51 protein-coding genes, 2 tRNA genes and 2 pseudogenes (1 of these 55 cut by a window edge) are annotated in these 56,518 nt (G+C 59.7%); 25 read left to right on the top strand and 30 right to left on the bottom strand.

Annotated elements, in window-relative coordinates; all coding sequences use genetic code 11:
- A protein-coding gene (locus tag ACWKV4_RS15540) for a TIGR01777 family oxidoreductase (RefSeq protein ID WP_483832982.1) crosses the window boundary here: on the bottom strand, positions 1-818 show its 5' portion. Its footprint begins 85 nt before the window's first position; only the first 818 of its 903 coding nucleotides appear in the window; its start codon is at positions 816-818; its stop codon lies off the left edge, out of view.
- Between the two features lie 199 nt (positions 819-1,017).
- On the opposite strand from ACWKV4_RS15540, the gene ACWKV4_RS15535 reads away from it, so the two are divergent.
- From ACWKV4_RS15535 to phrB, 4 genes are all read left to right on the top strand, one after another.
- The gene (locus tag ACWKV4_RS15535; RefSeq protein WP_483832981.1) at positions 1,018-2,004 is read left to right on the top strand and encodes an NAD(P)/FAD-dependent oxidoreductase; all 987 of its coding nucleotides are present in this window, start codon (positions 1,018-1,020) and stop codon (positions 2,002-2,004) included.
- Between the two features lie 112 nt (positions 2,005-2,116).
- The gene (locus tag ACWKV4_RS15530; protein WP_483832980.1) at positions 2,117-3,106 is read left to right on the top strand and encodes a YbgA family protein; all 990 of its coding nucleotides are present in this window, start codon (positions 2,117-2,119) and stop codon (positions 3,104-3,106) included.
- Between the two features lie 78 nt (positions 3,107-3,184).
- Positions 3,185-4,063 carry a MerR family transcriptional regulator gene (locus ACWKV4_RS15525; RefSeq protein ID WP_483833065.1) on the top strand — a complete coding sequence of 293 codons (879 nt, stop codon included), beginning with the start codon at positions 3,185-3,187 and terminating at the stop codon, positions 4,061-4,063.
- A gap of 7 nt (positions 4,064-4,070) precedes the next feature.
- Complete coding sequence (gene phrB, locus ACWKV4_RS15520) at positions 4,071-5,504, top strand: deoxyribodipyrimidine photo-lyase (RefSeq protein ID WP_483832979.1); 1,434 nt, start codon at positions 4,071-4,073, stop codon at positions 5,502-5,504.
- A 40-nt stretch (positions 5,505-5,544) separates the two neighbouring features.
- Here the strand turns inward: phrB and ACWKV4_RS15515 are convergent, their stop codons facing one another.
- The 6 genes from ACWKV4_RS15515 to hemA form a co-directional block, all read right to left on the bottom strand.
- Complete coding sequence (locus ACWKV4_RS15515; RefSeq protein WP_483832978.1) at positions 5,545-6,063, bottom strand: acyloxyacyl hydrolase; 519 nt, start codon at positions 6,061-6,063, stop codon at positions 5,545-5,547.
- 110 nt (positions 6,064-6,173) lie between these two features.
- Entirely contained in the window at positions 6,174-6,974 is an 801-nt protein-coding gene (gene murI / locus ACWKV4_RS15510; protein WP_483832977.1) for a glutamate racemase, read from the bottom strand.
- Positions 6,967-7,722, bottom strand: coding sequence for a molybdopterin-synthase adenylyltransferase MoeB (locus tag ACWKV4_RS15505; RefSeq protein WP_483832976.1), 756 nt, complete (start codon positions 7,720-7,722; stop codon positions 6,967-6,969). Before ACWKV4_RS15505 ends, murI begins: the two co-directional genes overlap by 8 nt.
- Positions 7,716-8,546: a peptide chain release factor N(5)-glutamine methyltransferase gene (prmC, locus tag ACWKV4_RS15500; RefSeq protein ID WP_483832975.1), complete on the bottom strand. Its 831-nt coding sequence runs from the start codon at positions 8,544-8,546 to the stop codon at positions 7,716-7,718. The genes ACWKV4_RS15505 and prmC overlap by 7 nt, the downstream gene beginning before the upstream one ends.
- On the bottom strand, positions 8,547-9,629 hold the full coding sequence (prfA, locus tag ACWKV4_RS15495; protein WP_483832974.1) for a peptide chain release factor 1: 1,083 nt from the start codon (positions 9,627-9,629) through the stop codon (positions 8,547-8,549).
- Positions 9,626-10,903: a glutamyl-tRNA reductase gene (hemA, locus tag ACWKV4_RS15490; RefSeq protein WP_483832973.1), complete on the bottom strand. Its 1,278-nt coding sequence runs from the start codon at positions 10,901-10,903 to the stop codon at positions 9,626-9,628. The genes prfA and hemA overlap by 4 nt, the downstream gene beginning before the upstream one ends.
- A 176-nt stretch (positions 10,904-11,079) precedes the next feature.
- Here hemA and ACWKV4_RS15485 point away from each other — a divergent pair, with 176 nt between their 5' ends.
- The 10 genes and pseudogenes from ACWKV4_RS15485 (at position 11,080) to ACWKV4_RS15440 (ending at position 19,738) form a co-directional block, all read left to right on the top strand.
- Positions 11,080-12,804 carry a tetratricopeptide repeat protein gene (locus ACWKV4_RS15485; protein WP_483832972.1) on the top strand — a complete coding sequence of 575 codons (1,725 nt, stop codon included), beginning with the start codon at positions 11,080-11,082 and terminating at the stop codon, positions 12,802-12,804.
- A 3-nt stretch (positions 12,805-12,807) separates the two neighbouring features.
- Positions 12,808-13,425, top strand: a complete 618-nt coding sequence (lolB, locus tag ACWKV4_RS15480; RefSeq protein ID WP_483832971.1) for a lipoprotein insertase outer membrane protein LolB — start codon at positions 12,808-12,810, stop codon at positions 13,423-13,425.
- 1 nt (position 13,426) lies between these two features.
- Positions 13,427-14,278: a 4-(cytidine 5'-diphospho)-2-C-methyl-D-erythritol kinase gene (ispE, locus tag ACWKV4_RS15475; RefSeq protein ID WP_483832970.1), complete on the top strand. Its 852-nt coding sequence runs from the start codon at positions 13,427-13,429 to the stop codon at positions 14,276-14,278.
- A 35-nt stretch (positions 14,279-14,313) separates the two neighbouring features.
- Positions 14,314-14,388 (top strand) — tRNA-Gln (locus tag ACWKV4_RS15470).
- A gap of 45 nt (positions 14,389-14,433) precedes the next feature.
- Entirely contained in the window at positions 14,434-15,375 is a 942-nt protein-coding gene (locus ACWKV4_RS15465) for a ribose-phosphate pyrophosphokinase (RefSeq protein WP_483832969.1), read from the top strand.
- Positions 15,376-15,509: 134 nt separating this feature from the next.
- Positions 15,510-16,115 (top strand): 50S ribosomal protein L25/general stress protein Ctc, encoded by a 606-nt coding sequence (locus ACWKV4_RS15460; RefSeq protein WP_483832968.1) that lies wholly within the window; start codon positions 15,510-15,512, stop codon positions 16,113-16,115.
- Positions 16,116-16,191: 76 nt separating this feature from the next.
- On the top strand, positions 16,192-16,776 hold the full coding sequence (gene pth, locus ACWKV4_RS15455; RefSeq protein ID WP_483832967.1) for an aminoacyl-tRNA hydrolase: 585 nt from the start codon (positions 16,192-16,194) through the stop codon (positions 16,774-16,776).
- 21 nt (positions 16,777-16,797) lie between these two features.
- Positions 16,798-17,898: a redox-regulated ATPase YchF gene (ychF, locus tag ACWKV4_RS15450; RefSeq protein ID WP_483832966.1), complete on the top strand. Its 1,101-nt coding sequence runs from the start codon at positions 16,798-16,800 to the stop codon at positions 17,896-17,898.
- A 214-nt stretch (positions 17,899-18,112) separates the two neighbouring features.
- Positions 18,113-18,883, top strand: a pseudogene (locus ACWKV4_RS15445) (MCP four helix bundle domain-containing protein); the annotation flags it as partial.
- Positions 18,866-19,738 (top strand): methyl-accepting chemotaxis protein, encoded by an 873-nt coding sequence (locus tag ACWKV4_RS15440; RefSeq protein WP_483833064.1) that lies wholly within the window; start codon positions 18,866-18,868, stop codon positions 19,736-19,738. The pseudogene ACWKV4_RS15445 and the gene ACWKV4_RS15440, both read left to right, overlap by 18 nt.
- A gap of 487 nt (positions 19,739-20,225) precedes the next feature.
- Here ACWKV4_RS15440 and ACWKV4_RS15435 read toward each other — a convergent pair whose 3' ends face one another.
- The gene (locus ACWKV4_RS15435; protein WP_483832965.1) at positions 20,226-21,041 is read right to left on the bottom strand and encodes a formate/nitrite transporter family protein; all 816 of its coding nucleotides are present in this window, start codon (positions 21,039-21,041) and stop codon (positions 20,226-20,228) included.
- A 353-nt stretch (positions 21,042-21,394) separates the two neighbouring features.
- Between ACWKV4_RS15435 and ACWKV4_RS15430 the strand changes: the two genes are divergently transcribed.
- From ACWKV4_RS15430 to ACWKV4_RS15420, 3 genes are all read left to right on the top strand, one after another.
- Positions 21,395-22,528, top strand: coding sequence for a mandelate racemase/muconate lactonizing enzyme family protein (locus ACWKV4_RS15430; protein WP_483832964.1), 1,134 nt, complete (start codon positions 21,395-21,397; stop codon positions 22,526-22,528).
- A 38-nt stretch (positions 22,529-22,566) separates the two neighbouring features.
- The gene (locus ACWKV4_RS15425; RefSeq protein WP_483832963.1) at positions 22,567-23,844 is read left to right on the top strand and encodes an MFS transporter; all 1,278 of its coding nucleotides are present in this window, start codon (positions 22,567-22,569) and stop codon (positions 23,842-23,844) included.
- A 186-nt stretch (positions 23,845-24,030) separates the two neighbouring features.
- The gene (locus tag ACWKV4_RS15420) at positions 24,031-24,390 is read left to right on the top strand and encodes a histone-like nucleoid-structuring protein, MvaT/MvaU family (RefSeq protein WP_483833063.1); all 360 of its coding nucleotides are present in this window, start codon (positions 24,031-24,033) and stop codon (positions 24,388-24,390) included.
- 276 nt (positions 24,391-24,666) lie between these two features.
- On the opposite strand, the gene ACWKV4_RS15415 is transcribed toward ACWKV4_RS15420, so the two are convergent.
- On the bottom strand, positions 24,667-25,968 hold the full coding sequence (locus ACWKV4_RS15415) for an Nramp family divalent metal transporter (protein ID WP_483832962.1): 1,302 nt from the start codon (positions 25,966-25,968) through the stop codon (positions 24,667-24,669).
- Positions 25,969-26,448: 480 nt separating this feature from the next.
- On the opposite strand from ACWKV4_RS15415, the gene ACWKV4_RS15410 reads away from it, so the two are divergent.
- The gene (locus ACWKV4_RS15410; protein WP_483832961.1) at positions 26,449-26,712 is read left to right on the top strand and encodes a type B 50S ribosomal protein L31; all 264 of its coding nucleotides are present in this window, start codon (positions 26,449-26,451) and stop codon (positions 26,710-26,712) included.
- Positions 26,713-26,794: 82 nt separating this feature from the next.
- On the opposite strand, the gene ACWKV4_RS15405 is transcribed toward ACWKV4_RS15410, so the two are convergent.
- Positions 26,795-27,346, bottom strand: coding sequence for a TetR/AcrR family transcriptional regulator (locus ACWKV4_RS15405; protein WP_483832960.1), 552 nt, complete (start codon positions 27,344-27,346; stop codon positions 26,795-26,797).
- 110 nt (positions 27,347-27,456) lie between these two features.
- Here ACWKV4_RS15405 and bdcA point away from each other — a divergent pair, with 110 nt between their 5' ends.
- Positions 27,457-28,170: an SDR family oxidoreductase gene (bdcA, locus tag ACWKV4_RS15400; protein ID WP_483832959.1), complete on the top strand. Its 714-nt coding sequence runs from the start codon at positions 27,457-27,459 to the stop codon at positions 28,168-28,170.
- A 157-nt stretch (positions 28,171-28,327) separates the two neighbouring features.
- Here the strand turns inward: bdcA and ACWKV4_RS15395 are convergent, their stop codons facing one another.
- From ACWKV4_RS15395 to ydiJ, 5 genes are all read right to left on the bottom strand, one after another.
- Positions 28,328-29,128: a hypothetical protein gene (locus ACWKV4_RS15395; RefSeq protein WP_483832958.1), complete on the bottom strand. Its 801-nt coding sequence runs from the start codon at positions 29,126-29,128 to the stop codon at positions 28,328-28,330.
- A gap of 460 nt (positions 29,129-29,588) precedes the next feature.
- Positions 29,589-30,695, bottom strand: coding sequence for a Gfo/Idh/MocA family protein (locus ACWKV4_RS15390; RefSeq protein ID WP_483832957.1), 1,107 nt, complete (start codon positions 30,693-30,695; stop codon positions 29,589-29,591).
- Positions 30,696-30,767: 72 nt separating this feature from the next.
- Positions 30,768-31,793 carry a UV DNA damage repair endonuclease UvsE gene (gene uvsE, locus ACWKV4_RS15385; protein WP_483832956.1) on the bottom strand — a complete coding sequence of 342 codons (1,026 nt, stop codon included), beginning with the start codon at positions 31,791-31,793 and terminating at the stop codon, positions 30,768-30,770.
- A complete protein-coding gene (locus ACWKV4_RS15380) occupies positions 31,790-32,377 on the bottom strand; it encodes a cupin domain-containing protein (RefSeq protein WP_483832955.1) in 588 nt (195 codons plus the stop codon). The genes uvsE and ACWKV4_RS15380 overlap by 4 nt, the downstream gene beginning before the upstream one ends.
- Positions 32,378-32,434: 57 nt before the next feature.
- The gene (ydiJ, locus tag ACWKV4_RS15375; RefSeq protein WP_483832954.1) at positions 32,435-35,476 is read right to left on the bottom strand and encodes a D-2-hydroxyglutarate dehydrogenase YdiJ; all 3,042 of its coding nucleotides are present in this window, start codon (positions 35,474-35,476) and stop codon (positions 32,435-32,437) included.
- 151 nt (positions 35,477-35,627) lie between these two features.
- Here ydiJ and ACWKV4_RS15370 point away from each other — a divergent pair, with 151 nt between their 5' ends.
- Positions 35,628-36,497, top strand: coding sequence for a LysR substrate-binding domain-containing protein (locus ACWKV4_RS15370; RefSeq protein ID WP_483832953.1), 870 nt, complete (start codon positions 35,628-35,630; stop codon positions 36,495-36,497).
- 167 nt (positions 36,498-36,664) lie between these two features.
- Here ACWKV4_RS15370 and ACWKV4_RS15365 read toward each other — a convergent pair whose 3' ends face one another.
- The 10 genes and pseudogenes from ACWKV4_RS15365 to ACWKV4_RS15320 all read right to left on the bottom strand — a co-directional run bounded on the left by ACWKV4_RS15365 (position 36,665) and on the right by ACWKV4_RS15320 (position 46,405).
- Positions 36,665-37,507, bottom strand: coding sequence for a methyl-accepting chemotaxis protein (locus ACWKV4_RS15365; RefSeq protein WP_483833062.1), 843 nt, complete (start codon positions 37,505-37,507; stop codon positions 36,665-36,667).
- Between the two features lie 18 nt (positions 37,508-37,525).
- A pseudogene (locus ACWKV4_RS15360) lies at positions 37,526-37,672 on the bottom strand (HAMP domain-containing protein); the annotation flags it as partial.
- Positions 37,673-38,846: 1,174 nt separating this feature from the next.
- Entirely contained in the window at positions 38,847-39,938 is a 1,092-nt protein-coding gene (locus ACWKV4_RS15355) for a protein-glutamate methylesterase/protein-glutamine glutaminase (protein WP_483832952.1), read from the bottom strand.
- A complete protein-coding gene (locus ACWKV4_RS15350) occupies positions 39,935-40,735 on the bottom strand; it encodes a CheR family methyltransferase (protein ID WP_483832951.1) in 801 nt (266 codons plus the stop codon). The genes ACWKV4_RS15355 and ACWKV4_RS15350 overlap by 4 nt, the downstream gene beginning before the upstream one ends.
- Positions 40,736-40,738: 3 nt before the next feature.
- Entirely contained in the window at positions 40,739-41,254 is a 516-nt protein-coding gene (locus tag ACWKV4_RS15345) for a chemotaxis protein CheW (RefSeq protein ID WP_483832950.1), read from the bottom strand.
- A gap of 8 nt (positions 41,255-41,262) precedes the next feature.
- Positions 41,263-42,894 carry a methyl-accepting chemotaxis protein gene (locus tag ACWKV4_RS15340; RefSeq protein ID WP_483832949.1) on the bottom strand — a complete coding sequence of 544 codons (1,632 nt, stop codon included), beginning with the start codon at positions 42,892-42,894 and terminating at the stop codon, positions 41,263-41,265.
- A 27-nt stretch (positions 42,895-42,921) separates the two neighbouring features.
- Positions 42,922-45,042 carry a chemotaxis protein CheA gene (locus ACWKV4_RS15335; protein WP_483832948.1) on the bottom strand — a complete coding sequence of 707 codons (2,121 nt, stop codon included), beginning with the start codon at positions 45,040-45,042 and terminating at the stop codon, positions 42,922-42,924.
- Positions 45,043-45,062: 20 nt separating this feature from the next.
- Complete coding sequence (locus tag ACWKV4_RS15330) at positions 45,063-45,368, bottom strand: STAS domain-containing protein (RefSeq protein WP_483832947.1); 306 nt, start codon at positions 45,366-45,368, stop codon at positions 45,063-45,065.
- Entirely contained in the window at positions 45,365-45,733 is a 369-nt protein-coding gene (locus ACWKV4_RS15325) for a response regulator (protein WP_483832946.1), read from the bottom strand. The genes ACWKV4_RS15330 and ACWKV4_RS15325 overlap by 4 nt, the downstream gene beginning before the upstream one ends.
- Positions 45,734-45,742: 9 nt before the next feature.
- Positions 45,743-46,405 carry a methyl-accepting chemotaxis protein gene (locus ACWKV4_RS15320; protein ID WP_483833061.1) on the bottom strand — a complete coding sequence of 221 codons (663 nt, stop codon included), beginning with the start codon at positions 46,403-46,405 and terminating at the stop codon, positions 45,743-45,745.
- A 953-nt stretch (positions 46,406-47,358) separates the two neighbouring features.
- Here ACWKV4_RS15320 and ACWKV4_RS15315 point away from each other — a divergent pair.
- Positions 47,359-47,435 (top strand) — tRNA-Met (locus ACWKV4_RS15315).
- A gap of 171 nt (positions 47,436-47,606) precedes the next feature.
- Here the strand turns inward: ACWKV4_RS15315 and ACWKV4_RS15310 are convergent.
- The 3 genes from ACWKV4_RS15310 to can all read right to left on the bottom strand — a co-directional run bounded on the left by ACWKV4_RS15310 (position 47,607) and on the right by can (position 49,708).
- Positions 47,607-48,302, bottom strand: coding sequence for a TerC family protein (locus tag ACWKV4_RS15310; protein ID WP_483833060.1), 696 nt, complete (start codon positions 48,300-48,302; stop codon positions 47,607-47,609).
- Positions 48,303-48,466: 164 nt separating this feature from the next.
- A complete protein-coding gene (gene sodC / locus ACWKV4_RS15305) occupies positions 48,467-48,988 on the bottom strand; it encodes a superoxide dismutase [Cu-Zn] SodC (RefSeq protein WP_483832945.1) in 522 nt (173 codons plus the stop codon).
- 81 nt (positions 48,989-49,069) lie between these two features.
- Positions 49,070-49,708, bottom strand: a complete 639-nt coding sequence (can, locus tag ACWKV4_RS15300) for a carbonate dehydratase (protein ID WP_483832944.1) — start codon at positions 49,706-49,708, stop codon at positions 49,070-49,072.
- Between the two features lie 136 nt (positions 49,709-49,844).
- Between can and ACWKV4_RS15295 the strand changes: the two genes are divergently transcribed.
- Positions 49,845-50,270: a serine kinase/phosphatase gene (locus tag ACWKV4_RS15295; RefSeq protein ID WP_483832943.1), complete on the top strand. Its 426-nt coding sequence runs from the start codon at positions 49,845-49,847 to the stop codon at positions 50,268-50,270.
- Here the strand turns inward: ACWKV4_RS15295 and rimI are convergent.
- Both rimI and ACWKV4_RS15285 read right to left on the bottom strand, forming a co-directional pair.
- Positions 50,267-50,716 carry a ribosomal protein S18-alanine N-acetyltransferase gene (rimI, locus tag ACWKV4_RS15290; RefSeq protein WP_483832942.1) on the bottom strand — a complete coding sequence of 150 codons (450 nt, stop codon included), beginning with the start codon at positions 50,714-50,716 and terminating at the stop codon, positions 50,267-50,269. The two genes, ACWKV4_RS15295 and rimI, sit on opposite strands and share 4 nt — an antisense overlap.
- Positions 50,713-51,495 carry an energy transducer TonB gene (locus ACWKV4_RS15285; RefSeq protein WP_483833059.1) on the bottom strand — a complete coding sequence of 261 codons (783 nt, stop codon included), beginning with the start codon at positions 51,493-51,495 and terminating at the stop codon, positions 50,713-50,715. Before ACWKV4_RS15285 ends, rimI begins: the two co-directional genes overlap by 4 nt.
- A gap of 159 nt (positions 51,496-51,654) precedes the next feature.
- Between ACWKV4_RS15285 and mksB the strand changes: the two genes are divergently transcribed.
- Genes mksB through mksF form a run of 3 tightly spaced genes read left to right on the top strand, consistent with a single transcriptional unit; the run spans position 51,655 to position 56,409 of the window.
- Positions 51,655-52,938, top strand: coding sequence for an Mks condensin complex protein MksB (gene mksB, locus ACWKV4_RS15280; protein ID WP_483832941.1), 1,284 nt, complete (start codon positions 51,655-51,657; stop codon positions 52,936-52,938).
- Entirely contained in the window at positions 52,928-53,587 is a 660-nt protein-coding gene (gene mksE / locus ACWKV4_RS15275; RefSeq protein ID WP_483832940.1) for an Mks condensin complex protein MksE, read from the top strand. The genes mksB and mksE overlap by 11 nt, the downstream gene beginning before the upstream one ends.
- Positions 53,584-56,409 (top strand): Mks condensin complex protein MksF, encoded by a 2,826-nt coding sequence (gene mksF, locus ACWKV4_RS15270; RefSeq protein WP_483832939.1) that lies wholly within the window; start codon positions 53,584-53,586, stop codon positions 56,407-56,409. Before mksE ends, mksF begins: the two co-directional genes overlap by 4 nt.
- The last annotated feature ends 109 nt before the right edge of the window (positions 56,410-56,518 follow it).

The raw sequence follows: 56,518 nt of genomic DNA, 5'->3' as shown, positions 1-56,518 counted from the left end.
ACTGCTCGCTGCCCGCCAAGCAACAGCCCGGACATTTCGCCCAGGCCTGTACGCAGCAAGAACCCTGGCAACGGCAGTATCGCGGGCCGGTGCAGTGCCTTGCCCAAGTGCTGAGCGAATTCACGGTTGCGCACCGGCCTCGGCGCGCAGGCATTATAGGGACCACTGGCGGTGGCGCAGTTCAACAAAAAATCAATCGCGCCAATTTGATCGGCGATATGAATCCAAGGCATCCATTGCCGCCCATGGCCGATGGGCCCGCCCAACCCCAACCGATAGGGTTTTAGCAACTGCGTCAGCATGCCGCCGTTGGTACTCAACACCAGGCCCGTTCGTAACAACACCACGCGCATTCCCAACGCCTCGGCGCGCAGGGCGGTTTCTTCCCAGGCAACGCACAAGCGGCTGGCAAAATCTTCCCGCACCGGCTTGGCATGCTCATCGAGCTGGCGTTCGCCGCCATCCCCATACCAACCCACGGCAGAGCCGGAAAGCAGAATTCGCGGGCGTTGGGGCTGAACGTCCAGCCACGCCAACAGTTGCTCGGTTAGGCCGATGCGGCTACTCCATAACACCGCGCGGCGGTGGCGTGTCCAGGGCCGCTGCGCGATAGGCGCGCCAGCGAGATTGACCACCGCATCCACGGTTTCGTTATTTAAGGTTTTTAGGGTTTCGATCCCGCGGGCCTGGGCGCCGCAGCGCTGGGGTACCTGCTCGGGATGACGGCTCCATACCGTGACCCGATGGCCCTGGCTCAACCAATGGCGGCACAGCTGGCTGCCGATCAGCCCCGTGCCGCCAGTCAACAGAATATGCATAGCCGTGTTTCTCCTTGAGCCTGAACCAGGGCGCGGCGGGTCTATTTTTGTAAGAGAGAGGCACTTATGACCGAGGTCGCTCTCAGAATAACCACAGGACGAGCCCAGTAAAATCAGAACTCGTACTTATACTGGCTTTCCCGATTGTACAGGTCTCAAGGAAGACGGCTGCTAACTGGGAACCCGTAAAGAGGGCATTATGACTGCACCTATCGCAATCGTCGGCGCTGGCATCGCCGGGCTGTCCGCCGCCAGCGCCCTGGTTAAGGCAGGCCAGGCCGTACACCTGTTCGACAAAAGCAAAGGCCCAGGCGGCAGGATGTCCAGCAAACGCAGCGAAGCCGGTGCCTTGGATATGGGGGCTCAGTACTTTACCGCCCGTGATCGCCGCTTCGTAGCCCAGTTGCACACCTGGCAACAGCAAGGGCACGTGGCTGAGTGGTCGCCCGCGCTATACCACGCACGTAATGGCCGCATGACGCCTTCTCCGGATGAACAGGCCCGCTGGGTCGGCGCTCCGCGCATGAGCGCCCTGACCCGCGCTATGGCTACGGACATTCCTGCTGTGTATGGCTGCCGGATCACCGAGGTATTTCGCGGCAAAGCGCATTGGCAACTGCTCGACGCCGAAGGCGTCAACCATGGCCCCTTCAGCCACGTAATCTGTGCCATGCCTGCGCCACAGGCCACCGCCTTGCTCACGGCCGCGCCTAAATTGGCCAGTGTTGCCGCCGGTGTGAAGATGGAACCTACCTGGTCGGTAGCGCTGGGTTTTCCAACGCGGTTGGACACAGCCCTGCAGGCTTGTTTCGTACAGGCCAGCCCCTTGGATTGGCTAGCCCGAAACCAGAGCAAGCCGGGGCGAGAAAGCCTGTTGGATACCTGGGTCCTACACGCCACCAGCGAGTGGAGCCGCGAGCATATCGACTTTGGCCGAAACGCCGTGGTAGACGCGCTCTATGGTACGTTCGCCGAATTGATCGGCTGCGCGGTACCGCCGCCCAGCTTCTCTGTGGCGCACCGCTGGCTTTACGCCAAGCCCGCGGCCGCCCATGAGTTCGGCGCACTGGCAGACGCCGACTTGGGCTTGTATGCCTGCGGTGACTGGTGCCTGTCTGGGCGAGTGGAAGGTGCCTGGCTTAGCGGCCAGGATGCGGCACGGCGGTTGTTGGAACATCTTGATTAGGTACTGTAAGCACACGCGAGCGTTATCTTGATCATTGATTTATTCCCAGTGGAACCTATGATCAGAATGCTTTACAAATACAGTAACCTGTATAAGATTTTCAGAGGTTGTCATGCGGGACTGCCTATCAACGACCTTACCGGCGTTACCGGAAGGCTTGCGCCCAAAGCTAGCGATCAGTGCTTGCCTTCTTGGCCAAGAAGTACGCTACAACGGCGGCCATAAGGCCTCCACGTTCTGCAAGCGAGTGCTAGGCGAACACGTCGACTTTGTTCCGGTTTGCCCCGAAATGGCCGTAGGGCTTGGCGTACCACGTGAGCCTATCCGCCTTGTGGGGGAACCTGATCAACCTCGCGCGATAGGCAGCGTCACCGCTTCATTGGATGTAACCGAGCCTTTGACCGAGTACGGCCACCATATGGCAGCCTCGCTTACGGATATTTCGGGCTACATCTTTATGCAAAAGTCCCCATCCTGTGGGCTGGAGCGGGTCAAGGTCTACCAGTCCAATGGCGTGCCGCATATCGATGGCGGGCGTGGCCTCTACGCCCAGGCCTTCTGTGCCGCGCACCCGGATCTTCCCGTAGAAGAAGACGGGCGCCTGTGCGATCCGGTTTTGCGAGAGAATTTTCTGGTACGGGTGTACGCTTATGCACAATGGCAGCAGTTATTGGCCAGTGGGCTGACGGCAGCCAAAGTGCATGCCTATCATGCCCGCTACAAGTATCAGCTAATGGCCAACCACCCCCAGCAGTACAAGGAGTTGGGCCGTTTACTGGGCACCATGGGCCGCCAGGATGTAGAGCAAGTGGGCAAGCAGTACTTCAGCATGTTGATGAACGCCTTGCGCCGACGCGCCACGCGAGGCACTCATTGCAACGTCCTGCAGCATATTGCCGGCTATCTGAGAAGTTCGTTGGATAGCGCGGGCCGCGAGGAAATACAGCGGCTCATCGCTCAGTACCACGAAGGCGTAGTGCCATTGGTTGTACCCATTACAATGCTCAAGCATTTGTTCCGCTTGCATCCGCACCCTTATATTGCCGGCCAGGTCTACCTTCAGCCTCACCCGGAAAAACTTAGCCTTCGCAATGCGATATAACCTATGACTGCCCATACCGACCCCGAACGGCTCGACGAGCAACTTGCCGACGAAACCCTGCCCAGAAACGCCGTTGCCATGGGCTGGCTGCCTATACGGGAAGTTGCGCGGCGCACGGGTGTAAACCCGGTTACCCTGCGCGCATGGGAGCGCCGCTATGGCCTGATCGTGCCGCAGCGCACGCCCAAGGGCCACCGATTGTATTCCCCTGATCACCTTGAGCGCATACAGCACGTCATCACATGGCTTAATCGAGGCGTAGCGGTCAGCCAGGTGAAGGCACTATTGGATGCGCCTGAGCCGCGGCCCCAGGCGCCTGCTCAAAGTGACTGGCTGCCATTACGGGAGAACCTGGTGCACGCGATTGCGGAATTGGGTGAGCGCCGGTTGGACGACCAGTTCAACCAAGCCATGGCCCTTTACCCCCCTAGCACCCTCTGTGAACACCTGTTGCTACCCCTGCTACGCGACTTGCATGTGCGCTGGCAGCGGCAGCAGTTCGGCGCGCAGCTGGAACAAGCGTTCTTCCACGGCTGGCTGCGCAGCAAGTTAGGCGCACGGCTGTACCATAACAACCGCCAGTTGACAGGCGAGCCGCTGCTGCTGGTCAAACACAGTGAAATTGCTTTTGATCCTGAGCTGTGGCTTACCGCGTGGTTGGCCAGCAGCGCCGACTGCCCGGTGGAAGTCTTGGAATTGCCCCTGCCGCCCAGTGAAATATTGCTTGCGGTTGAGCGCCTGAACCCAAAAGCCTTGGTGTTGTACGCCAGCCGCCCCCTGCCTTTGGAAAGTTTGAGCCGCCATTTGATGCACTGCCCTTGCCCCGTGGTACTCGCCGGGCCTGCCGTGCTTATTCACGGGCCAGAACTTCGTGAACAGGCCGGCTTGCCCAAGCTGCTGCTGGCCAGCGACCCACTGGCCGCGCAGATGACGCTTCGGTTGCATCACCTGATTTAGGACGTTCATGCCTGCCCAACACCAACTCGTCTGGCTACGGACCGACCTGCGTCTGGATGACAACCCCGCACTCCTGACTGCTTGTAGCCGCGGCCCGACCATCGCCTTGTTTTTAGTTAGCCCCAGGCAGTGGAAAGAACACGACGAAGCGGCCTGCAAGGTGGATTTTTGGTTACGCAGCCTTGCCAGCCTGCGGCAGGAACTACGGGAGCGTAACATTCCACTGTTGGTGCGTACCGTCGACCATTGGCATGATGCTCCGGCCACCCTGCGCACCCTCTGCCAGGTACATGATGTCAACGCGGTTCACTGCAACGACGAATATGGCTTCAATGAGCGGCAGCGAGATCAAGCCACTCAAAAGGCACTGCAAGCCGATGGGGTGGGTTTCAATAGCCACCTGGACCACTCTCTGTTCGCACCGGGCACTATTCGAACGCGCACCGGTGGCTACTACCAAGTATTTGGCCAGTTTCGGCGCGCCTGCCTGGAGCAACTGCGATTGGGTATGCCCAGCCCCGCTGGCACGCCGGGCAAGCAGGCGCCGCTGGATATCCCAAGCGATGACGTACCTGCTCAGGTCGAGGGGTTTGAACCGCCCGCACCACTGATACGCGATCATTGGCCTGCTACGAGTGCCGAAGCCCGCCGCCGGCTCAATACTTTTGTTGATGAGCCTATCCATGATTACCAAACCGCCAGGGATCTACCCGCGCGGCCAGGCACCAGTGAGCTGTCGGCTTACCTGAACGCGGGTTTGATTTCGGTGCGCCAGTGCATGCACGGCGCCTTGATGAGTAATCAGGGGGAGTTGGACAGCGGCAGCGTTGGCGCAACCACATGGATGGGCGAGCTGCTGTGGCGGGAATTCTACAAACATATCCTGGCGGGCTATCCGCGAGTTTCTCGGCATCGCGCCTTCCGCCAACACACTGAAGCCCTGCCTTGGCGCAATGCCTCCGAAGACTTCGAGGCCTGGAAAGAAGGCCGAACAGGCATTCCCATCATTGATGCGGCCATGCGGCAGATGAAAACCATCGGTTGGATGCACAACCGCCTGCGCATGATTACGGCCATGTTCTTAAGCAAAAACCTTCTGATCGACTGGCGCTTAGGTGAGCAGTACTTTATGCAAAACCTGATCGACGGAGAGTTGGCTGCCAACAATGGTGGGTGGCAGTGGAGCGCGTCCACCGGCACGGATTCGGTGCCCTACTTCCGGATCTTCAACCCGGTCAGCCAGTCGGCCCGTTTCGATCCGCAAGGGGTGTTCATCAAGCAATGGGTACCAGAGCTTGCTCACCTCGGGCCTAAGGACATTCATAACCCGCCGAGAGGCAGAGATATGTTTGCGCTGGACTATCCACTGCCTATCGTGGATCTGAGCGAAAGCCGAGCGCGAGCGCTCTCGGCTTTCAAGAACCTGCCCCGCCCTGGTTGATCACGTTATATAGCGCGGGGCATTACCTACAAGCGGGCGATTAGATAGGCATGCGGTAGTTGAGCGAGTAGGCCTCGATACCGTCGTTAGGTTCTTTGATGCTGGCGTTGGAATAGTGAATGGCACGAACGCTTACTTCGTGGCCGCCGCCGAAGCGTACGCCCAAGCCCAGGCGGTCTTCGAAGTTAAAGGCTGAACCCAGCTTGTTGCCTTCGATCTGGGTTTGGGAGAACAGCGATACGCCAATACCTGCTTCAACGAATGGCTTGATTGAGCCGTTGCCGAATTCGTATACGAATACAGGGGCGAAGGACAGGCTGTTGTTGCCCGAGTGCTCATCGCCTTCCCAATAGGTGTAGGCGCCATCCCAGTAGCCTGTCAGGTGCCCCACGTTGCTCTGCCACCAGGTTTTGTCCCAGTCGGACTGCATGCCGAACCGGTAAACCATGGTCGACTCGCCGGTCTGACCTACGGAAAACGACACGCCAGCCGCTTGAGCGGACAAGCTGTGCCCAAGAACCATGGCTGCGATAGCGGCCAGACCCAACATTTTTTTCATGGGGGACATCCTTATTTGTGTTTTCGTCGAACGGGTATGCGAAAAACTGGCACTCAGAGCGTGCCAACACATTGTAGATTTAAGGTTACAAAATGTTTTTCACAACTTTTTCACGTTCCGAGCGGCAACACAACCTCCGTATGCATCCCAAATGCCTGTAGGACGTTTCGCAGCTGCGAAACACTTCCACTGGTCCAGTATTCAGGGGGCACACCGGGTTCCGCGTTCAGCAGGTGCTTATCCGCCAAAAGCCTATGTAAATGCCGCGCCACAGCTGCTCCCGTGTCCACCAACGCCACCTCAGGCGGCAGTATCTCGGCCAACAAAGGCTTAAGAAACGGATAATGCGTACACCCTAGAATAATGGTGTCGCAGTTGGCCACCAGTAACGGCCGTACATAGCGGATGACCAAGGCCCGTAATCGTGAGCTGCCCATGTCGCCTTGCTCGATCAGCTCCACCAAGCCTGGGCAAGGCTGGGTGACGACGGTCACGGTCGACGCGAAACGGTCTAGCAGCGCTGCAAAACGCGCGCTCTGCAAGGTGCCGGTAGTGGCCAGCACCCCAACGGTGCCGTTTCGTGTAGCCAGGGCGGCGGGTTTGACTGCAGGCTCCATGCCGACGATGGGCCAGCCTGGGTAGTGCATGCGTAAGTCTGCCGCTGCCGCCGCGGTCGCGGTGTTGCATGCGATAACCAACGCCTTGGCCCCTTGGCCCTGGAAGAAATCAGCAATGATCATGCAACGCTGGCGAATGAATTCCGGGGTTTTTTCCCCATAGGGTATATGCCCGCAATCGCCCACGTAGAGCAGCCGCTCGTTTGGCATGGCGCGCTGGATTTCCGCTAAAACCGACAAGCCGCCTACGCCAGAATCGAATACCCCGATCGGGGCCTGGGGCGTGCTATTCATGACGGGCCCTGCAGACTGAGCAATGAGGGTCACGCTTGAGCCGCAGCTCGCGGAAGCGCGCGACCAAAGCATCCAGCAGCAGCAGCCTCCCCACCAGTGGCTCCCCGAAACCCGCAAGTAGCTTGATCGCCTCTAGCGCCTGAAGGCTTCCGACCATTCCTACAACCGGGCCCAACACTCCCGCTTCGCTACAGGTCAACTCCGCTTCGCTGCCATGGCCATAGAGGCAGTGGTAGCACGGGCTGTCCTCGCGGCGGGGATCGAATACTGACAACTGCCCTTCCAAACGGATAGCGGCGCCACTGACCAAGGGCGTGCCCTGGGCGAAACAGGCGGCGTTGACCGCTTCGCGGGTGGCAAAGTTATCGGAGCAATCGAGCACCACGTCTACCTGCGCTACCACCTCGGCCAAGGTATCGGCGTTCAGCCCGTGGTTATGGCTGACCAGGGTGCTCAAAGGGTTGAGCCCGCGCAACCGAGCCATGGCCGATTCAACCTTCGGCTGCCCGATGCTTGCGGTATCGTGTACTACCTGGCGTTGCAAGTTGGTCAGGTCTACCTGGTCGAAGTCGGCCAGGTGCAGCGTACCGACACCTGCCGCGGCCAGGTACAGCGCCACGGGGGAACCCAACCCGCCCAAGCCCACGATCAGCGCTCTGCTGGCCTTGAGTTTCAGTTGCCCGGCAATGTCTACCTGGGCCAAGAGAATCTGCCGGCTGTAACGCAGCAACTCGTCGTCGGTCAGCATGGGCGCCGCCCCAGGGTGACGCGCTCATGACCGCCTAGGTCCGTGCAGCTTTCCACCTGCTCGAAGCCTTCAGCCTCAAGCAAGGTTCGCACTTGTACAGCCTGGTCGTAGCCGTGCTCCAACAGCAGCCAGCCTCCAGTGTTCAGGTACTCGGGGGCGTGGGCTACGATATGGCGGATATCGTCCAGGCCGTCTGCGCCAGAGACCAATGCGCTGGCGGGCTCGAAGCGTACATCCCCTTCACTCAGGTGAGGGTCTTCTGAGCGGAGGTAGGGCGGATTACTAAGGATCAGGTCGAAGCGCTGGCCGTGCAAGGCGCTAAACCAATGGCTTTCCCGCACCTGAACATTAGCGAGCCCCAGCCGCGCGCGGTTGCGTTCGGCCAAGGCCACCGCCTCGACCACGCGGTCTACAGCCATCACCTGCCAACCTGTGCGCTCTTGGCCGAGCGCCAGAGCGATTGCTCCAGTGCCGGTGCCTAGATCCAGCACCCGCGCCTGTTCTTGAGGCAGGCGGCGCAGCGCCTGTTCTACCAGCAGTTCGGTGTCGGGGCGCGGAATCAAGGTGTGGGGCGCGACTTCCAGATCCAGTGACCAGAAACCTTGCTGGCCCAGGATATAGGCCACCGGTTCGCCCTGGCGACGGCGCTCCAGATAGCCGGCAAACCGCTGCGCCGCGTCCGTCCCCACAATGCGCTCCGGCCAGGTGCGCAGGAAACTGCGGTTTTTACCCAAAGCCGCGGCCAGCAGCAGCTCAACGTCGAGCCGCGCGGTAGGAGAATCGGGCAGCTGCGACTCGCGCAACAGGCTCGCGATAATGGTCATTCAATCACCCAAGGCCGCTAGTTGATCGGCCTGGTACTCGGCCAGCAAAGGCTCGATCACCGCATCCACGCTGCCAGCAAGGATTTCATCCAGCGAATAAAGGGTAAGGTTAACCCGGTGGTCGGTCACTCGGCCTTGAGGGAAGTTATAAGTACGAATCCGTTCGGAGCGGTCCCCCGAGCCCACCAGCAGCTTGCGCTCGCTGGCAATGGCATTCTGAGCCGCGCTGGTTTGCATGTCGTTGAGCTTGGCCGACAGCCAGGACATGGCCCGTGCGCGGTTTTTGTGCTGAGAACGTTCTTCCTGGCATTCCACCACGATGCCCGTAGGCAAGTGGGTAATACGAATGGCCGAGTCGGTTTTGTTGACGTGCTGGCCACCGGCGCCGGATGAGCGATAGGTATCGACCCGCAGATCCGCAGGGTTGATTTCTATCGCCACCTGCTCGTCTGGCTCAGGCAACACCGCCACGGTACAGGCCGAGGTATGGATACGACCCTGGGACTCGGTTTCAGGCACGCGTTGCACTCGGTGCGCGCCAGACTCGAACTTGAGCTTGGCGTATACGTTATCCCCCTCGACCCGGGCGATCACCTCTTTATAGCCGCCGTGTTCGCCTTCGTTTTCCGACAGCACCTCCATGCGCCAACCACGTTTTTCCGCGTAACGCGAATACATGCGGAACAGGTCGCCGGAGAAAATCGCCGCTTCGTCACCCCCGGTGCCAGCGCGGATCTCCAAAAAGACATTACGACCGTCGTTGGGGTCTTTGGGCAGGAGCATGCGTTGTAGGTGCTGTTCGAGCTCAGCGATCCGCTGCTTGGCCTCGCGCACCTCTTCAACGGCCATCTCGCGCAGGTCTGGGTCGGCGTCCTTGAGCAGGGCCTGGGCCCCTTCCAGGTCGTCCTGCACCTTGCGCCACTGGCGGAAGGCGTCGACCACCGGTTCGAGTTCGGCATACTCACGAGACGATGCGCGAAAGCGACTCTGGTCAGCGATGATTTCAGCATCGCCTAGCAGGGCAGTCACTTCCTCGTAGCGCTCCTGGAGGGTTTCGAGTTTGTTGAGCAGTGACGCTTTCATGGAAGGGGTTTATCCGTGGCGCCCTCATCAAGGGCAAACAATTCTTGAGCCATGGCCAGCGCATCGAGGCGGCCCTCGGCGGAGAGTTTCTTGAGCTGCACGCTGGGTGCGTGCAACAGCTTGTTGGTCAACCCCCGGGCCAACTGGGCGAGCACCTCTTCGGCATTCCCCCCATTGGCCAGCAGGCGCTGGGCCTTTTGCAGTTCTTCATCGCGCAGCCGCTCGCCTTGCTGGCGGTACGCACGCAGCACGTCCACCGCCGCCAGCTCGCGCAGGCGCCCCATGAAGTCACTGACACCGCCGCTGACCATTTCTTCAGCGGCCTGGGCAGCGCCTTGGCGGCTCTTGAGGTTTTCGGCCACTACATCGTGCAGGTCATCCACGGTGTAGAGGTACACGTCGTCCAACTCGCCGACTTCGGGTTCGATGTCACGGGGAACGGCGATGTCCACCATGAAAATGGGCTTATGTCGCCGCTGCTTGAGTGCGCTCTCTACCGCGCCCTTGCCCAGGATCGGCAACTGGCTGGCAGTGGAGCTGATGACGATATCGCTGTTGACCAGTTCCTGAGGGATATCGGCCAACAGTACCGCATGGGCACCGAACTCCTCGGCCAGCACCTTAGCCCGCTCCAGGGTACGGTTGGCCACGACGATACGCTTGACGCCCTGCTCGTGCAGGTGCCTGGCCACCAATGTGATGGTTTCTCCCGCGCCGATCAGCAGGGCCTGGCTGCGCTGCAGGTCGGAGAAGATCTGCCGCGCCAGGCTCACCGCGGCAAAGGCCACCGATACCGGGTTCTCGCCGATGGCGGTGTCGGTGCGCACTTGCTTGGCGGCGCTGAAGGTCGCCTGAAACAACCGGCCCAACATAGGGCCCACGGTACCGGCTTCCCGAGCCACCGCGTAGGCCGACTTCATTTGCCCGAGAATCTGCGGCTCGCCCAGCACCAGGGAATCGAGCCCGGCCGCCACGCGCATCATGTGGCGCACCGCCTCGGCATCTTCGTGCACATAGGCGCAGACACGCAGGTCCTGAGGGCTGAGCTGGTGGTATTCGGCCAGCCACTGCAGCACCGTTTCGGCTTGGGCGGTCCCTTGTTCGATGTACAGTTCGCTACGGTTGCAGGTGGAAAGGATCGCCGCTTCCCGTGTGCCGGTACGCTGACACAACTGCTGCAACGCCTCGACCAGCTGCTCAGGGGTGAACGCCACGCGCTCACGCACGTCTACCGAGGCGGTCTTGTGGTTGATACCGAGGGCGAGGAAGGCCATGCACTGTCGCTGAAGGGGGTTTGAGCCGGCAATTGTCCTACTTCATCAGGTTCAGAACAACCACCACACTCTATTGTCCCAATAGACGCACGTCATAAAGCCGCTTATATGGGTTTGCCATTGAGCTTGTGTCATCATGCCCATCACCGCAGGTCAGCCGCTCGACTTCTCCTTATATGAAAAAATCCCCCGCGTTGCTTCTCGCCCTTGCCATGCTCGGTGGCTGCCAAAACCTGGCGGCGCCACAGGAGCCGGCCACTCCGGCCGCAGAGGCGCCTACGCCACCACCAGCCAAACCGGTGGTGTATGGCTCTTTCAGCGAAGAAACGCTCTATAGCCTGCTGGCCGCCGAACTGGCCGGCCAACGCAATCGTTTCGACATTGCGCTGGATAACTACGTCAATCAGGCCAACAAAACCCAGGACCCTGCCGTAGCCGAGCGCGCGTTCCGGATCGCCGAGTACATCGGGGCGGACCAATCCGCCTTGCAAACCTCGCTGATCTGGACCCGCACGGCGCCGGACAACCTGGATGCCCAGCGCGCCGCGGCCATTCAGTTGGCCCGGGGCGGGCGCTATGACGAATCCATGGCCTATATGGAGAAGGTGCTGCAGGGCAAGGGGGACACGCATTTTGACTTCCTTGCGCTGTCGGCGGCGGAAACCGACCAAGCCACCCGGGATGGCCTGTTGCATGGCTTCGAGCGCCTGTTGCAGAAATACCCGGACAATAGCCAACTGATCTTCGGCAAGGCATTGCTGCTGCAGCAGGATGGAAAGGCCCAGGACGCGCTGACGCTGCTGGAGCGTAACCCACCCCAAGACGATGAGATTGCCCCGCTGCTGTTGCGCGCGCGCCTGCTGCAAAACCTTGAGCGTGGCGATGAAGCCGTACCGCTGCTGGACAAAGCCGTACGTAAGTCGCCCGATGACAAGCGCCTGCGTCTTGCCCTGGCGCGCACCTTGGTCGAGCAAAACCGCATCGATGACGCCAAGGTACAGTTCCAGGTATTGCTGCAACAAAACCCGGATGACGACGAACTGCGTTATTCCCTGGCCCTGGTATGCCTGGAGGCCAAGGCGTGGGATGAAGCAGAAGGCTACCTGAATGACTTGGTAGAGCGCGGCGCCCATGTGGACTCCGCCCACCTTAACCTGGGCCGCGTGGCCGAGGAACGTAACCAACCGCAACAAGCGTTGAACCAATACGCCCTGGTTGGCACCGGCAGCGATTATCTGCCGGCCCAACTGCGCCAGGCCGATATTCTGATCGCTAACGGCCAGGCCGACGAAGCCGTGCGTCGCTTGTCTGCGAGCCGCGCCGCCAACCCGGATTACGCCGCCCAGCTCTACTTGGTAGAAGCCGAAACCCTCGCCGACAACAACAAGGTCGATCAGGCCTGGGCCGCGCTGGAGAAAGGCTTGAAGCAGTACCCTAACGACTCAAGCCTGCTGTATACCCGCGCCATGCTTGCGGAAAAACGCGGCGACCTGGGCCAATTGGAGCGGGACCTGCGGACCATCTTGCAGCGTGAGCCGGATAACGCCATGGCCCTCAATGCCTTGGGGTATACCCTCTCCGACCGCACCAACCGCTATGCCGAAGCCAAGGGCCTGATCGAAAAGGCCCATCAGTTGAACCCGGACGACCCAGCCGTGCTCGACAGCCTGGGTTGGGTTAACTACCGCCTGGGCAACCTGGATGTTGCCGAACGCTTCCTGCGCCAGGCCCTAGAGCGCTACCCCGACCACGAAGTGGCGGCCCACCTGGGTGAAGTGCTATGGGCCCAAGGCAAACAACGCGAGGCCCGCTGGGTGTGGGGCAACGCCTTGAAAGACCAACCTGATAGCCCTGCCCTGCGTAGCACGTTGCTGCGCCTCACCGGTTCCGAGAAGCTTTGATCCATGCTGCTGCGCTACGGCTTTACCTTTATCCTCATCACACTCCTGGCTGGCTGTGCCGGTCTTGCTCCCAAAGAAGCCGTTCAAGGCCAGGGTGACGCCCAGCACTGGCGCGACCACAAGGCCCAAACCACCCTGGTCGATGGCTGGGAGATCAACGGCAAGGTCGGGATACGTGCGCCTAGCGACTCCGGCAGTGGCACCCTCTATTGGCTGCAACGTAACGACTACTATGACATTCGCCTGTCCGGCCCCTTGGGCCGCGGCGCGGCTCGGCTTACCGGGCGGCCCGGGGACGTGACTTTGGAGGTGGCCAACCAGGGCCGTTACCAAGCTTCGAGCCCCGAGGACCTGCTGCAACAACAGCTAGGCTGGCGCCTGCCAGTCAGCAACTTGGTGTACTGGGTGCGCGGCCTGCCTGCCCCAGAAGGCAAAAGTACCGTGGTACTGGACGCCGACAGCCGCCTGGCACAGTTGCAGCAAGCCGGCTGGACCATTGAATACACCCGCTACAGCCAGCAGGGCGCCTACTGGCTGCCCGAGCGCCTGAAACTGCACGGTCAAGACCTGGACGTAACCCTGGTCATCAAGGACTGGCAACCTCGCCAGTTGGGGCATTGAAATGGACCAGCCACGGCTGACCCTCCCCGCCCCCGCCAAGCTCAACCTTATGCTGCACATTTTGGGCAGGCGCGACGATGGCTACCATGAGCTGCAAACGCTGTTTCAGTTCCTGGACTACGGCGACGAGTTGGATTTCGCCCCGCGAGACGATGGCGCCATTAGGCTGCATGACACCCTTGACGGTGTGCCCCATGACAGCAATCTGATCGTAAGGGCCGCCAAACGGCTGCAAGCCGAAGCGGGCACCTCGCTGGGCGCGGATATCTGGTTGCGAAAGGTTTTGCCCATGGGCGGCGGCATAGGCGGCGGCAGCTCCGACGCGGCCACCACCCTCGTGGGGCTCAACCGGCTCTGGCAACTGGGCTGGGAGGAAGATCGACTCGCGGCGCTGGGGCTTACCCTGGGTGCCGATGTGCCGGTGTTTGTGCGTGGTCGCGCGGCCTTTGCCGAGGGTGTAGGGGAAAAACTCACCCCCATTAACCCCGCCGAACCCTGGTATTTAGTGCTCGTTCCGCAAGTCTCTGTAAGTACAGCAGAAATTTTTTCAGATCCTCTGTTGACACGGGACTCTCCCGCCATTAAAGTGCGCTCCGTTCTCGAGGGAAACAGTCGAAATGACTGCCAACCGGTGGTCGAGAGGCGTTACCCGGATGTTCGTAACGCTTTGAGTTTGCTAAGTAAATTTACTCAGGCTAAACTCACCGGAACTGGAAGTTGTGTGTTTGGGGCCTTCCCAAACAAAGCTGAAGCTGATAAAGTCTCGGCCCTTCTGACAGAGACCCTCACAGGGTTTGTAGCAAAGGGAAGCAACATTTCGATGTTGCATCGCAAGCTAAATACTCTGGTCTAAAGAAACGAGTGCTCGGCACTCGGTTGATCCGCCACAGGGGCGTCGCCAAGCGGTAAGGCAGCAGGTTTTGATCCTGCCATGCGTTGGTTCGAATCCAGCCGCCCCTGCCATTTTCTATACTCATCCAGGTATACCCCAGCCGGCAGGTACTGCGCGTGTCCAAGATGATGGTCTTTACGGGGAATGCTAACCCCGATCTGGCTCGGCGTGTTGTACGTCAGCTTCATATTCCACTGGGTGACGTCTCCGTCGGTAAGTTCTCCGATGGCGAAATCAGCGCTGAAATCAACGAAAACGTCCGCGGTAAAGACGTCTTCATCATTCAGCCAACCTGTGCACCAACCAATGATAACCTGATGGAACTGGTGGTGATGGCAGATGCCTTCCGCCGTTCTTCAGCGTCCCGTATCACCGCGGTCATCCCCTACTTCGGCTATGCCCGCCAGGACCGACGTCCTCGCTCGGCCCGTGTAGCGATCAGTGCCAAGGTGGTTGCAGACATGTTGACCGTGGTCGGTATCGACCGCGTGCTTACCGTCGATCTGCACGCTGACCAGATTCAGGGCTTCTTCGATATTCCCGTCGACAACATCTACGGCTCGCCCGTGTTGGTCGATGACATCGAAGATCAACGCTTCGAAAACCTTATGATCGTCTCCCCGGACATCGGCGGCGTAGTGCGTGCCCGCGCCGTGGCCAAGTCCTTGGGCGTGGATCTGGGCATCATCGACAAGCGTCGTGAAAAAGCCAACCATTCCGAAGTGATGCACATCATTGGGGACGTGGAAGGCCGCACCTGTATCCTGGTCGACGACATGGTCGATACCGCTGGCACCCTGTGTCACGCGGCCAAGGCCCTGAAAGACCACGGCGCCGCCAAGGTCTACGCCTATAGCACCCACCCGGTGCTGTCGGGCCGCGCCATTGAAAACATTGAAAACTCCGTGCTGGACGAACTGGTGGTGACCAACACCGTTCCGTTGTCCGCCGCGGCGCAGTCTTGCTCGCGTATCCGTCAATTGGATATCGCACCCGTTGTTGCCGAAGCGATGCGTCGCATCAGCAATGAAGAATCGATCAGCGCGATGTTCCGTTAAGGCAACAGTCTTTACGAAATCATGCTGACGAACATGCCCCGCCTCGACATTTGTCTTGGCGGGGCTTTTTTGCCCTCACCACCCTGCGCTGGTCGCAAACGCCGGGTGGGCCAGGGCCAATTTGGAGAAACAACATGACCGATTTCACCCTGAATGCCGAAGCGCGTTCCGACCTGGGGAAAGGTGCGAGCCGCCGCCTGCGTCGTAACGCCGCCCAAGTGCCTGCCGTAATCTACGGTGGCGAACAAGCGCCTGAGTCCATCAGCCTGATGGCCAAAGACGTTGCCAAGCTGCTGGAAAACGAAGCGGCCTACGCTCACGTGATCGAGCTGAACGTCGCTGGCGCCAAGCAGAGCGTCATCATCAAGGCACTGCAGCGTCACCCTGCCAAGGGTCACGTACTGCACGCTGACTTCGTACGCGTGGTCGCTGGCCAGAAGCTGACCGCTACCGTGGCTATCCACTTCATGAACCAGGAAGCCGCAGTGAAGAAAGGCGGCGAAATCTCGCACGTTGTTTCCGAACTGGAAATCACCTGCCTGCCTAAAGACCTGCCTGAGTTCATCGAAGTCGACATGGCTAACGCCGAAGTGGGTACCATCGTCCACCTGTCCGAAATCAAGGCCCCTGCTGGCGTTGAATTCGTTGCACTGGCTCATGGTAACGACCTGGCTGTCGCCAACGTTCACGCTCCGCGCGTGGAAGCCGAAGACGCAGCTGACGAAGGCGCCGCTGAGTAATCAGTGAGCCTCGCCAAGGGGTGGTCGCCCTCAAGCGCCGCCCCCTCGCTATTAGTGACAAGAAAGAGCCCTTGACGTGACCGCCATCCAGTTGATCGTAGGCCTAGGTAACCCCGGCGCCGAATACGAACAGACCCGGCATAACGCAGGGGCTTTTTTCGTTGAGCGCGTAGCGCAGGCCCAGAATGTACACCTGGTGCCAGAGCGCAAGTTTTTTGGCCTGACCGGGCGTTTCAGCCACAAAGGCCAGGACGTTCGTCTGTTGATCCCCACCACCTACATGAACCGGAGCGGGCAGGCCGTGGCCGCCCTCGCCGGCTTCTATCGCATTCCATTGGAGGCGATACTGGTGGCTCACGACGAACTCGATATTCCCCCCGGGGTCGCCAAGCTCAAGCAGGGCGGCGGCCACGGTGGGCACAATGGCTTGCGCGACATTATCGCGCAGCTGGGTAACCAGAACGGCTTCCACCGCCTGCGGCTTGGCATTGGCCACCCAGGTGACGCCAGCAAGGTGTCAGGCTTCGTGCTAGGGCGCGCACCTCGCGCCGAGCAGGAGAAGCTCGACGCCAGTCTCGATTTCGCCCTCGGCGTGCTGCCAGACATGCTTGCCGGGGACTGGGCCCGGGCAATGCGAGAACTGCACAGCCAAAAGGCCTGACTTCACGAAGAGGGTTGTACCATGGGTTTCAATTGCGGCATCGTCGGCCTGCCTAACGTCGGCAAGTCCACCCTGTTCAACGCGCTGACCAAATCGGGCATCGCCGCGGAAAACTTCCCGTTCTGCACCATCGAGCCAAACAGCGGCATCGTGCCCATGCCCGACGCCCGCCTGGACGCACTGGCGGCCATCGTGAAGCCAAAGCGCATACTTCCCACCACCATGGAGTTCGTAGACATCGCGGGCCTGGTAGCGGGCGCCTCCAAGGGCGAAGGCCTGGGCAACAAGTTCCTGGCGAACATTCGCGAGACAGACGCCATCGCCCACGTGGTGCGCTGCTTCGAAGACGAAAACGTGATTCACGTCTCCAACAGCGTGAACCCCAAGCGCGACATCGAAATTATCGACCTGGAGCTGATCTTCGCGGACTTGGATAGCTGCGAGAAGCAGCTGCAAAAGGTCACTCGCAACGCCAAGGGCGGCGATAAGGAGGCCCTCGCGCAAAAGGCCATCCTGGAAAAGCTGATCCCCCACTTCACCGAAGGCAAACCGGCGCGCAGCCTGATGAAGGGCATGGGCGTGGACGAGAAGCAGCTGATCCGTGGCTTCCATCTGCTTACCAGCAAGCCAGTGATGTATATCGCCAACGTGGCTGAAGACGGCTTCGAGAACAATCCGCACCTAGACGTAGTCAAGGCCATTGCCGAAGAAGAAGGCGCCTTGGTAGTGCCAGTGTGCAACAAGATCGAGGCAGAAATCGCCGAACTGGATGACGGAGAAGAAAAGGATATGTTCCTGGAGTCCCTAGGCCTTGAAGAGCCAGGCTTAAACCGAGTGATCCGCGCGGGCTACTCATTGCTGAGCCTGCAAACCTACTTCACCGCCGGCGTGGAAGAAGTGCGCGCCTGGACTGTACGCATCGGCGCCACCGCGCCCCAGGCCGCTGGCGTGATCCATACCGACTTCGAGAAAGGCTTCATTCGAGCCGAAGTCGTGGGCTATGACGACTTTATCCAGTACAACGGCGAAGCCGGTGCCAAGGAAGCGGGCAAGTGGCGGCTGGAAGGCAAGGAATATATCGTCAAGGATGGTGATGTGATGCACTTCCGGTTTAACGTCTGAGCGGTAGATAACATCGCAGGTGATTGCATAAACTTGCGCAGCAGCTAGAAATCACCCCGAAAGCCCCATTATGTGGGGCTTTCGTGTTTCTATGCTTCTGGACACTAAGCTTAGGGAAGGGCACTCAAGTCTATCGCCAAGCGACCGATAGTATTGTAGTCGTTGGCTTACCTTCTCTTCCGCATTCACTGCGCGCAGCTATTTCAGGAAATCTATGTCATTACGAACAATGAATATTGCCCCGCGCGCGTTCCTTGGGTTTTCTCTGATAGGGGCCCTCATGCTGATTCTCGGCATCTTCGCGCTGTCGCAGATGAGCAAAATCCGAAGCGCGGGCGATCAGGTCGCGCAGGATAGCGTCCCAAGCATACAGAGCCTGAACGCGATGACTGTGGCGGGAATCCGCATGCGGGTTCTGTCGTATCGTCTGCTGACAAATCGCGATCCGGAGGTTCAGGCAAAAACTGTCGAGTTATTTGCCGTACGCAACAAGCAGATCGACGATGCCCGGGCAACCTATGAAAAACTGATTGCATCACCTGAGGAACAGGCAAGCTACGCGGAGTATGTGCGTCTGTTGGGTGGATATCGCCAAATTGAAGCACGCATTATTAGCTTGAGCCGTGCGGGCAAGGTAGAGGAAATGACCGCACTGCTGAATGCAGAGTCGGCCGCTAACTCTGACCAAATGAATATCACCCTGGCAACACTGTCCGAGATTAATGCGAAGCAGTTGGGCGTCACAAATAAAGCAGCTGCCGACGAATACGCCTCGGCATTCAACCTGGTGGTCAGTCTGCTGATCGTCTCTGCCATCCTGACTATGCTGTTCGCCTGGCTGCTGACTCGAAGCATTACCCAGCCAATCGCTGCGGCGCTGAAAGCCGCAGAGTCCATCGCTGAAGGCAATTTGACTCGCACCATCAAAGTCGAAGGCACTGATGAGGCTGGCCGCTTGCTGTTAGCCATGCAAAAAATGCAGGGAAAATTGCGCGACACCTTGATGCGTATATCGGGCTCCGCCACGCAGCTTGCTTCTGCCGCTGAAGAACTGAATGCCGTCACTGACGAAAGCGCCCGTGGTTTGTCCCAGCAGAATAACGAAATTGAGCAGGCTGCCACGGCAGTTAACGAAATGACCAGTGCCGTGGAAGAGGTGGCGCGTAACGCCATGAGCACTTCCGAAGCCTCTAAAAATGCTGCCGCTTCAGCAGGTAATGGCCGCGATCTGGTTCAGGGAACCGTTGCCGCCATCGAACGTATGAGCAGTGACGTGCAAAGCACCGCCGATCTGATTGGCAATCTGGCTGTTGAGTCCCGAGACATTGGTAAGGTGCTGGATGTGATTCGTGGGCTGGCGGATCAGACCAACCTTTTGGCCTTGAATGCAGCCATCGAAGCCGCCCGTGCCGGTGAAGCCGGACGAGGTTTCGCCGTGGTTGCCGATGAAGTGCGCGCGTTGGCCCATCGTACTCAGCAGTCAACGAGCGAAATCGAACGCATGGTCGGTAGCATTCAGAGCGGTACTGAGCAGGCCGTTAGCTCCATGCGCAACAGCACTGAACGCGCCGAATCGACCCTGAACATCGCTAAGGGCGCAGGCTTGGCGCTGGATACCATCAACACGGCTGTCATGGAAATCAACGAGCGCAATCTGGTAATCGCCAGCGCAGCCGAAGAGCAAGCCGCTGTCGCCCGTGAAGTGGATCGCAACCTGGTCAATATCCGCGACCTGTCTGCACAGTCTTCCGAAGGGGCCACGCAGACCAGCGCGGCCAGTGGCGAACTGACTCGTCTGGCTGTGGACCTGAACAGCATGGTCTCGCGGTTTAGTGTATAAGCGCTAGCAAAACCACTCGAACTCGCCCCCCAATGTCTGGACCAGGTGTCCAGCTTTTAGGGGGAGTTCATATCCGCCAACACACGTGCATTGCCAATCCTGACGCCTTCCCGGCTAAAGCCGGCCCCACCGAAACACGGCCACAATGAATGGGATCGGTGCCTTGTGTACCGCACGAATTGCAGCACTAAGCAACCCTGCCACCGCTTGCTCCAATGACTCCGCGCCATCCATGCCAGCCAATGCACCGCGCTGACCAGCGTAAAGGTCGAGCGCCTCGCGGTAGAGGCCTGCCTTGCTCCCAAACGCCGCTTACAGGCTGGGCGGCAGCGGCGGTTACCCCTTCAAGGATAGGGTCAATGAACACATCGAGGCGCGAGAGCGGTTGTTCCGAGATGGCCAGAACAGCGCTTAGATCTTGAGCTCATTCCAGTCCTAAAAAGATCGTTACCTCTTATAACCGGCGCGCCTGTCTAGCGTTTCTCGATTATTCGGGCCTTTGCGCGCCGCTGGCTTCGGGCAGCGCGGCGGCCCGGGTTACGGTCTTGAAGTAGGCCAAGTGATAAGCCAGGCCAACGAATACCGCGCCGCCCACTGCGTTACCCAAAAATACCGGAATGAAATTCTCGCCGAACTGCGCCCAACTCAAGGCTCCTCCAAAAATCGCCGCGGGTATCACGAACATGTTGGCGACGATGTGCTGGAAGCCGATCGCGACGAATGCCATCACTGGAAACCACATGCCGACCACTTTACCAACCACGTCCTTGCTCGCGTAGCTGAGCCACACCGCCAGGCACACCAGCCAATTGCAGCCAATGCCAGAGATGAAGGCCTGTTCGAAGCTGGCCGCTACCTTGGCATTAGCGATGGCCACGGTCTTGGCCATGAAGACGCCTTCGGTCAGGCCTACCAGATGCCCGAAGCAATAAGCGACGAACACCGCGCCAATCAGGTTGGCCAGAGTCACTAGCAGCCAGTTGCGCGCGAGCTGGCCCAGGCCGATACGCCCAGCGAACAGTGCCATGGGCAGGCTCATCATGTTACCGGTCAGCAGCTCACCGCCGGCCAGCACCACCAGAATCAGCCCCACGGGAAACACCACAGCGCCAAGCAGGTTGCCTAGCGAAGCCCAATCGCTAGGGATCATGGTGCTGACATGAATGTCGAGGAGAAACCCAAGGGCGATGAAAGCCCCTGCCAGAAATCCTAGGATTATCAAGGATGACAGGCTCAAGTGGGCCTTCTTGACGCCGCTTTCGACGGCAATTTCAGCGATTTGCTGCGGGGTGTTCAGAGACATGGCGGGCTCGTGCTGGTCGTGGGCTGAGCATGGGAACTACACACTCAAGCGGTGCGCGCATCTGTCGCACCTGCCAGGTACGTTACGGGGCGACTCGGCAAATGGCCAATAGGCTGTTTTGATCGGCCGATTGAAAAGGCCAATGACGCGCGCCCTCCTGCATCGCCTGACCCCAGGGTTTCAGGCCCGCGCGCTTGGCCGTGTTCAGGCCGATCGCCGATCGGTCAATGCAGGCGCCTTCGCAAGCGATCATCTCGATCAGCGACTTAAACGAAGCGACAGTTGGCAAGCAGGTGGTTGTACGATAACGTATGAGACATGGTTACTAAATATTTCAAGAACGACCTTTGCCTATGAAAATCACTGCCATAGAGCTGTCTCGTGTCAGCATCCCCTTCTACGCCGGCGTTCGGCAACATGTAGGTGTAGTGCAGGAAGACGATGCCTTTAACGCCGCCTCCCCTCGCCACAGTCGCATGGAAAGCCTGATTATCCAGGTGCATACCGACCAAGGCATGGTCGGCTGGGGAGAGGCATTTGGCCACGGCTCGAACCCAGTGACCTTCGAGGCCCTGAAAACTTTGATAGCCCCACAATTCATCGGTTTGGATTTAGAGGACCGGGCATGGGCCATGGAATCGGTACGCAAGGCCTTGCACGGGTTCGGGAGTACCGGCCCTGTCGCTTATGGCCTGGCGGGCATGGATATCGCTTTGTGGGACCTGGCCGCGCAACAGGCCGGCCAGCCGTTATGGCAGTTGCTTGGTGGTAAGCCTCGAGAGCTGGAGCTGTATGCCAGCCTGGTGAGCTATGGCAACGACCCCGATACTGTCGCCCGGCATGTAACGCGTGCCCGGGCCGCGGGATTCAACAAGGTCAAGCTGCATGAAACTCAATATCCCGCCATTGCCGCGGCACGCCAGGCGTTGCCTGCGGGCGCCGGGGACCTGATGGTGGACGTGAACTGCCCTTGGTCGGTTGATGAAGCTCGGATAACGGCCCAACAGCTACGCGAGTTGGGGCTGACCTGGCTGGAAGAGCCGGTCTGGCCGCCTGACGACGCCCATGGCCTGGCCACCGTCCGCCGCGAAGGCGTGCGCCTGGCCGCGGGTGAAAACGCGCCAGGGGTGAATGGTATCCGGGCATTGCTGGACAACGCATCAGTGGATGTAGTGCAGCCTAGTGTCGCCAAGGTAGGCGGTATTAGCGCCATGCTCGAGATCTTTGCCCTCGCGCGCCAGTATGAGGTTGAGGTGGTCCCCCACTGCTTTTATTTCGGCCCAGGCTTACTCGCGGTCGCTCACCTGTGCACCCTGCTACCCGAGAGCGTTGCGGTAGAGGTGCCCTTTATCGAGTTCGAGGCGCTTCTTTATCCGGAGCTTGACTTCAAACCGCGCATGGCCCTGCCAGCGAAGCCAGGGTTAGGCTTCGTGGCCAACATGGACGTATTGACGAAATACCGTATCGCACATACCCACGTGGCGTGAGCGCCGAGCGCCAAATTCCAATAACAAAGGGCTTTGATATGTTTACGCAGTATCGCTGGCGGATCGCCGCGCTGTTGTTTGGCGCTGGCATGCTCAACTACCTGGACCGTGCCGCGCTATCAGTGGTGGCACCTATGGTGAAGTCGGAACTTGGCATCGACGACCTCCACATGGGTTTCATCTTCAGCAGCTTTTTCATCGGGTATTGCGCCCTCTGCTTCATCGGCGGATGGGCCGCGGACCGTTTTGGCCCGCGCAAGGTATTTAGCTGGTCGGCAGGGGTGTGGTCAATTTTCTGCGGGCTCACGGCGACTGTCACCGGCTACGCGCAATTACTGGTCTATCGCGTGGTGTTTGGCATGGGCGAAGGCCCCATGGGTACCACCACTAACAAGGCCATAACCAACTGGTTCCCGCGGGAAGAAGCAGGTCGCGCTATCGGCTTCACCAACTGTGGGCAACCCCTTGGCGCTGCGCTTGCCGCACCTGTGGTCGGCCTTGTGGCCCTACACTTTGGCTGGCGGGTGTCATTCCTGGTGATCGCCCTATTGGGGTTGGTGTGGATGGCGGCCTGGCTGCGCTGGTTCCGCGACCAACCGGCCGAGCATCCCGGGGTGAGTGTGGCCGAGCGTGAATTGATCGCGCAAAGCCGTGCCCAGGCGGTAACGGAATCTGGCGCGGATGACAGCAAGGGCCTTGCCCACTATATCTTTAGCGCGCCGGTATTGGCCGTGGCGATGGCGTTCTTCTGCTTCAACTATGTGTTGTATTTCTTCCTGACCTGGTTGCCCAGCTACTTAATGGATGCCCAGCACCTAGACGTGAAGAGCATGAGCATCGTGGGGGTCATTCCCTGGCTGGGCGCGGCAGTAGGCTTTATGGGGGGCGGGGCTGCCACTGACTGGCTGGGGAGGCGGCTGAAAAACGTCATCGTCGCTCGCAAGATCATGCTAACCCTCGGCCTTGGGATGGCCGCCATCTGTGTGCTGCTGGTGAACCAGGTCAGCTCGCTGGAAGCGGCGGTAGCCTGCATTACCGTAGCCAGTGTGTTCCTGTTCTTCACGCCGCAGATTTGTTGGTCCCTGATCCAGGATATCGTGCCGAAGAATCGCGTCGGCGGGACAGGCGGCTTCGTACACTTGCTGGCCAATCTTGCCGGTATTGCCTCGCCGACCATCACTGGCCTATTGGTGCAGCTTAGCGGCGGCTATGCCTCGGCCTTCCTCGCGGCGGCTGTCGTTTCGGCGGTGGGCATGCTGGTGGTGCTGGTGGCCGTGCGCTCCCAGGCCCACCTCGTGGCTCATACCGCACTCTGACGGTCGTACTAAGCTCGGCGCGAGATACCACGTCACACTGCAATAGCCGACCCACGGCTCACCGGGCTTATTATTGCTACACGCTAGGTGTATATAAGATCGCCTTTCGGTGATTCAATTGTGCAGACAGACAATATTCTCGGTCATACTGAGACTGACCGCTTAATAAATCCATTAGGAACGCTTATGTCTCGCCTTGCCGAATACCGTGCTTTAGAACAGAAACTGGCTGCTCAGCTCGCAGAACTTGAGAGCATGAAAAATGATGAAGGCTTGAAGCGTGAAGTCGAGTTCGAGCAAAAACTACGTGAATTGCTTGGCGAGTACAGTTATAGCCTTAAACACATTATCGCCATCATCGATCCTCAGGCAGCTCAGCGCCCAGCGGCAGAGCCAGTAAAAAATACCCGCAAAGCCCGCACTGTAAAGCGCTACAAACACCCTGATACCGGTGAAGTTGTCGAAACCAAGGGTGGCAATAACAAAACCATCAAAGCCTGGAAAAGCGAGCACGGTGCCGAAAACGTGGAAAGCTGGGTCGAGTAATTCGCCTCAAGCCACATAAGTTAGTAAGGGATGCCACTGGATTGTTTCCCAATGCAAGCTCAGGAAACGATTGACGTGCACGGTACGTGCTGGCGCAGCCGAGTACCCGTGGCCTCCCTGCGCGCAAGGTCATTATGCTAAACCCGCATATAGGTTTTCAGAGCTGAGCGAGTGATGGGCCAAAATACTCGCAACGCGTAGCGGGTAAAACCTCGAAAGGCCCGCCGTTATGGCGAGCCTTCAGCGAGCCTTTAATACAGCGTGCTAGCTATCTGGTCAGGTGAACAGGTCTACACCCAACTGGAAGGCAACCCACAGCGCGAGGCCCGTCGCAAATACCAAGGCGATGTTCTCGAGAATGTTGTTACGGTATTGCTTGTCCAGCAAAGACTTCTGATTGGACATGATCAACAAGCCAAGAGAGATCACAGGCAAGCCAACAATGTTCAAGGCATTAACGCCAATGGTCAGCGTAACGAAGTCCGGCATTCCTGGCAGCGACCAGATCAGCGGCGTAACCAGGATAAACAACATAAACCACTTGTGCATCGGGTCGCGGTGGAATTCCTTGCCGTACCGCTGGCGACGCTCGGGCTTGACGTGCTGGAAGGCATCGGTGATCAGCATGGGGAATGCGGTAGTCTTACCGGCGATACTGGCGAACAAGGTGGCGAATACCCCAACAAAGAACACATACCAGCCGATGGAACCGAAAAACATTTCCAGGGCCTTGCCCAGATCCGCCAGTGTGTTGACCTCGATGCCATTGGGTCGCAGGATTTCCGCGCCGACGATCCAGATCGCCAGGTTGATGATAATGCCCACGAACACCGCGAACAGCAGGTCGTTGCGCTGGATGCGCTTGTGCTCCGGGCCTACCCAACCCTTCTGGCGCATTACGTAAGGATGCACGAAGTTGGCAACGGAACCGGCCACCGCGCCAATGACTGAAACCGCAACCAGCAGCGCACCGTGAACGCCCTCGTCGGGCGGAATGCTAAAACCGATGGTGCCCTTGATAATGCCCGTCACGTCTGGCCCGGACATCACCGCTAACGCAATGAACGCCAGAGTCATGATAGCCAGCAAGGCTTTCATCACCCCTTCGATTAACGTATAGATATTCCGGCCGACCAGCATCCAGACCGCCACGACCACTGCCATGGAGCAGAGCAGCGGATAATCTATCTTCAAGAGCATGGCCAGGGCTTCGCCAGCACCCTTGATCATGTAGGCATTCATCAAGTGCCCCATCAACAAGGCATACACCAGCAGGAACCACCCAAAGAATGGATTCAACTGAGCATAACCTTGGAGGATGGTCATGCCTTGGTTATTGCACAGTTGGAAGCGGGCAATGATGTTGACGATCAGATAGCGCAGCAGCAACGAAACTGCCAGCACCCACATCATGGCGTAACCGTAATTCGCGCCCGCGACGGAAGAGGTGATCAAGTCACCCGCGCCTAGCCATGCCAACACAGCGATGATCCCGGGGCCCAGGAGCTTGAGTATCCTCACGACACGGCTTTGCGATGGGGCTGCAGCTAATTCTTGAGCAGAGGGAGTGCTCGGCATGGGTGATCTCCAATTGTTGTTTTTGTGGGAACACGCGCAGTCGAACACAGTAGATACGATGTCGTACAAGTAGAGTTGTAACGAATTGTTTTACAAGGTTGGCTACCCAGCGTGCAGAACCGCCTTGTGACCAGGTAAGTCCTATGGCTGCGGGCTCGCTATGTGCCCTCCTCCTGGCACCAGATCGCAGTAGGTGCCTGGCACTGCCAAACATTTACGAGGACGATCCTTGAAAACTATGAACGCAGTTGCTAACCAGGCGGCTCAACCGATCAGTCACCGGGGCCATTATCGACAGGGCACGAGCGCAGCCGATCTGATCACTGGAGGCGTACGGCCTGATTACATCGAGGGCGGTGCGCAGGCAGCCCCTGTGGAAGTCAGCCTGCTAGGCGGCATTACATAGCTTCAGCCATCAGGAATATACAAAGCTCAAAAAACGTTATAATGTAACCAAATCCCTTACCTGATGGAGTTTTTATGAAGCCTGATATTCACCCTGATTACCGCCCCGTGTTGTTTCACGACACCGCAGCCAATGTGTACTTCTTGATAGGTTCTACAGTAGAAACCACTCGAACCGAGCAGCACAGCGACGGTAATGTTTACCCCTATGTAGCCTTGGACGTCTCCAGTGCATCCCACCCGATGTACACCGGTCAGGTGCGCAAAACCCAAGCCGAAGGCCGCGTTGCTGGCTTCAATAAGCGCTTTGCTGGGTTTCGCTCGCCAACCAATACCTAGTCAAGCCCGCAGCGCAGAGCATTGCATATGAGTCGCCTGCCCGCTGAATGACGTTAGGCCAAGGCTGCAGTGTACAGAACGATCAGTCAGGCAGAACCTGTGCCAGCGCGGCCCCGGCCAGCCGTGCGGTAGAAAGAAGCCGGTCCAGGCTCTGCCCATGGCGCGCGCTGGCCGAAAGGCCCGCCATGGTAGTGCAAACAAAGTCTGTGATTCGATCTGCCTTCAGCGGGTACTGTTGCAAAACGCTATCGCGAATAAAGTCTTGTGCCGCTCTATGAAAGGCGCAGGCCGCCTCACGCGCCTCCGGATCGTTGCACCGCGTGCCCTCCAGCACCAGGCAACCTGTGGCGGCAGCATCGGCGGCGTAGCTGCGGGCGGCCTCCTCTAACACCTGCGCAAGCGACACAGCCAACGGCTGGTCTGCCGTTAGAATCTGCGCAAAAGGAATGGCACCGGTTACGGCATACCGCTCAAGAACCTGTGCGTACAATTGGGCCTTACTCCCAAAAGCGGCGTAGAAGCTAGGCGGGTTGATACCAAGCGCTTTGGTTAGATCAGCAACACTTACCCCATCGTAGCCTTTGGAATGGAACAAGCCCTGAGCAGTCGCAATGGCTTCGTCAGGATTGAACATGCGAGGCCGACCACGCGCTGATGGTTTATTTGTAGTCATCGCTACACAATACCTTGACAGCCTGAAAGGCCACTATTGTATCATCCACTACATTAATCAGGAGGGTGATCATGTCAGACTTCAAAAACAAATCGGTGCTGGTGCTGGGTGGAAGCCGGGGCATCGGCTCAGCCATCGTAAAACGCTTTGCGGCAGACGGCGCAAAGGTGACCTTTACCTACTCAGGCTCACCAGAAGCAGGGCAACGTCTTGCCGTTGAAACCGGCAGTCGTGCTTATTCGACCGATAGCGCTGACCGGGATGCGGTCATAGCTCGGGTCCGTGATAGCGGGCCGCTGGATGTGCTGGTAGTGAATTCTGGTATAGCAATTTTCGGTGATGCGTTGGAGCAAGACCCAGATGCAATCGACCGTTTATTGCGCATCAACGTACATGCGCCCTATCACGCCTCGGTAGAAGCCGCGCGGCAGATGCCAGAAGGCGGTCGAATCATCGTGATAGGTTCAGTGAACGGGGACCGCATGCCGTTGCCTGGCATGGCGTCCTATGCATTAAGCAAATCCGCGTTGCAGGGAATGGCGCGAGGGCTGGCCCGGGATTTTGGGCCACGCGGTATCACCATCAATATTGTGCAACCAGGGCCAATCGACACCGATGCAAACCCTGCGAATGGCCCGATGAAAGACCTGATGCATAGCTTCATGGCAATCAAACGCCACGGTCGGCCCGATGAGGTAGCGGGCATGGTGGCCTGGCTGGCTGGGCCTGAGGCAAGCTTTGTCACAGGCGCCATGCACACGATTGACGGTGCGTTCGGCGCTTGACAGCTTTGTGTAGACCATTACTACTGATTGCTTTGGGATTCACCAAGGCGGGCAAGGGCCGATGAGTTCACATAGGCTTAGGCCAGGCTTGGGGAAACCCACGGCTGCTGTGTTCGGCAGGCAGTCGTGGGCCAAGCTTCTCTGACCGACGCTGAGGTCAGCATTTGATTTCCACAAAGCCATCAGATACTTGATGCGTCACATTTTTATAATTGAAACTAAACGCATATTTCAATTTGACATACTCTTCGGTAATGTCCACAAACATTGTTTTCAAATCGTGCGTCAGGCATATAAAGCTATTAACGATAAACAGGGCGCGTGTTACTTCGGATTTTTCTCCAAGCTTGCTGTCATGAGGGAAGAACAGATACATGCCTTGTACGTGGCCATTTTTTTCCTCAAAGGCGCCCAGACGGTATTCGCTAGTACCTTTAATGAAGGAGAACCGCGTAGGCAAAAACGCTTTATTTTCCCCAAACACAGGCGGATTGATATGAGCTGAACCGCTACCTGTGGGGGTGTGGGTAGACACAGGGCCACCCCACTTGATATCAATATTCCCGTCCAACACTCCAAATTCAGCCGTCTCTGCCTTACCGGAGAACTCGAAGTTAGCTTTCAGGGTATTTTGTGCATGGTCCCATTCGACGCCCGCCGTACCTGTTTCAGCAAAGCCAGAGCCAAGGTCCGATGCCAGCGCAGCCTGAACACCGTGGCTATCGCTTGCTGAAATTGGGTGGCTGCCATTTTCAAGTGTTTTTGGAAGGCTTAGCAGGATCAGCCGATGCTCTGCATTGGCCCTACCGGTCATGCCCCATACATGTATTTTATCGAAGATCTCATATACGTCCATTTCCTCAGCGGAAAATTGAGAACTTACATTGGCCACTGTAACGCTGGCAGATATCCTTCCTTCGGCTTTATGGGATTTTAATACACGATCAGTGTTATTCATACCAACCTCACTAACTGGTTAAGCTCAGCCCGTAACAATGAGCCATGCCTGATCCACGCTAATGATTGCGCAAGCGCCCCGCAACTAGTAGAACTGCCAGGTTGCGTTCTTCTGGAGAGAAAACTGTAATACCGCGAGCCTGCCGCGCCCTATTTCCAAGCTTAACGGCACTTGGCTATGACACGAGTAGCATTGACGCACCCTACACTACCGCCCCAATAAGAAAAGTAGCTAAGGTAAAGCCCAATATCCGTTGAACCCCTACCCCTGCCATCGCTACCACAGACGCCGCCCAGAATGATGCTCATCGGCCCACCATAGAGCGGGCGGTCAAAGGCGGGCCCGGTCCGCTTCCTCGGCTTTTTTCGCCTTGTCTGCGTGGCCGGGCCTGACCTTCGCGTCAAAACATTTCGTACAGAGCCTAGTAGGCCCAGCGCGACGGCATTCACTTAGGGTGACGTTACTCAGTCGGCGATTCGGTATTGATGTAATCCGGTACCTCGGCCAGGGGGAACTGGCGTTGTTGGTCCCGGGTGGCCGTGCGCTTGGCGGGCAAAGGCTCCAGGGCTTGCGGCTTACCTGTTTCCAGCGCCCTCTCGATAGCCGCTACCACCCGTACATCGCGCCAGCCTTCATCGCCGTCCGGCTCTGGCTCTTGATTCTTGATAATGCACTCGGAGAAGTAAGCGGTTTCACCGGCGAACTGGTCCACCACAGGGTGTAAGTGTTCCAGGGTGTGCTCGCCTAGGGTCGCGCGGTAGCCGATGGCCACGCCTTCGCCATAGCCGAAGCAGGGGGAGGCTTCGATTTCGCCTTTGCTGCCGATCAACTGGAAGCGTTCCGTGCCGGGCAGGGTGAAGCTTACGGTGAATTGAGCCAGGCGCTCGTCGGGGAAGCGCAGGACCACGCTGACGGTATCCCACGTATTGACGGCGCTACCCGGTGCATGGATACCGACGGCGCTCACCTCGATGGGCTCGGCGGCGAACAGCTGGCGCACCATGTTCAGTGGATAAGGCCCCATATCAGCTACGGGCCCGGCGCCAAACCCGCTTTGAGCGCGATGGTTGCTGGGTTTAACGATCTGGGTAAAGGTAGCCGTGAACAGCCGCGGCTCGCCGAACTCACCCGCATGAACCCGTTCGATCATCTCCAGGGTGCCGGGCTCGCAGTGCAGCCGATACGCGATCATCAACTTGGTGCCCGTGCGCTTCTGCGCCTCAAGCATTTTCTTGCACTCAGCCTCGTCAGTAGCCATGGGTTTTTCCAGCAGCACATGGATACCGGCTTCCAGCGCCGGCACTACGAATTCGGTATGGCGAAAGTTAGGCGTGGCCACGTACACCGCATCGATCTCACCGGAGGCTAACAGCGTGTCGTATTGCTCGTAGGCGTAGCTTTTAAGGCTATAGCTTTTGGCGAGGTCAGCCGCTTTCACCGGGTCGCCGGTCACCAGCGCGGTCATGACCGAGTTGTCGGTCTGGCCAACGCCGGGCATGAACGCACCCTGGGAAATGGACCCGCCGCCTACCACGGCATAACGGATACGGCCTTTTGAGTCGGGCATCTTGGCCTCCTGATCAGTGGGAAAGGGGATCGGCTTCCTCCAGCTGAGCGTCTGGGCGGCGCCGAAGTTCCGTCAGACGGCCGCCACGTACCTCTGGTAAAACTCCAAGGTCGCCAGGTTTTTGTCCTTGGCCTCGAACATGATGTCGAACCGGTCGAGGAACCGCAGCGCGTAGGCGTTGGTGCAGTGGTTCCACATGCGGGCGCTGTGAAGGTACAGGTCGCGCTTGTTCACCTGCTCAAGCAGCTTATCCATTTCCAGTGGCGTGTCTGGCGTGAAACCCAGGGTTTGCAAGTGTTCCGGGGGCTGTGAATAGTGCATGGCTGGGCGTACCCCGCGCCAGCTGTCGACGATGCGCTCCACCCGCGGGTCATCGGGCGCGATGTAGGCCGATTCGTTGATCCAGCAATGGTGAATGTCCAGCACCACCGGCGCCAGGTCGGCGAGGGCCAGGCAATCGTCCACTCCGTAGACCTTTTCTTCATTTTCAAAGGTGATGGTATTGCGGGCCTCCACCGAAAGCCTTGGCCAGGTGGCACGTACCCCTGCCCCGCCTAGCCGCCCGGCAATATGCACATTGCATTTGAAATCCTGAAAGCGTTGACCGTACCCCATCATGCGGATCATATCGGCATGGTACTCGAATTCGGCCACGCTGTTATCCACCACTTCGGGCCGGTCTGAGCCCAACACACAGTACTGCCCTGGGTGGAACGACAGGCGAATGGCATGGGCGCGGGCGAACTCACCTACCTCGGCAAAGCGCGTATGCAGGTGCGCCTGTAGGGAAGGCGCCTGGTAAAAGCCTGCTACCTGAGGGTGGCTGTACAGGGGCAGCAGGTCGCTACTTAAGCGCAGCATTCGCAACGGCAGTGGCAACTCGGCCACATAGGCCAACAGCCGCAGTTGCGCGTCAAGGTTATGCTCCACCAGCTGGCGCAGCTTGTCCGCTGCCGCTTCCACGGTGGCGCTGTTGATCCAGCGCAACGTCGTGGTACGGGGGTTGAAAGCCTTTTCGATGACCTCCAGCTCCTTGAGCGTAAAGCTGCGCAACGGGTGGCGGTACAGACAGGCAAAGCCCAGGCGCGCTTCGCTCATGCGGGGGCCCGCCATATACCATGGAACGGCCCTTGGGCGCCGAACACCGGGTCTGACGCAGGATAGGTTGCCTGGATAATCGCTTGCTGCTGCTTGGCCGTAGGCGCTTCCCGGCAGATGTCGAAACTGGCTCCGGCTGGGTAAGCGCCCACCACGAGAAAGTCCTTACTGGCACTGAGCCGACAGTGGCCGGTGCCCGCGGGTAATAGCAGCACGTCCCCGGCCTGCACCTCTACCTCGTAACCCTCTGGCCCACCCAATACCAAGCGCGCGCTGCCGGCGGCGATGCCTAGCACTTCATGGGCGGTGGAGTGGTAATGGTGGTAGTCGAACACGCCATCGCGCCACTGAGCTGGCCAATGATTGACCTCCAGCAGTTGTTCGAAGGCACTGGCCAGGTCACTGATCTGAGACATGACCTGCCGGTACACAATAACCGGCAGGTCAGGGTTGTTGGGTACCCAGCCGTTAGGCTCCATGCGCACAGCCTCGACCGACGCCAAGGTGCCATCAGCGAGCATTGGGAGGCTGCCAACGGCTAGGGATACCTCCAGCGGGTGAATAAACGCTTTGTTCGAGGCCATTACGTGCTCCTGACACAGATGATTACCTATGACAGCAGAACGGCCTGGCCTATCAATTCACCCTTGGGCGCGTTGCAGCTCGAGCAACACCTCCAGCGGGTGGCGCAACTCGCGCTCAGCCAGGCGCTTGGTTTGGCTGCGGCAGGAGTAGCCCGTGGCCAAGGCCTCGCCTTGAGCCTCCACGGGTATCGCCACCTGCTTGGCCCAGGATTGGTCGAAGATCGCCCGTGAGCTGTGCTGGTTGCGCGCCTCGTGACCATAAGTGCCAGACATGCCACAGCAGCCAGTGGCCTGGGTCGTCAAATTCAGGCCAGCCCGGGTAAACAACGCTTCCCACTGCTGGGTGCTGGCCGGGGCGTTGGTTTTCTCCGTGCAGTGGGCCAGCAACCGGTAACGGGTCGGCGCCTTGGCTTTGAGGCTGGCCGGCAAGGCATCGAGCAGCCACTCCTGAGGCAGCTCCACCTTAGGCAGTTGAGCGAGGCCGGGCACCTTGGCGTACTCCTGGCGGTAGACCAGGGTCATGGCCGGGTCCAGCCCGACCATGCGCACGCCAAAGGCACTAAGCGCCTGCAACTGGCTGGCGTTACGAATCGCGGCCTTGTTGAAGGCCCGCAAGAACCCTTGGACATGCAGCGGCTTGCCGTTGGCGAAGAAAGGCGCCAGGTACACCTGGTAACCCAAGCGCGAGATCAGCTCGATCAACTTGGCCAACAGCGGGGTTTCGAAGTAACGGGTGAAAGCGTCCTGAACCAGGATCACACTGCGGGCCCGCTCGGCTTCGCTTAGCCCGATCAACCGGGTTGCCGTGGCGGGTTGAATGTTCCAGCGGGTCAGGGTGGCGTTAAAGTTAAAGCGGCTGAGCAAGGGGCTATCCACCATGCCTACGCGATGCTCAAGCAAGCCCTTGATCAGGCGCGCCTTCATCAGGCCGTTGTACACACCTGGCACACGCGCCAGGTAAGGGAGGGTGAATTCCAGCGAACCGATCAGGTAATCACGGGCCGGGCGCAAGTAGCGGGTGTGGTACAGCTCAAGAAAGCGCGAGCGGAATTCTGGCACGTTCACTTTGACCGGGCACTGGCCCGCGCAGGACTTGCACGCCAGGCAACCGGCCATGGCGTCGTACACTTCATGGGAAAAGTCCGTCCGGCTCTGGCGCTGCTCACGGCTGTTGCGCCAGCGCTGTGGCAAGGTGTGCCAAAAGCGCGGCTGGCGCAGGTTTGGCGCCAGCACATTGACCCCGGCCTCCCCCTGCAATCGCAGCCATTCGCGCATTAGCGAGGCACGGCCTTTGGGCGACTGGGAGCGTTGCCGGGTGGCTTTCCACGACGGGCACATGGCGTCGTTGGGGTCATAGTTGTAACAGGCGCCATTGCCATTGCAGTGCATGGCGGTGCCGTAGCTCTGCCATACCCGCTCATCGATCTCCCGGTCCAGTTCGCCGCGCAGCGGTACCTCATCGATACGCAGCAAGGTGTCGGTACTGCTCAAGGGCGTGCAGATTTTCCCAGGGTTGAGTTGGTTATGGGGGTCGAACGCGGTCTTCAATGCCTGCAGCGAGGGGTACAGCTCCCCGAAGAAGGCCGGCACGTATTCGGAACGCACGCCTTTGCCGTGCTCGCCCCAAAGCAGCCCACCGTACTTTTGCGTCAGGGCAGCCACGGCATCGGAGATTGGCCGTACCAGCGCGGCCTGGGCCGGGTCTTTCATATCCAGTGCGGGCCGTACATGCAGCACGCCAGCGTCCACGTGGCCGAACATGCCATAAGCCAGGCCGTAACCATCGAGCAATGCCCGGAACTCGGCAATGTAGTCCGCCAGTTGCTCTGGGGGTACCGCGGTGTCTTCCACAAAAGGTTGGGGCCGTATCTCGCCGTCTACGTTGCCCAACAGGCCCACCGAGCGCTTGCGCATGCTGTACACCCGGGTCACCGCTTCGTTGCCGGCGGCCAGGGTATGGCCCAGGCGCTGTACGCCCTGGTCGCTGTGCAGGTGCGCCACGAAGGCGGCCACCCGCTGTTCTACCTCGGCCGGCTCGTCGCCGGAAAACTCCACCAAGTTGATACCCAAGGTAGGGCGGTCCGGGTCTGCCGGAAAGTACTCGGCCACGGCATGCCAGACGATGTCTTTCATTGCCAGCAACAGCACTTTCGAATCCACGGTTTCGATGGACAGCGGCTTGTGTTGAATGAGCGCTCGAGCGTCGCGCAGCGCGTCCATAAAGCTGGCATAGCGCACATTCACCAGTACCGAATACTTAGGGATAGGCAGCACGTTAAGCGTTGCCTCGACCACGAACCCCAGGGACCCTTCCGCTCCGCACAGCACGCTGTTGAGGTTAAAGCGCCCGTCGGCTTCGCGCAGGTGAGCCAGGTCGTAACCGGTCAGGCAGCGGTTGAGCGTGGGGAACCGCGCCTCGATCAGTTCAGCCTGGGTGTGGTTGATGTGGCGAGCGGCGCGGTACACCTCGCCTATCCGACCTGGCTGCGCGCACTGGCGATCCAGCTCGGCGTTGTCGATGGGTTGGCTATCGAGGGTGTCGCCGCCCAACAGCACCGAACGCAGCGCCAGCACGTGGTCACGGGTTTTACCGTAGGTACAACTGCCCTGGCCGCTGGCATCGGTGTTGATCATCCCGCCGAGGGTAGCGCGGTTGGAGGTGGACAGCTCCGGAGCGAAAAACAGCCCGTGGGGTTTGAGCGCCGCGTTGAGCTGATCCTTCACCACCCCTGCCTGCACCCTGACCGTGCGCGCCTGAGGATCGATCTCCAGGATGCGGTTCATATGCCGCGAGAGGTCCACCACAATGCCATCGGTGAGGGACTGGCCATTGGTACCGGTACCCCCGCCCCGTGGGGTGAGTTTGATCCCCTGGTACTCCGGCTGGGCCATCAGCCGTGCCACGCAGGCCACGTCGTCGGTATCCCGTGGGAAGATCGCGGCCTGCGGCAGGCGTTGGTAGATGGAGTTATCGGTGGCCAGCACCGTACGGCTGGCGTAGTCAGCGCTCAGCTCACCCTTGAAGCCGTTGGCTTGCAAGGCCACGAGAAAGTCACGGTAGCTGGCCTTCGCGGCGGCCGGTTGCAGTACTGCGATCATCGGTCAGTGGCCTCTGTCGGCGTTAAACATATGGGCGCGCTTGCCACCAGGCCGTGACTGCGTCAGCCTCTTTCATTCGATGTTGTCATGCTCGCGTCATTAGGTGAGCAAGACAAACGGAAAATTAGCCCGTTATCGATGACTTTTACGAATGAATTATCGCCACCTCACCCCGTCCATGTCGCTCTTGCTGGCCTTCGAGGCCGCAGCTCGGCATGAAAGCTATACCCGCGCCGCCGAAGAGCTTTCCCTGACCCAAAGCGCGGTCAGCCGGCAGGTGCAGGCCTTGGAGCACAGCCTTGGGTTAAGGTTGTTTCGCCGCGAAGGGCGGCATGTGCAGCTCACTGATGTGGGCCGGCTGTACCACCGTGAGGTGGCTGAGGCATTGGGGCAGATCCGCGGCGCCACCTTGCAGGCGCTGGCATTTCAATCCGGCACCGGCACGCTGCGCCTGGCCACGCTGCCGACCTTCGGCTCCAAATGGCTGCTGCCACGGCTGCACCTGTTTTACCAGGCGCACCCCGGCATGCTGGTCCACATCCATTCACGCATCGAACCCATCGACTTCGACACCAGCGAGATCGACGCCGCGATCGGTGTGGGCGTTGGCCAAGTGCCTGGCCTTACGAGCCATCGCTTGCAGGCCGAAGAACTGGTGGTGGTCCATGAACCTGGCCTGGCGCTTAGCCCTGCCAGCGTGGCTGAACAGGTACTGCTTAACGTGGCCAACAACCCCCACGCCTGGCCAGAGTGGTTTAGCCACCATGGCTTGCCCCATCGGGCCATGCGTCTGGGCCCGAGCTTCGAGCTGACCTCGCACCTGGTGCAGGCCGTACGCGCCGGCATCGGCATCGGCCTTGTGCCCAGGGTGCTGGTAGAAGAAGAACTGGCCAGCGGCGCATTGCGTTCAACCGGCGAAGCCTTTGCCAGCCGGCGAAGCTATTACCTGATCTACCCACCCCGCAACGAGGGGTTACCCTCGCTGCGGGCCTTCCGAGGCTGGTTGTTGGGGCAGTTGTAGCCGCCCAGGCTCGCCGGCGCCTCAACCTGTAGGCGCCGCGCTGTCGCGCAGCAAACAGGGGTGCAGCTTTCGCGAGCTTCGCTCACTCCTACACCCTGAACTGCGCCCGCAGGTTGGGCAGGTGCGCAGGTCATCTTGTAGGAGCCAGCGAAGCTGGCGAATGGACGCTAGCGTGTGGCAAAGTGCTGCGTATTGGCGCGTAGCGCCCGGCTGCCCTCCCCTAGGCGATCCGCCGCGTTATGCACCTCACGGGCGCCTTCGAGTAAACGCAAGGCGGCTTGGTCCACTTGCTGGATATTGCTGCTGACCTGGTCCGCGGTGGCGGCCTGCTCATCCACTGCCGTGGCGATCTGCGCCAGGGTATCGTTGACCACCTCAACCGCAGTGGCGATTTCGCCCAAATTGGCGCCCAGCCCCGTCACCGCGGCGGCGTCCCGTTCTGCTTGGGCGCAGGCAGCCTGCATCAGCTCCACCGCCTGCTGCACCGTGGCCCGCAGGCTTTCCACCGTAGCGGCGATTTGCGCGGTCGAGGCCTGAGTGCGTTGAGACAAACTGCGCACTTCGTCTGCCACCACGGCGAACCCGCGGCCCTGCTCGCCAGCTCGGGCCGCTTCAATGGCAGCGTTGAGCGCCAGCAAGTTGGTTTGCCCAGCAATACCGCCGATCACGTCCACCACAGACTGAATCTGCTGGCCCTGCTCGCTCACCCGCCCCAACGCCTCGGCGCTGGCACCCAAGCGCTCGTTGAGCTGCTGAATGTTACGCGTGGTCAATTCGCTCTGCCGACTGCTGGTCAGGGCGATCTGCTGGGTTTGCCGAGCGCCTTGGGCGGCCGCTTCGCAGCTCTTGGCCACACCTTGGGCCGTGGCCGCCAGTTGCGTGGCTGCCGCGGCGATCTGGCTGATCTGCAATTGCTGCTGCTCGACGTCTTCCAGGGTCTCACTGGCCTGGGCCGCCAAGGTGGACACCGAGCCGCCCAGGGCATCGGTCTCTCGGCTTACACCCGCCATACTGCCGCGCAACTGCACCACGGCACTGTTCAGGGCCTGAGAAATAGCCGCCAACTCGTCCTTGCCTTCCACCGGCACCTGTATGCGCAAGTCCCCGTCACGCAGTGATTCGGCCAAGGTAGTGATGCCTGCCGCGCTGCGGCGAATAGAGGTTTGAACGCACATAAACAGGTACAGGGCTGCCAGTAGCAGTACTGTAAAGCCCAGGGTCACGGGCACGAACTCGCCCAGCACTTGCCCATGATGGCTGCCCAGGCGCTGGCTCAATGAAGCAAGCGACGCTTGGCGCAGGCCAACGATCTGCTCCAGCAAAGCGTCGATGCGGCCATCGAAGTCTGCCGCGGACAGGTTGACCGTGCCGCCGAGCAGCTGCTCGTCCAGCAACTTGAGGGTATCGTCGAGGGTAGCCAGGGTACGGGTGTATTGGCCTTTCCAGTCAGTGTCGCTTTCAGGCAATTGCTGAGTGAGCGAGGCACCGCTTTTAAGCAGTTGTTCGCGGGCATCGCCAATGCGGCCGCGCAGGTCGCGTAACTGCAAGCGGCTTTGCAAGCTGAACTGGCCAGACACCACCGAGGCCTCAGCCACGGCGGCGAGACGCCCAACCCGCTCGTTAAGGTCAGGCGCGCGCTGGGTAGCCATCTCCATCAGCAGGTAGGTTTCCAACCAAGGGTCGAGAATCAACCCACTGTCCATGGCCAGTTGCTCGCGCAACAGCTGCAGCTCGCTGATTACCGCTGCAAAGCGCTCGAAGCCATCCGGCCACCACCCCAGCCCACGTAACTTCTGCACCTCGAGGCCGGCCACGGCTTCCTGTAGGGTTTTGTAACGCTGCTGCACCTGGGCACTGGCACCGGTATCACTCAATACCTGACCCAATTGCGTCACGGCCTGGTTCAGCGGTACCGCTAAAGCTTCCAGGGCACTGACGGCTGCCTTTGCCGCTGGGGTGGGCTCGCGCAAAATGTCAGCCGCCTTCCAGCGCGCGGCTTGTAAACGCTGCTGGCTGAGCAGGCGGTCCACGGCTTCAAGCGCCTGTAGCTGTAGCACGCCGGTCTGCTCGTGGTCGATCACCCGGAGGCGGGCTTGGTAATCCTTGCCCAGCAAGGTCAGGCTGATGATCAAAGGCAGTACGAACAGCAAGAACAAAAGGCGAAATTTACCTGCGAAGGTGAACCGGCCCAGCAGGCGGATTCCTGGAGAAAGCAAGCTGTACATGTCCGATAGCACTCCTGGACAACGGCAACGCCCATATGGGCGGAACATTCTCTAAAAACACTGCAAAAACCGAACCTTAAGCGGCAACTGCTGTTAAATTGCCAGTTCGTCGGGCACTGGTGCTTCAGCGGCGGCCGCGCAAGCCTTCGAGAATGGCCTTGGGGATCGCCTCCAGGCCTAACACCTGCCGGGCCGCGCCCAACTTGATCGCCTCTCGGGGCATGCCAAACACCACACAACTGGCCTCATCCTGGGCGTAGGTATCGGCCCCTGCATCGAGCATCTCCTTCAGCCCGCGCGCGCCGTCGTCGCCCATGCCGGTCATGATGATGCCGGTGGCATTGCTGCCCGCGCAGCGGGCCACGGAGCGAAACAACACATCCACTGAAGGCCGGTGCCGATTCACATGGGGGCCCTCCATAATCTGCACCTGATAGAACGCGCCACTGCGCTTGACCACCATGTGGCGCCCGCCAGGTGCGATCAACACCTGCCCTGGAAGCACCCGGTCATTGTTCACCGCCTCGCGCACGGTCACCTCGCACACGCTGTCCAGCCGTTGAGCAAAGGAGGCCGTGAATTTTTCCGGCATGTGCTGCACCACTACGATGCCAGGGGTGATCCGTGGAAGGGCAACCAGCACCTGTTCCAGCGCCTGGGTGCCGCCGGTGGAAGTACCAATCGCCACCACCCGTTCGGTAGTACGCGCCATCGCCGGCGTTGGGCCTGGCGGGAGAATAGCGTCCGCGCTTAGCCGCTCCGGCACGGGTGCTGCCGCAGGCCGAGGGCGCAATGCCTTGACGTTGGCCTTGGCCGCGCCGCGCACCGCCCGCACCAGCTCACCGGAGGATTGCAGCAGAAAATCCTTCAGGCCCACTTTAGGCTTGGTGATGATATCCGCCGCCCCCGCCGCCATGGCCTGCAGGGCCGTCTCGGTGCCGCTTTCGGTCAGCGTGGAGCAGATCACCACAGGCGTAGGCCGTTCGGCCATGACCTTGCGCAGGAAGGTCAGGCCATCCATGCGTGGCATCTCGATATCCAGCACGATCACGTCTGGCCAGCGGCGCGCCATTTTGTCCATGGCAAATAGCGGGTCGCTGGCGGCGCCTATCACCTCCAGGTCTGGTTCCTGCTCAAGAATCGACTGCATGACCTGGCGTACCACGGCGGAGTCGTCGACGATCATTACCGCAATGGTGGCGCGGGTTGGGCTCATGGTTTTCGATACATCGAAGGGGAAAGCAACTCCAGCGTGTCATTCACGCCATTGAGGCTCTCGGAGTGGCTGATGATGAAATGCCCGCCTCGGCGCAGGTTAGGTACCAGGCGGTCGATCACCTTGCGTTTGGTGGACATATCAAAATAGATCAGGACATTGCGCAGGAAAATCAGGTCGAATTCGCCCATGCGTGGTAGCGCGGCATTAAGGTTGACCTGCACGAACTTCACCCGCTCCCGCAGGCTGCGCTCCACCAGAAAGGTCCCGGCCTGGTTGCCGATGCCTTTGAGGCAATACCGCTCCAGCAGCTCCCTGGGCAAGTTACGCCCACGCTCCATGGGGTAATGGCCACGGCCGGCTTTATCCAGCATGCGGGTGCTGATGTCCGAAGCGACCACCTCCCACGGGCTGCCATCCAGGGTTTCGGCCAGCACCATGGCCATGGTGTAGGGCTCTTCACCGCTGGAGCAGGCCGCGCTCCAGATACGAAAGGGCCGCCCCGAACGCGGCCGCGCCAGCAGTTGCTCGCGCAGGAACTCGAAGTGCTTGGGCTCACGGTAAAAATAGGTTTCGTTGGTGGTGAGCAAATCGAGGGCCATCTGCGCCTCGCTCAGCCCCTCCACGCTGGTGATCAGGCGAAAGTAAGCGCCGTAGTCGGGCAGGTCATGGTCCCGCACGCGCGTGGCCAGTCGGGAAGCGAGCAAGGCTTTTTTGTTCTCGCCCAGGTAAATACCGGCGCGACCGTAGAGCCAGGTCTGAAACTGCGTGAATTCACTGGCTCTGAGTTCGATCACAGGTTACCTCTGCACGCCAGGCACTTGCGCCAAGGCGACCATGTCCTCGACGCTCAATACCCGGTCCACGTTCAGCGCAATGACGAAGCGGTCGTCGATGCGCGCCATGCCAGCGATAAAGTCCACACGAATACGTGAGCCGAAACTAGGCGGCGGCTCAATGGCCGCGGCAGGTATGTCCACCACGGCAGAGACCGCATCCACCAACAGGCCGAACACCAGAGGGGGGCCTTCCTCGGCAGGTACTTCCAGCACCACGATGCAGCTACGCCGGCCTACCGCCGCGGGCGGGTGGCCAAAGCGCGCGGCCAGGTCCACCACTGGCACCACCGCGCCGCGCAGGTTGATTACCCCACGTACATAATCGGGCATCATCGGCACCACAGTGATCTGGGTCAGCTCGATGATTTCCTTGATGCCCTGAATGGCCAGGGCGTACAGCTCACCGGCTAAACTGAAGGTGAGGTATTGGGCATCGGTTCCGGTGGCGCCCACCGGGCCAAGTGGCTGTGCAGTCATGGCAGGCCTCAGAAGCGGGTGAATTCAGCTTCGGACAATTCAGACGGGCCGCCGCGCCGCCGCGACGGGGTCTTGCTCGGCGGCTGCGGCAGCGAGGGCCGTGGGCGTGACGGCACCTGGAGTGGCGCCACGGTGTCACCCACGTTGAAAAAGCCCATCACTTCCTGCAACTGCTCGGCCTGAGCGCTCATCTCTTCGGCCGTGGCCGCCAGCTCCTCACTGCTGGAGGCGTTCTGCTGAGTGACTTGGTTCAACTGGACCATGGCCAGGTTGATTTGCGCCACGCCAGCGGATTGCTCTTCGGAGGCGGCGCTGATTTCCTGCACCAGGTCCGAGGTTTTATTGATGGACGGGACCATTTCCGCCAATAGGCCGCCAGCCCGTTCGGCCAGCTCCACGCTGCTGCCGGACAACTCGCCGATTTCCTGGGCAGCGACTTGGCTACGCTCGGCCAGCTTGCGCACTTCGGCGGCCACGACCGCGAAGCCTTTGCCGTGCTCGCCAGCGCGGGCGGCTTCGATGGCGGCGTTGAGCGCCAGCAGGTTGGTCTGGTAAGCAATGTCATCGATAATGCCAATGCGCTGGGCGATCTTTTTCATGGCCGACACCGTGGCCTCCACCGACTTGCCGCCGTCGGCGGCTTCACGCGCGGCCTTGCTCGCCATGCCATCAGTGACTTTCGCGTTATCGGTGTTCTGGTTGATACTGGCAGTCATCTGCTCGATAGACGCACTGGTTTCTTCCACGCTAGCGGCCTGCTCACTGGTGGCCTGGCTCATGGATTGGGCCGTGGCGCTAAGTTCTTCAGAGGCGCTGGCTAAGCTGTTGGCGGCCTGACGTACTTCGCCAATGATGCGCCCCAACTGGCCAGACATATTCTGCATGGCCAGCAGCAACTGACCGGTTTCATCGCGGCCACGCACTTCGATATGCCCTGTAAGGTCACCCTTGGCCAGGCGCGAGGCAATATCCACCGCCACAACCAATGGGCGGGCGATAGCACGCGAGACGAACCAGGCCAGGAACAGGCCAACCAGAATGGCGAACACCAGTACCGCGATAATGGCGTTGCGGGCGGTTTCAAAGGTGTGCTGCGCAACCGCGCTGGCCTGAGCGGCACCGGCGTCGTTCAGCTCCACCAGTTTGTTCAGCGTGCCAGCCGCATGATCAAACACCGGCTTTGACTCTACCGCCAGTATGTTTTTGGCTTCTTCTTTCTGACCTTGGCGGGAAAGCTGAACGACCCTCTCGCTGACCTTCATGTAAGCCTGATAATCGGTAATAAAGCTCTGGTACAGCGCGCTTTCCTCGGCGCTGGACGCCAAGGGCTTATATTGCTCGATGCCCTCGTTCACGGCAGCCTTGGACTGGGCCTGGTTTTGCTCCATCTCGGCCAGCTCGCTGTCGGTGTCTGCCAGAATGTGCCGGGCCTCGCGAGTGCGGTATTGGCTGAGGTTATAGCGCATGGCCGCCGCTACCCGCATTGAAGGTATCCAGTCGTCTGTCATCTCTGTGCTGGAGCTGTTCACCGCGCCCAGCTGGAACACGGCGAACACGCCGAGCACCGCGCACAGCGACAGTACGATTAGAAACGAAGCCAGCAGCTTCACAGAGATTTTCATGTTGTAAAACCACTTCATGTTGACACCTCGGGACAGGCCCTGGCCTTAAACGGCTTGACGGATACTCGTGGGATGATCTGCCGGGCCTGCCCCATGGCTAGCCTGATCGATCAGATTTTTCAGTAATGCGGGCACATCGAGGATCAGCGCCACCGCGCCGCTACCGAGCACCGTGGAGCCACTGACGCCATGCACGTTGGCGAACAACGGCCCTAGCGGCTTGATGACGGTTTGGTACTCGCCCATCAGGTGGTCGACCACCAGGCCAGCCTTAAGGCCCTGGGCCTTGACCACCACAATGTTCTCGCGCCGGGCAGGCTCACCCTGCAACCCCAGGTAATCCCGCAGAAACACCAACGGCAGCACTTCACCGCGCAGCGCCACGTGGCCTTGTTCGCGCAATTTCATACGGTCGGCGGTGGGCAGTTCGATGCATTCGAGTACCGTATCCAGCGGGATTACATAGGCGCTGCCCGCGCTGTCGATCAGTAGCCCATCGATCATGGCCAGGGTCAGCGGCAGGCGTATACGCACGCGCGTACCGGCACCGGGTTCGCTGTCCAACTCGATGCTGCCGCGCAGGCTGGTGATGTTGCGCTTGACCACGTCCATGCCCACGCCTCGCCCTGACAGGTTGGTCACGGCCTCGGCAGTGGAGAACCCCGGCTCGAAGATCAGTGCATAGAGCTCGCGCTCGCTAGGCTCGGTCGTGCCCACCAGCCCGCGCTCGCGGGCCTTTTGCAGAATGCGCTGGCGATTAAGGCCCGCGCCGTCATCGGCCAGTTCCAGCACAATATTGCCAGCGTCGTGGAAGGCGTTGAGGCGCAAGCAACCCCGCGCAGGCTTGCCAGCGGCCAGGCGCACGCTGGGTTGTTCGATACCGTGGTCCATGGCGTTGCGCAACAGGTGCATCAGTGGGTCGCCGATCTTCTCAATCAAGGCTTTATCCAGTTCGGTATCACCCCCGCTGACCACCAGTTCGATTTCCTTGCCCAGTTCTTGGCTGACGTCGCGTACTACCCGCTGGAAGCGGTTGAAGGTTTCGCCAATAGGCACCATGCGCATGGCCAGCGCACCGTCGAGTAAAGCTTCGAGCAAGGCGCTGACTTCGTTATTGGCTTCCACCAGTTGCTCGTCTGCGCTCTGGCGCGCTAGCAACTGAGCGCCCGCCCCAGCGGTGACCAGCTCTCCTGCCAGGTTGATAAGCTCTTCGAGTTTGTCGGCGCGCACACGGATGTACCCGCCAGCGCGGCTGCCCTGAGTAGATTTGTTGCCAGTGGCAGGCAATGAACCAGGCGCTGTCCCCGGCTCGGCGACAACCGCCGGTGTCGGAGCCAGCGCTTCGTCGGCAGGCTCGCCGAGGGTGCCACAGCGCCTCAGTGCGTCTTCGACCCAAGCGCCCTCTTCACCCAGCTCGTTCAGCCAGTGGCGGTACTCGCTGGGCGGCGTGTCGGGCGCAAAGATACGAAGGCGGCATTCCTCGCGAATAAACTCGAAGGTTTCAGCGATGGCGCTTTCGTTCCGGTCCGAGCGCAGGGCGATTTCCATGCCCAGGTAGCAGCTTTCTGGGTCTAGTTCGGGAAACGCCATGGGCGGCTGGTACACCTCGGTGCCAAGGCGCTCGCCCAAGGTGTCCAAGTAACGCAGGAACGACAGCGGGTCCATGCCGTTGCGGAAGGTATCCACGCCAAAGCGTATGGAAATATGCCAGCGCCCAGCCGGTTGGGCCTGAGTAAGTTGCGCTGATGCTACGGCGCCTTGAGCGCTGACGGCGCCGAACGTAGCCAGGCGCTCGCGCAGGCCCTGCTCCCGCGCCAGCAGCTCGGCCGAAGGAGCGGTATTGAGTACCGCGACCACTTCGAGCAACTCGCCCAAGTGGTCGTTACAGGCCAGCAACAGCGCCACCATCTCACGGGAAGCCGTCAGGCGGCCGGCCCGCAGGCGGTCCAGCAAATCTTCGACTACGTGCGCAAAGGCCACGATAGGGTCCAGGCCAAACAGCCCCGCCGAGCCTTTGATGGTATGGGCGGCGCGAAAAATCGCCGCCAATTGGCTGTCATCGTCCGGCTGCGCTTCTAGCGTCAGGAGGGCCTGTTCCATGTCATGAAGCAGCTCTCGAGCTTCAGCGATGAACGTTTGCAAAGCAGCATCAAGGTTGAGCGGCACGGCGATCTCCTGCTAAAGGTTCAGGCCACGGCCTGGTCATCGAAGGAGGCGGCCAAGCCACACAGGCTCAAGGCTTCGTTCACGGCAGGGCTACGGCCGATAAGGGTCAATGCGCGCCCAGCACCAGCCAGGTGCTGACGCAACATCAGCAGCAATTGCAGTCCCGCGCCATCACATTCACTCACCGCGGCTAAGTCCAAAGCCCAGTTGCGCGGTGTCTCCAGCCAAGGCACCAACTCGGCATGCAGCTCTGCCGCCAGGTAAATGGTCAGGTCCGCGTCGAGGGTTACCTGGAGCAGGTCACCGTTTACCTGGGCAGTGATCATGGCAGGATCAGCTTAGCGACCGCGGCCATCATCTGCGCCGGCTGGAAAGGCTTGACTACCCACGCCCGTGCGCCCGCAGCCTGGCCTTCCTGTTTACGGCTCTCTTGGGACTCAGTCGTCAACATAATGACTGGTGTAAACTTGTACGTGGGTAACTTCTTGAGTTCTTTGAGAAAGGTTATGCCATCCATATTTGGCATATTCACGTCACTGATCACCAAATGGATTTTTTGGCCTTTTAGTTTACCCAGCGCGTCTTTGCCATCTGCTGCATCGATGACATCGTACCCAGCACTTTTAAGTGCAATCCCAACAACTTGGCGAATACTGGCCGAGTCGTCCACTACCAGTACGGTCTTGCCCATGAAGCGCTCCTAGAAAAAGGTAATCGAGTTGTCGTTTGCCGTGTGGTTGGCCGCGCCACTGTGATTGTCGCGCTGCTCTTGCATGGCGTAAGAGCGTTCCATTTGTGCCAGCCAGGCCTTGATGTCCAGGTTAAGAGGAACACCCGCTGCTTGGCTGTCGCGGATATGCTGATGCAGGTCGTTCATGCGGTCGCTGACCTGAGCGAGGATCTGGCTCACCCGGTCTTGGAACTGCAGCGCCACCAGCACCTCGCTGATTTCTTCACCTATCCCCAGGCTTTCGTTGCGCAGCAGGTCTGACGAATGGCGCAACTCTTCGGTGATCGACGCAAAGCGCGCCAGTACCCCTTCGATGGTGCCTTGGGCCTGGGAGACGATATCGCTGTTGCGCTCGCTGCTCTCACCAGCAACGTCCACCAACCGGGTGATGGCGCCGTTGATGATGTCCACCTTGGCCGACATTTTTTGCCCGGTTTCGCTGGACTGGCTCGACAACGACCGCACGGCATCGGCTACCACGGCAAAGCCCCGGCCAGCCTCGCCCGCCCGGGCGGCTTCGATGGCGGCGTTTAGCGCCAGCAGGTTGGTTTGTGCGGCAATGGCCGCCACTTCAGCCGCCATGGCCCGTAGCTCACCGGTGTAGCTGGTCAGGTTGCGCACCTCGCCGAGCATTTCATCGCGGCTGTGCTGGGACACCCGCAGGGTATCCACTACTTGGTTCAGGTCTGCGTCGGCCTGACCAAAGCCGCCTTCTGCTGCGCCGCCTTCGCCGAAGCTGCCCGCGGCCTGCTGGGAGGCCCTTACGGTCTCTTGCAAACGTGAGGCGATGTCCACGAACCGCTGGGTTAGTGCAGTGACTGCATCCTCGGTTTGCGAGCGGGACGTTTCCACCTGGCGTACCCACACAGGCAGCGCCTCGGCACATACCTGCTCAGCATTAGAAGGCTGGGGGGTGTTGGAGGTAAGGGCATCGGCTTCAGTGGCCTGGGCCGATAGCTGCGATTGGGCAGCCCTACGCGCACCTTGAGCAACTATCCACGTCGCTAGCAAAGTGGGCACGCTCGCCCCAAGTACCGCTGCGGTTAACGAGGCAGGTTGGGCGAAAAAGACAACTAACCCAGAAGAGATCACTGCGGCTATTACACCGATCACTAGCGCCGGCCCGGAATAACCCGGCATGACGAGCGCATCCTTCTTGTCCATTGAAAAGCCTCTTGGTCCAATACCGGCTGCAACGCCATAAGTACTGTGTTTATCTTTTTCAGGCCACGAAACTTTATTAAACATGCTGACCGTTCGTCATAAAAAATTAACAACTTATACAGGGGCTTTACAGTCGAGCGGCTTCGCTTAGTTGATTTCGAGTTGTGAACCCCTTCACAACCATAGCTGGATCCAATAAATAGGGCAGCCTCAGGGCCGTAAGCCAGGCGGCTAGGCTGGGTGGCAGTGCTATAACTCTTGTACAACCCCAGGGCGTGTTTTTTACCTTTAGGGTGCGGGCAATTCGCGCGCACGCGTTAAGCAGCGGTATAGAGATCAAGCGGTTAGGTGCTTTGCCTGGAAAAAAATTTGGCCCTTGTGCTTGACAGGGAAGCGCCTGCCGCGAATAATGCGCGCCACTTGGCTACATAGCTCAGTTGGTTAGAGCATAGCATTCATAATGCTGGGGTCCGGGGTTCAAGTCCCTGTGTAGCCACCAAACCTGTTTCAGGTTACCTTCCGGTAGCTTGCAACACAAAACAGCCCGCCTCGCGCGGGCTTTTTTGTGCGCGTAAACCCGGCCATACGTGCGAGCAACAGCTCGCGAAAACGGTTTCAGCTCGCGCCCCTTAACGTCTACCTTCTAAAACGTATTGGCCCACAGCCACTGTTAAGCTGACCCTGCGCGCTGCCGAGCCTGATAACGGGCCACGCCTGCTCCTAACAACATCACCAACAGTGCACCTACGGCATTGGCCAGGTAACTCATCAAGCCAGCAGGCGGCGCCCAGGGGGAGACTACCGGGTCCGACAGCGCGAGGCTGACCGCTACCCAGCCGATAAGCCCTCCGCCTAGAGTGACCACCACTGGGAAGCGCTCCATCAGCACCAGCACCACGCGGCTGCCAAGCAGAATGAGCGGGATGCTCAACAACACACCACCGGCTACCAGGTACAGATTGCCCTGCCCCGCTGCCGCTACGGCCAGTACGTTATCCAAGGACATGACCGCGTCGGCCACCACAATGGTTTTGATGGCGGCCCATAAGTGGGCGCTGCCTTTGACACTGTGAGTCTCTGGCTCCGGGGCGGCGATCAGGCGTATACCGATCCACAGCAACAAGGCACCCGCGATCAGCTTGAGCCAAGGCAGCGCCAGCAGGTGCATGGCGAAGAACAGTAATGCGATGCGCAGTATCACGGCGCCAGCCATGCCACCCCAGATCGCTTGGCGCCGCCGTTGTGGGGGTAGTTGACGACAGGCCATGGCGATCACTACGGCGTTGTCCCCACCCAACAAGAGGTCTAGCAGCAGTATCTGCAGCAAGGAGGCCCACACTGAAGGGTCAGTGAACCACACCATCATTTTCTCCATCGCTGATTGATCCGAGCAACTGTGACTCACGCGCGACAGGGTTTACTTCACCTGTAAGCACAGGGCTGCGGGCTATCAGCGGCAGAATGAAGAACGTTGGGTGTAATCCTCGCCCTAGGCGGTGGCAGCCAACAGCGCGAACCAGGCGCCAAGCCTCACAATACGCCGCAGGCCAAGCGCGCACCGCCGCCGCCCAGCGGGCTAGGCATGTCAGCGTGGTTATCGCCGCCGGCATGGACCATCAGCGCATGGCCTTCGACTTCGGATAGCTTCTTCAGCCGGGGCGCTAACACAGGGTAGGTGGCGGTGCCGTCTGCATTCACATAAATAGCCGGCAGGTCGCCCAAGTGCCCGTCAGCGTAAGGCCCTAGGTGCTTACCGGTTTTGGCTGGGTCCATATGCCCGCCAGCAGCTTCGGCTGGGGACATCTTGCCGTCCTTCATGGCAGGGGCGCAGCTGCCGTTCTGGTGAACGTGAAAACCGTGTACGCCAGCCGGCAGCCCCTTGAGGGTTGGGGTAAACAGCAACCCATAAGCGGTTTCTTCAACTTTGACTTCACCAACGGCCTGCAAGGGCCCCTCTGGGCCCGCCAGGTTCAAGTTGACGCTCTTGCTGGCCGCCTGCGCGCCGACCGCACCCGCCATGAGCAAAGCCGCTATCCACGTATACGCTTTCATCTTGCCTCCTGTTGCCGCACTAAGGGTCAATTCATCTTAGTGGGGTTTTGCGCCAGAGGTTCGATGCGCTTTGGTAGCCAATTATGTCAGCGGCCGCAGGCGGTACTGTGGCGGCAGTTGTTCGAACCCGCTGATAGTAGTGTCCAGGCTCTTCCAGCGGCCATCCTTGATGCCGTAGATGCAGCCATGGATGGACAGGCTCTGCCCACGGTGCCAGGCATTTTGGACGATGCTGGTATGGCCCACGTTGGCCACTTGCTGAATCACGTTGAGTTCACACAGGCGGTCCACCTGGGCCTCCTCGGTAGGCAACGTAGCCAGTGTTTGGCGGTGGTCGTAGTACAGGTCGCGGATCGAGCGCAGCCAGCCATCGATCAGGCCCAACTGGCGGTCTTGCATGGCTGCTCGCACGCCACCACACCCATAGTGGCCGGTCACCAAAATGTGTTTCACCTTGAGCACATCCACGGCGTACTGGATCACCGACAGGCAGTTGAGGTCCGTGTGCAGCACTACGTTGGCCACGTTGCGGTGAACGAACAGGTCCCCCGGCAACATGCCGACGATTTCATTGGCTGGCACCCGTGCATCGGAGCAACCGATCCAGAGAAATTCAGGGGTTTGCTGGCGAGCGAGCTTAGCGAAGAAATCAGGGTCTCGCTCAGTGATGGCGTCGGCCCAACGGGCATTGTTGTCGATCAGTTCTTGTAGGTCGTTCATGGTCACGTCTCGATAATGATGCGCCAGTATGACTCCGCCCCGCAGCGCCAGGTCACGTTGCGCCACGCTGCTCGAATTGAATCTTGCCCGGCGAGGTGAGTCCACCTATTAATGTCCCCTAACTGGAGTACGCCCCATGGGCCCCAAGCATCGCGGTTACGACGACCCACAGCCCTCTGAGATCGACACCATCGAAGACCGCATCGGCTCGGTTCACCCTCTGGACTTCAACGAACCCAATGGCGCTGGCCCCGCAGGCTTTACTGGTGACGGTTTAGACGACGAAGCCATGGCCTCTGCTGAACGCGTAAGCGAAGCAGGGCTAACCGGTGCGTCTACTGAAGACCATCATCAAACCATGGATGACATGAGCCCGGAAACGCTGATTCCGGCGGACGGTTCTGAGTCCTTTGCCGAAGCTCAGCTGAGCGATGCGCCAAACGACCTGCAACTGAACCCCGTGGATGAAGACGACATCGGCGGCGGTAACGGCCTGGATGAACAAGAGCTGGCCTACATAGACCCGCTCGACGGCAAGAAGTGGGATGGCGAGGCTGACTAAAGCAGCACACAGGCCATGACCAGGGCATCTTCACGCCCGCCTGCGGCGGGATAATAGTCCCGCCGCCTGCCGATCTCATTGAAGCCATAGCGTTCGTATAAGCGATAGGCAGACTGGTTACTGGCCCGCACCTCAAGAAAGCACTCACGCCCGTCCAGCGCCATGGCGCGCTCCATCAGGTGCTCGAGCAGCTTTAAGCCAAGCCCTCGACCCTGGTTCTCAGGCTTTACCGTGATATTGAGCAGATGGGCTTCGTCGATGATGACGTTGATCACCCCGTGCCCCACCAACTGCTGCCCTTCGAACATCAGCCAGATCTCATAGCTTTTCAGCCCATCCAGGAAGATACCCCGCGTCCAGGGGTGGGTGTAGGCGGCGTATTCGACCTTCAGTACAGCGTCCATATCCGCTTCGGTCATAGGGCGGAAGGTCACGGCGTTATTCATTCAGCGGGTTTCCAGCGCGGCGTCAGGCGGCGCATTGCTTGCCAGACGTCAGCCTTTCGCATTGGCTCGTCCATCAGGGTTTCCAGGCCGGGCAGTGCCCAGCCATCGCACAGGCCATCAATGGTCACTTCTTGGTAAAATGCAGCGTCATCCACATTCGCGGCAAAGCGTAGCGCGGGCAAGCCTACGAGCCACAGGCAGGCACAGGGGGCCACCTCCAGCTGAGCCGCCACGAACCCTTGCACGAAGTCCCGCGCGGCCTCTGGCCCCTGGTCGAGGCTGCCTTTGGCTAGCCACGGCCAACGCACCGGTTCACCGATCAACTGAGGCGCCTCCGGTAGGCCCGCTGCGCGCAGCATGTCCTTGAGCAGCAAATACCCAGGGTCCCGGGACTGAAACGCATCCCCGGTGGGCAGTTCGGCCAGCACCAGGCACGCCCCGGCCCGCAACAACTGCAAGGCGAAGCGAGGCGCTGCCGCCATCGGCTTGGCAGGCTGTGGCACAGGTTCAGGCTCAGCGTCGGCCTTGGGCTGGGGTTTAACGAGGCCAGGCCGTGGGATATCTCGCTTGGGCCGCTCGATCCGGGGCGCGCGAGCGGGTGCGGCGGTAACCACGGCTGGCGCGGGCGCAGGCAGGCTTACGTCAGGAGGCTGGCTGACCTCCAGGGTTTCGAGCAGCGCTGGCCGTGAGGCGGCGGCAAATGGCAATTCGGCACGTGGTACCCACTGCACCACTTGCATGGCATCAAGGTAAGCACGGCGGCGGGGTTCGGTCAGCACAGGCAGGCCACGGGTAGACATACAGGGCAGCGATTCTACCTGTGTTGTAGAGATTTCACGACCGCTACGCAGCCGCCTTGGCCAGTGATCGCCAACACCGCGGCTGCCTTGGGGATGCGATACAATCCGGGCTTTTTTTGGCAACCGAGCGGCCCTCTCATGATCGAACCCAAGCGCGTGCTACGCGCCCTCGCCGAACACTGGGCCCTGCTTGAACCCCTATGCGAACGTTTCGATCAGGGGACCCTGGGCCTTGTCGAACTGCGCCTGCAACTGGCCGGGCAACTGCATGAGAGCACGCCACACGACATCACCAGCCTGCTCGATACGTGGGTACGCCTGGACATCCTGGTACCTGTGGCCAAAAGCCCCAACCGCTTCGAGCTCAATGCGCAGATTCACGACTTTCTGGCGTATTTGCGTCGCGAGCATCGGCTGGGCCTGTGCCTGGAGATAGAAGCCTATCTGCGCCACTTGGAGCGCCTGGCCGGGCATATCCAGGATGCCTTTGACATTCGTGATGGCGACGACCTGGCGCGGCAGTTGCGGCTGCTGGATATGCGCGTGCGTGATGTGCTGAAGAAACTGGCCAACGACGAACAGGCGCTGGTGGCCGTTGCCGAGCGGGCCAAGACCAGCGAACGGCAGATCCCGTTGCGCCAACGCTATGCCGAAGTGTTAGCCACCTGGGATGAATACGTGGAACCGATGATCCAGCTGGTTAGCGCCGACGGCGCCTTCGAACAAGGCGTGCGCAAGGTCGAAGCGGTGTTGCTGCGGCTGCTAGGTGAGCAACAGCGCCTTGGCCATTTGGTGGATGACGACAGGCTACTGCGTACCCATGCGCGTATTCTGGAAATGCAGACCAGCGCGCAGTTGGCCTTGCGTCACGCCCGTGAGCTGCTGTTGCCGCTGCGTGAAGAGGCCCGCCGCCATAATGCCGTTACCCGAGGCGCTGCCTTGGCATTGGCTGCCATGCGCCGCAAGGGCCTGGATGCGGTACCACAAGCCGCCCTGCCCTTGTTCAGCCGCCCCCAAAGCAACTTCCTGGGCACCGCCAGTCAGGTGGAGGCTTATATGTATGCCTTGGCGCGCTTCGAATCCAAGCCGGCACCTTTCCCCCGCTCGGAAAAATCCGAAAGCGCTAGCGCCACCCGCGCCCCACGTACCGTACGAGAAATGCTTCAACACTGTGAGCAGGCGCTACCACTACCTGACTTGATGAGCTGGTTGTTGGAACAGGAACCCGATGGCGCCACGGACGAACTGCTGTACTGGTTCTCGCGGCTATCCCGGGACAAACGCTTTACCCGCCAGCGCCTGGAGCGCCAGGACTACCGTACCCAGGGGCATCTGCTGAGCCTACGCTCCTTTGCTTTGTACTCTGCCGCAGCCCCTGCTCCACTGGCTGTCGAACCCGTGAGCCCTGCCCATGACTCTTGATTTAAGCGAACTGACCCAACTGGCCCCCATCTTCCGGGAGCTGTTCAAAGGTTTTCATATCAGCCGCCGCGACCCTGAGCTGTACGCTCAACTCTCGACCCTTCAGGACGCCTACCGGGCACTGTTCCGGGCGCTGGGGTTCGAGTTGGTGTGCGATACCCGAGGCTTTTATTACTTCGTTCCCGAGCAAGCCGCCGCGCAGGTGAACAAAACGGCCCAACGGCTTTCGCTGTTCACCTTCATTCTAGTGGAACACTTGGCCGACCAAGGCCGGGACCCTGTCAGCGTTTTGGATGGAGGCAGCCTGGGTCGTGATGAGCTGCCTGCCCTGTTGGAAAAGTACCGGGACCTGTTCGGCCAGGCCGAGGTGCAAACCCCTGAAGAACTTGAAGAGAAAATCCTCCGGCGCATGACGCACCTAGGCTTTACCTTCGAGGAAAACGGCGTTTACCGCTTCCTGGCACCCATGCACCGCTTCCTGGACGTATGCCTGGCGGTACAGCAAGACCGCGACCTGGCAGCCAGCCTGCATAGCGCCTTGCCCTTGCCCACTCCAGTGCTGGTCGATGATGAGCCCTCGTTGTTGCAAGACGAAGAACATGCCTTGGCGCTGGCGATAGCCGAAGCACGACAGGAGATGGATACATGAGCCAGCAACGCTACGGCATTCGCCGCTTTGCTCTGCTAAATACCGCCGGCTATAGCCTGGGGTTGTTCCCGCTGGAACATCCCTTGTCGGTCTATGGGGCCAATAACCTTGGCAAAAGTGCTTCGATCAATGCCCTGCAATTCCCCATCCTGGCTCGGATGTCGGACATGAGCTTTGGCAAATACAGCCTGGAGCAGTCGCGGCGCTTCTACTTCGCTAGCGATACCAGTTACATCTTGTGCGAAGTGGCGCTGGCCCATGGCCCCCATGTCATTGGTGTGGTTGGGCGCGGGCCAGGCGGTGGCTTCGGTCATCAATTCTTCGCCTATGCCGGTGCGCTGGATCTGGGTCACTATCAGAAAGATGACACCTGTCTGCGCCAGAAAGCGCTGTTTGCCAACCTGGAGCGCCATGGCTTAAAAGCCTATGAGCTCAAACCTGACGAATTGCGCCGGCTACTGGTGGGCGGCCATACCTCTATACCGCTGGACCTGACACTGATTCCGCTGCGCTCCACCAGTGAGCAAAGCCTGAAAACCTTCAGGGCGCTGTTTATCAACTTGCTCCATATGCGCGAGATCACTGCGGCCAAACTCAAACAGCTGTTTTTGGATGCGTTTGAACACAGCCTGCGGTCAGGCAGTGTGGATTACATCGCCGCCTGTGAGGAAGCCTTCCGTGATGTGCGGCGCATGGAGCAAGACTACAACGCCCTAGTGGCTGCCGGCCCATTGGTGGAAGCGCTGGCCAATGGTGTACGCCAACGGGACCAACTGCGGGGCAAGCTGCATCGTTTGTCGCCTGTGCTGGATACCTTATTAGGCACCTGGCAGGCGTATTCGGGGGATCGCAAAGAAGAACTACTAATCCAGGCCGAGCATTACCGCAGTCAACAGGATGTATTGCAGAACGACCAGCGCGCTACCACGCAAGAGCTGATGCGCCTGGAGCGTGAGATTGCCGGCCTTCAGCGTTGGTTGGGCGAGCTGTCCGTTCTCAAACACCGCTTTACTCTGGTCGAAGATGCGCGGGTATTGGAGCAACAGCTACTTGCAGCCAAGGATGCCCACGAGGAGCTAGCGGGAGCCTTGGCACATGCACGACAATTCAGTAGCGATGACCTAGATGCCAGGGTACGAGAGCTGGAAGGCCGGCTTAAAACCGTCAAGCAACAACTTGATCATGCGGATAACAACAGCTATGCGCGGCTGCGTGAGGCGTTCTCCCAGCAAGATGTGCAGCGGTTGATGCGGCTGTTCAACGGCGCCCTGTTCAGCTTGCCGTTAGGGGATAGCGGCATTAGCCTAGATAGTGGCGATGTCTGGGTGAAAAGCCTCGAAACCATGCTGGAATGCTTCGCGGGCGACCGCTTCGAAGTGCCTGGGCTGGGTATAGACCTCTCTAGTATCGAGCCACCTGCGTTGCAGGCCCTGGCTGATCGCGCGGCGCTGCGAGAACAGAAAGATCGCCTCGATAAGGAGCTGCGTCAGCTTAAAACCCAGCAAACCGTAACCTTTGACCGGGCAGCGAGCAAAGCCCAGGCCGATGCGCTCTATCAGCAGGTACTGGACGCTCAAAAAGCGCTGGAAGATTTCCGTCGCTTGCAAACCTTGGCTGTAGAGGAGCCCACTAAATTCGACGCCCTGGCGCAACTGGAGGCGGCTCAGGATGAGCTCAAACGCTCCAGCGATGCGTTTGCCGAGCGCGTACAACAGCTGGCCGCCAAGCTGCAATTAATCAGCCGCCAGATCGCAGACCTGGAGTCGCAGCAGCGTAACTTGGACGATGCCTTACGCCGCCGCCACTTGCTACCTGCCAATATGCCCCTGGGTACGCCTTTTATGGAGCCGGTAGATGACAGCATGGAGAACCTGCTGCCGCTGCTTCACGATTACCAAGACAGCTGGCAAGGCTTGCTTAGGGTAGACGGTCAAATCGAAGCCCTGTATGCGCAAGTGCGCTTTAAGGGCGTGGCCAAGTTCGACAGTGAGGAAGATACCGAGCGTCGCCTTCAATTGCTGATCAATGCTTATGCTCATCGGCAGGACGAAGCGCTTACTTTAGGTAAGGCACGGCGTGCGGCTGTCACCGATATTGCCCGTACGCTTCGTAACATCCGTAGCGACTACGACAGCCTTGAACACCAGTTAGGGTTGTTCAACCGTGAAATCAACCGCCGTCAGGTTTCTAACCTGGAAAGTTTCCGCATCGTACTGGCGCCTAATAAAGATGCGCTCAAGCACATTGACCAGATCATCCACAGCGCGGGGCAATACGAGGAAGGCGAAACCTTGTCAGTCTTCGACTTAAGCAGGAGCGCGGAGCAAGACAGCAAGAACGAAGAAGCCAAGGAGTACCTTGCTCGGCTAGTGGCGGCTAATTATAACCAGTTGGGTTTGAAGGACCTCTTCGAACTGGCGTTCGAGATCACCAAGGTCAATGGTCAACCGGTGTTGCACACTGACATCGACGGGGCGGCGTCCAACGGCACCACCATGACAATCAAGGCGCTGACCAATATGTACCTGCTGTTGCACCTGATGGACCGCGAGCAGGCCGGGCGCATTCGACTGCCCTACTACCTAGACGAAGCTGCTGACATTGATGAACGTAACCAGATAGCCTTGCTTGAAACCAGTCAGCAGTTAGGCTTTACGCCTATTCTCGCGTCCGTAAAGCCCCAGGTGTCTGCCCACGTCGCTATCGACCTGGAGGCTGGAAGCGGCCCTCAGGGGATCTATATCGACGAAGCCGATTGGAAATTCATCAGCCGCCACGACGACGGGCCTGTGCTGAAGACTCCTGCCAATGTGGCTGAGTGAGACGGTTGATTTCTGCAGGGCTGGGGAACGGGGGTTAGCCTCCCGTAGCAGCCTGGCTTGTCAGCGGCTGGCTTCAGCACCATGCGTAGCGGGTCGCTGGCAAGCCAGG

The sequence above is a fragment of the Pseudomonas artemisiae genome, assembly GCF_057128685.1.
This window is presented reverse-complemented; position numbering and strand designations above follow the sequence as displayed.

Coding starts and splice junctions, on each gene's coding strand:
- ACWKV4_RS15345 (WP_483832950.1), bottom strand. CDS start 41,254: ATGACTGCACAGCCACTTGGCCCGGTGGGCGCCACCGGAACCGATGCC.
- ACWKV4_RS15460 (WP_483832968.1), top strand. CDS start 15,510: ATGACCGATTTCACCCTGAATGCCGAAGCGCGTTCCGACCTGGGGAAA.
- mksE (WP_483832940.1), top strand. CDS start 52,928: ATGACTCTTGATTTAAGCGAACTGACCCAACTGGCCCCCATCTTCCGG.
- uvsE (WP_483832956.1), bottom strand. CDS start 31,793: ATGAGCGAAGCGCGCCTGGGCTTTGCCTGTCTGTACCGCCACCCGTTG.
- ACWKV4_RS15485 (WP_483832972.1), top strand. CDS start 11,080: ATGAAAAAATCCCCCGCGTTGCTTCTCGCCCTTGCCATGCTCGGTGGC.
- ACWKV4_RS15415 (WP_483832962.1), bottom strand. CDS start 25,968: ATGCCGAGCACTCCCTCTGCTCAAGAATTAGCTGCAGCCCCATCGCAA.
- ACWKV4_RS15410 (WP_483832961.1), top strand. CDS start 26,449: ATGAAGCCTGATATTCACCCTGATTACCGCCCCGTGTTGTTTCACGAC.
- ACWKV4_RS15530 (WP_483832980.1), top strand. CDS start 2,117: ATGCGGGACTGCCTATCAACGACCTTACCGGCGTTACCGGAAGGCTTG.
- bdcA (WP_483832959.1), top strand. CDS start 27,457: ATGTCAGACTTCAAAAACAAATCGGTGCTGGTGCTGGGTGGAAGCCGG.
- phrB (WP_483832979.1), top strand. CDS start 4,071: ATGCCTGCCCAACACCAACTCGTCTGGCTACGGACCGACCTGCGTCTG.
- mksB (WP_483832941.1), top strand. CDS start 51,655: ATGATCGAACCCAAGCGCGTGCTACGCGCCCTCGCCGAACACTGGGCC.
- mksF (WP_483832939.1), top strand. CDS start 53,584: ATGAGCCAGCAACGCTACGGCATTCGCCGCTTTGCTCTGCTAAATACC.
- ACWKV4_RS15340 (WP_483832949.1), bottom strand. CDS start 42,894: ATGAAGTGGTTTTACAACATGAAAATCTCTGTGAAGCTGCTGGCTTCG.
- ACWKV4_RS15515 (WP_483832978.1), bottom strand. CDS start 6,063: ATGAAAAAAATGTTGGGTCTGGCCGCTATCGCAGCCATGGTTCTTGGG.
- ACWKV4_RS15505 (WP_483832976.1), bottom strand. CDS start 7,722: ATGCTGACCGACGACGAGTTGCTGCGTTACAGCCGGCAGATTCTCTTG.
- lolB (WP_483832971.1), top strand. CDS start 12,808: ATGCTGCTGCGCTACGGCTTTACCTTTATCCTCATCACACTCCTGGCT.
- prmC (WP_483832975.1), bottom strand. CDS start 8,546: ATGACCATTATCGCGAGCCTGTTGCGCGAGTCGCAGCTGCCCGATTCT.
- rimI (WP_483832942.1), bottom strand. CDS start 50,716: ATGAATAACGCCGTGACCTTCCGCCCTATGACCGAAGCGGATATGGAC.
- ispE (WP_483832970.1), top strand. CDS start 13,427: ATGGACCAGCCACGGCTGACCCTCCCCGCCCCCGCCAAGCTCAACCTT.
- murI (WP_483832977.1), bottom strand. CDS start 6,974: ATGAATAGCACGCCCCAGGCCCCGATCGGGGTATTCGATTCTGGCGTA.
- ACWKV4_RS15365 (WP_483833062.1), bottom strand. CDS start 37,507: ATGGCGGGTGTAAGCCGAGAGACCGATGCCCTGGGCGGCTCGGTGTCC.
- ACWKV4_RS15295 (WP_483832943.1), top strand. CDS start 49,845: ATGGGCCCCAAGCATCGCGGTTACGACGACCCACAGCCCTCTGAGATC.
- ACWKV4_RS15430 (WP_483832964.1), top strand. CDS start 21,395: ATGAAAATCACTGCCATAGAGCTGTCTCGTGTCAGCATCCCCTTCTAC.
- ACWKV4_RS15320 (WP_483833061.1), bottom strand. CDS start 46,405: ATGCTCGGCGAGGTGCGCAACCTGACCAGCTACACCGGTGAGCTACGG.
- ACWKV4_RS15525 (WP_483833065.1), top strand. CDS start 3,185: ATGGGCTGGCTGCCTATACGGGAAGTTGCGCGGCGCACGGGTGTAAAC.
- ACWKV4_RS15390 (WP_483832957.1), bottom strand. CDS start 30,695: ATGCCCGACTCAAAAGGCCGTATCCGTTATGCCGTGGTAGGCGGCGGG.
- ACWKV4_RS15420 (WP_483833063.1), top strand. CDS start 24,031: ATGTCTCGCCTTGCCGAATACCGTGCTTTAGAACAGAAACTGGCTGCT.
- ACWKV4_RS15355 (WP_483832952.1), bottom strand. CDS start 39,938: ATGAGCCCAACCCGCGCCACCATTGCGGTAATGATCGTCGACGACTCC.
- hemA (WP_483832973.1), bottom strand. CDS start 10,903: ATGGCCTTCCTCGCCCTCGGTATCAACCACAAGACCGCCTCGGTAGAC.
- ACWKV4_RS15405 (WP_483832960.1), bottom strand. CDS start 27,346: ATGTTCAATCCTGACGAAGCCATTGCGACTGCTCAGGGCTTGTTCCAT.
- ACWKV4_RS15330 (WP_483832947.1), bottom strand. CDS start 45,368: ATGATCACTGCCCAGGTAAACGGTGACCTGCTCCAGGTAACCCTCGAC.
- can (WP_483832944.1), bottom strand. CDS start 49,708: ATGAACGACCTACAAGAACTGATCGACAACAATGCCCGTTGGGCCGAC.
- sodC (WP_483832945.1), bottom strand. CDS start 48,988: ATGAAAGCGTATACGTGGATAGCGGCTTTGCTCATGGCGGGTGCGGTC.
- ACWKV4_RS15395 (WP_483832958.1), bottom strand. CDS start 29,128: ATGAATAACACTGATCGTGTATTAAAATCCCATAAAGCCGAAGGAAGG.
- ACWKV4_RS15435 (WP_483832965.1), bottom strand. CDS start 21,041: ATGTCTCTGAACACCCCGCAGCAAATCGCTGAAATTGCCGTCGAAAGC.
- ACWKV4_RS15535 (WP_483832981.1), top strand. CDS start 1,018: ATGACTGCACCTATCGCAATCGTCGGCGCTGGCATCGCCGGGCTGTCC.
- ACWKV4_RS15325 (WP_483832946.1), bottom strand. CDS start 45,733: ATGGGCAAGACCGTACTGGTAGTGGACGACTCGGCCAGTATTCGCCAA.
- ACWKV4_RS15425 (WP_483832963.1), top strand. CDS start 22,567: ATGTTTACGCAGTATCGCTGGCGGATCGCCGCGCTGTTGTTTGGCGCT.
- ACWKV4_RS15370 (WP_483832953.1), top strand. CDS start 35,628: ATGAATTATCGCCACCTCACCCCGTCCATGTCGCTCTTGCTGGCCTTC.
- ACWKV4_RS15310 (WP_483833060.1), bottom strand. CDS start 48,302: ATGATGGTGTGGTTCACTGACCCTTCAGTGTGGGCCTCCTTGCTGCAG.
- prfA (WP_483832974.1), bottom strand. CDS start 9,629: ATGAAAGCGTCACTGCTCAACAAACTCGAAACCCTCCAGGAGCGCTAC.
- ACWKV4_RS15440 (WP_483833064.1), top strand. CDS start 18,866: ATGCAAAAAATGCAGGGAAAATTGCGCGACACCTTGATGCGTATATCG.
- ydiJ (WP_483832954.1), bottom strand. CDS start 35,476: ATGATCGCAGTACTGCAACCGGCCGCCGCGAAGGCCAGCTACCGTGAC.
- ACWKV4_RS15380 (WP_483832955.1), bottom strand. CDS start 32,377: ATGGCCTCGAACAAAGCGTTTATTCACCCGCTGGAGGTATCCCTAGCC.
- ychF (WP_483832966.1), top strand. CDS start 16,798: ATGGGTTTCAATTGCGGCATCGTCGGCCTGCCTAACGTCGGCAAGTCC.